Annotated in this window: 44 protein-coding genes and 1 tRNA gene (2 of these 45 running past the window's edge); 18 read left to right on the forward strand and 27 right to left on the reverse strand. The window is 34.8% G+C overall.

Annotated features, from left to right (window positions below; all coding sequences use genetic code 11):
* From ACGK9U_RS08565 to ilvD, 13 genes are all read right to left on the reverse strand, one after another.
* A protein-coding gene (locus tag ACGK9U_RS08565) for an N-acetylornithine carbamoyltransferase (RefSeq protein WP_394465955.1) crosses the window boundary here: on the reverse strand, positions 1-471 show its 5' portion. The gene continues 468 nt to the left of window position 1, outside the view; the window shows 471 of its 939 coding nt (coding positions 1-471); the start codon lies at positions 469-471; the stop codon falls past the left edge of the window.
* Between the two features lie 31 nt (positions 472-502).
* Positions 503-1,264 (reverse strand): glutamate 5-kinase, encoded by a 762-nt coding sequence (proB, locus tag ACGK9U_RS08570; RefSeq protein ID WP_394465956.1) that lies wholly within the window; start codon positions 1,262-1,264, stop codon positions 503-505.
* 78 nt (positions 1,265-1,342) lie between these two features.
* Positions 1,343-2,539 (reverse strand): glutamate-5-semialdehyde dehydrogenase, encoded by a 1,197-nt coding sequence (locus ACGK9U_RS08575; RefSeq protein ID WP_394465957.1) that lies wholly within the window; start codon positions 2,537-2,539, stop codon positions 1,343-1,345.
* A 79-nt stretch (positions 2,540-2,618) separates the two neighbouring features.
* A complete protein-coding gene (locus ACGK9U_RS08580) occupies positions 2,619-3,746 on the reverse strand; it encodes an aspartate aminotransferase family protein (protein ID WP_394465958.1) in 1,128 nt (375 codons plus the stop codon).
* Between the two features lies 1 nt (position 3,747).
* Positions 3,748-4,542, reverse strand: coding sequence for a pyrroline-5-carboxylate reductase (gene proC / locus ACGK9U_RS08585; RefSeq protein ID WP_394465959.1), 795 nt, complete (start codon positions 4,540-4,542; stop codon positions 3,748-3,750).
* A 185-nt stretch (positions 4,543-4,727) separates the two neighbouring features.
* Positions 4,728-5,729, reverse strand: a complete 1,002-nt coding sequence (argC, locus tag ACGK9U_RS08590) for an N-acetyl-gamma-glutamyl-phosphate reductase (protein WP_394465960.1) — start codon at positions 5,727-5,729, stop codon at positions 4,728-4,730.
* A 65-nt stretch (positions 5,730-5,794) separates the two neighbouring features.
* Positions 5,795-6,970: an argininosuccinate synthase gene (locus ACGK9U_RS08595; protein WP_394466041.1), complete on the reverse strand. Its 1,176-nt coding sequence runs from the start codon at positions 6,968-6,970 to the stop codon at positions 5,795-5,797.
* 1,093 nt (positions 6,971-8,063) lie between these two features.
* Complete coding sequence (locus ACGK9U_RS08600; RefSeq protein ID WP_394465961.1) at positions 8,064-9,656, reverse strand: NADP-dependent glyceraldehyde-3-phosphate dehydrogenase; 1,593 nt, start codon at positions 9,654-9,656, stop codon at positions 8,064-8,066.
* A gap of 178 nt (positions 9,657-9,834) precedes the next feature.
* Positions 9,835-11,100, reverse strand: a complete 1,266-nt coding sequence (gene ilvA / locus ACGK9U_RS08605; protein WP_394465962.1) for a threonine ammonia-lyase IlvA — start codon at positions 11,098-11,100, stop codon at positions 9,835-9,837.
* A gap of 62 nt (positions 11,101-11,162) precedes the next feature.
* Positions 11,163-12,638: a ketol-acid reductoisomerase gene (gene ilvC, locus ACGK9U_RS08610; RefSeq protein ID WP_394465963.1), complete on the reverse strand. Its 1,476-nt coding sequence runs from the start codon at positions 12,636-12,638 to the stop codon at positions 11,163-11,165.
* Positions 12,639-12,646: 8 nt separating this feature from the next.
* Entirely contained in the window at positions 12,647-13,186 is a 540-nt protein-coding gene (gene ilvN / locus ACGK9U_RS08615; protein ID WP_394465964.1) for an acetolactate synthase small subunit, read from the reverse strand.
* A 103-nt stretch (positions 13,187-13,289) separates the two neighbouring features.
* On the reverse strand, positions 13,290-15,023 hold the full coding sequence (ilvB, locus tag ACGK9U_RS08620; protein ID WP_394465965.1) for a biosynthetic-type acetolactate synthase large subunit: 1,734 nt from the start codon (positions 15,021-15,023) through the stop codon (positions 13,290-13,292).
* Between the two features lie 109 nt (positions 15,024-15,132).
* Positions 15,133-16,818, reverse strand: coding sequence for a dihydroxy-acid dehydratase (ilvD, locus tag ACGK9U_RS08625; RefSeq protein ID WP_394465966.1), 1,686 nt, complete (start codon positions 16,816-16,818; stop codon positions 15,133-15,135).
* Between the two features lie 608 nt (positions 16,819-17,426).
* Between ilvD and metK the strand changes: the two genes are divergently transcribed.
* Positions 17,427-18,680: a methionine adenosyltransferase gene (gene metK, locus ACGK9U_RS08630; RefSeq protein WP_394465967.1), complete on the forward strand. Its 1,254-nt coding sequence runs from the start codon at positions 17,427-17,429 to the stop codon at positions 18,678-18,680.
* A 169-nt stretch (positions 18,681-18,849) separates the two neighbouring features.
* On the opposite strand, the gene ACGK9U_RS08635 is transcribed toward metK, so the two are convergent.
* Both ACGK9U_RS08635 and ACGK9U_RS08640 read right to left on the reverse strand, forming a co-directional pair.
* Complete coding sequence (locus tag ACGK9U_RS08635; protein WP_394465968.1) at positions 18,850-19,590, reverse strand: LytR/AlgR family response regulator transcription factor; 741 nt, start codon at positions 19,588-19,590, stop codon at positions 18,850-18,852.
* Positions 19,577-20,740, reverse strand: a complete 1,164-nt coding sequence (locus ACGK9U_RS08640) for a sensor histidine kinase (RefSeq protein ID WP_394465969.1) — start codon at positions 20,738-20,740, stop codon at positions 19,577-19,579. The genes ACGK9U_RS08635 and ACGK9U_RS08640 overlap by 14 nt, the downstream gene beginning before the upstream one ends.
* A 236-nt stretch (positions 20,741-20,976) precedes the next feature.
* Between ACGK9U_RS08640 and ACGK9U_RS08645 the strand changes: the two genes are divergently transcribed.
* From ACGK9U_RS08645 to ACGK9U_RS08665, 5 genes are all read left to right on the forward strand, one after another.
* Positions 20,977-21,801: a T9SS type A sorting domain-containing protein gene (locus ACGK9U_RS08645; protein ID WP_394465970.1), complete on the forward strand. Its 825-nt coding sequence runs from the start codon at positions 20,977-20,979 to the stop codon at positions 21,799-21,801.
* Positions 21,802-21,926: 125 nt separating this feature from the next.
* On the forward strand, positions 21,927-22,763 hold the full coding sequence (locus ACGK9U_RS08650) for a T9SS type A sorting domain-containing protein (RefSeq protein ID WP_394465971.1): 837 nt from the start codon (positions 21,927-21,929) through the stop codon (positions 22,761-22,763).
* A 125-nt stretch (positions 22,764-22,888) separates the two neighbouring features.
* Positions 22,889-23,722 (forward strand): T9SS type A sorting domain-containing protein, encoded by an 834-nt coding sequence (locus tag ACGK9U_RS08655; protein ID WP_394465972.1) that lies wholly within the window; start codon positions 22,889-22,891, stop codon positions 23,720-23,722.
* A gap of 386 nt (positions 23,723-24,108) precedes the next feature.
* On the forward strand, positions 24,109-26,340 hold the full coding sequence (locus ACGK9U_RS08660; protein ID WP_394465973.1) for a TonB-dependent receptor plug domain-containing protein: 2,232 nt from the start codon (positions 24,109-24,111) through the stop codon (positions 26,338-26,340).
* A 67-nt stretch (positions 26,341-26,407) separates the two neighbouring features.
* Positions 26,408-26,896: a YybH family protein gene (locus ACGK9U_RS08665; protein WP_394465974.1), complete on the forward strand. Its 489-nt coding sequence runs from the start codon at positions 26,408-26,410 to the stop codon at positions 26,894-26,896.
* A gap of 172 nt (positions 26,897-27,068) precedes the next feature.
* Here the strand turns inward: ACGK9U_RS08665 and ACGK9U_RS08670 are convergent.
* The 3 genes from ACGK9U_RS08670 to ACGK9U_RS08680 form a co-directional block, all read right to left on the reverse strand.
* Positions 27,069-27,150: transfer RNA gene (locus ACGK9U_RS08670), tRNA-Tyr, on the reverse strand.
* Between the two features lie 58 nt (positions 27,151-27,208).
* A complete protein-coding gene (locus ACGK9U_RS08675; RefSeq protein WP_394465975.1) occupies positions 27,209-29,908 on the reverse strand; it encodes a carboxypeptidase regulatory-like domain-containing protein in 2,700 nt (899 codons plus the stop codon).
* Positions 29,909-29,935: 27 nt separating this feature from the next.
* Positions 29,936-30,769, reverse strand: a complete 834-nt coding sequence (locus ACGK9U_RS08680; protein WP_394465976.1) for a GLPGLI family protein — start codon at positions 30,767-30,769, stop codon at positions 29,936-29,938.
* A gap of 139 nt (positions 30,770-30,908) precedes the next feature.
* On the opposite strand from ACGK9U_RS08680, the gene ACGK9U_RS08685 reads away from it, so the two are divergent.
* The 3 genes from ACGK9U_RS08685 to ACGK9U_RS08695 all read left to right on the forward strand — a co-directional run bounded on the left by ACGK9U_RS08685 (position 30,909) and on the right by ACGK9U_RS08695 (position 33,186).
* Positions 30,909-31,697, forward strand: a complete 789-nt coding sequence (locus ACGK9U_RS08685; RefSeq protein WP_394465977.1) for a hypothetical protein — start codon at positions 30,909-30,911, stop codon at positions 31,695-31,697.
* 1 nt (position 31,698) lies between these two features.
* On the forward strand, positions 31,699-32,313 hold the full coding sequence (locus ACGK9U_RS08690; protein WP_394465978.1) for a deoxynucleoside kinase: 615 nt from the start codon (positions 31,699-31,701) through the stop codon (positions 32,311-32,313).
* A gap of 312 nt (positions 32,314-32,625) precedes the next feature.
* Positions 32,626-33,186 carry a phosphatase PAP2 family protein gene (locus ACGK9U_RS08695; RefSeq protein ID WP_394465979.1) on the forward strand — a complete coding sequence of 187 codons (561 nt, stop codon included), beginning with the start codon at positions 32,626-32,628 and terminating at the stop codon, positions 33,184-33,186.
* A gap of 63 nt (positions 33,187-33,249) precedes the next feature.
* On the opposite strand, the gene ACGK9U_RS08700 is transcribed toward ACGK9U_RS08695, so the two are convergent.
* The 8 genes from ACGK9U_RS08700 to ACGK9U_RS08735 all read right to left on the reverse strand — a co-directional run bounded on the left by ACGK9U_RS08700 (position 33,250) and on the right by ACGK9U_RS08735 (position 46,479).
* Positions 33,250-35,622 carry a sodium-translocating pyrophosphatase gene (locus ACGK9U_RS08700; RefSeq protein WP_394465980.1) on the reverse strand — a complete coding sequence of 791 codons (2,373 nt, stop codon included), beginning with the start codon at positions 35,620-35,622 and terminating at the stop codon, positions 33,250-33,252.
* 132 nt (positions 35,623-35,754) lie between these two features.
* A complete protein-coding gene (locus ACGK9U_RS08705; protein ID WP_394465981.1) occupies positions 35,755-36,282 on the reverse strand; it encodes an inorganic diphosphatase in 528 nt (175 codons plus the stop codon).
* Between the two features lie 212 nt (positions 36,283-36,494).
* Entirely contained in the window at positions 36,495-37,946 is a 1,452-nt protein-coding gene (locus ACGK9U_RS08710; protein WP_394465982.1) for a TolC family protein, read from the reverse strand.
* Complete coding sequence (locus ACGK9U_RS08715) at positions 37,939-41,169, reverse strand: efflux RND transporter permease subunit (protein ID WP_394465983.1); 3,231 nt, start codon at positions 41,167-41,169, stop codon at positions 37,939-37,941. The genes ACGK9U_RS08710 and ACGK9U_RS08715 overlap by 8 nt, the downstream gene beginning before the upstream one ends.
* Positions 41,170-41,194: 25 nt before the next feature.
* Complete coding sequence (locus ACGK9U_RS08720; RefSeq protein ID WP_394465984.1) at positions 41,195-42,280, reverse strand: efflux RND transporter periplasmic adaptor subunit; 1,086 nt, start codon at positions 42,278-42,280, stop codon at positions 41,195-41,197.
* Positions 42,281-42,391: 111 nt separating this feature from the next.
* Positions 42,392-42,793, reverse strand: coding sequence for a hypothetical protein (locus ACGK9U_RS08725; RefSeq protein WP_394465985.1), 402 nt, complete (start codon positions 42,791-42,793; stop codon positions 42,392-42,394).
* Between the two features lie 140 nt (positions 42,794-42,933).
* Positions 42,934-45,438, reverse strand: a complete 2,505-nt coding sequence (locus tag ACGK9U_RS08730) for a DUF5686 family protein (RefSeq protein WP_394465986.1) — start codon at positions 45,436-45,438, stop codon at positions 42,934-42,936.
* 63 nt (positions 45,439-45,501) lie between these two features.
* A complete protein-coding gene (locus ACGK9U_RS08735) occupies positions 45,502-46,479 on the reverse strand; it encodes a pyruvate dehydrogenase complex E1 component subunit beta (RefSeq protein ID WP_394465987.1) in 978 nt (325 codons plus the stop codon).
* Between the two features lie 158 nt (positions 46,480-46,637).
* Between ACGK9U_RS08735 and ACGK9U_RS08740 the strand changes: the two genes are divergently transcribed.
* From ACGK9U_RS08740 to ACGK9U_RS08765, 6 genes are all read left to right on the forward strand, one after another.
* A complete protein-coding gene (locus ACGK9U_RS08740) occupies positions 46,638-47,384 on the forward strand; it encodes an electron transfer flavoprotein subunit beta/FixA family protein (protein ID WP_394465988.1) in 747 nt (248 codons plus the stop codon).
* Between the two features lie 91 nt (positions 47,385-47,475).
* Positions 47,476-48,435, forward strand: a complete 960-nt coding sequence (locus ACGK9U_RS08745) for an electron transfer flavoprotein subunit alpha/FixB family protein (protein WP_394465989.1) — start codon at positions 47,476-47,478, stop codon at positions 48,433-48,435.
* Between the two features lie 120 nt (positions 48,436-48,555).
* Entirely contained in the window at positions 48,556-49,179 is a 624-nt protein-coding gene (locus tag ACGK9U_RS08750; RefSeq protein ID WP_394465990.1) for a bifunctional nuclease domain-containing protein, read from the forward strand.
* A gap of 23 nt (positions 49,180-49,202) precedes the next feature.
* On the forward strand, positions 49,203-50,738 hold the full coding sequence (locus ACGK9U_RS08755) for a NupC/NupG family nucleoside CNT transporter (RefSeq protein WP_394465991.1): 1,536 nt from the start codon (positions 49,203-49,205) through the stop codon (positions 50,736-50,738).
* Positions 50,739-50,899: 161 nt separating this feature from the next.
* Positions 50,900-51,724, forward strand: coding sequence for a thymidylate synthase (locus ACGK9U_RS08760; RefSeq protein ID WP_394465992.1), 825 nt, complete (start codon positions 50,900-50,902; stop codon positions 51,722-51,724).
* A 5-nt stretch (positions 51,725-51,729) separates the two neighbouring features.
* On the forward strand, positions 51,730-52,221 hold the full coding sequence (locus ACGK9U_RS08765) for an energy transducer TonB (protein ID WP_394465993.1): 492 nt from the start codon (positions 51,730-51,732) through the stop codon (positions 52,219-52,221).
* 56 nt (positions 52,222-52,277) lie between these two features.
* On the opposite strand, the gene ACGK9U_RS08770 is transcribed toward ACGK9U_RS08765, so the two are convergent.
* Complete coding sequence (locus ACGK9U_RS08770) at positions 52,278-52,574, reverse strand: isoamylase early set domain-containing protein (protein WP_394465994.1); 297 nt, start codon at positions 52,572-52,574, stop codon at positions 52,278-52,280.
* A gap of 301 nt (positions 52,575-52,875) precedes the next feature.
* Between ACGK9U_RS08770 and ACGK9U_RS08775 the strand changes: the two genes are divergently transcribed.
* The 3 genes from ACGK9U_RS08775 to ACGK9U_RS08785 form a co-directional block, all read left to right on the forward strand.
* Positions 52,876-53,766, forward strand: a complete 891-nt coding sequence (locus tag ACGK9U_RS08775; protein ID WP_394465995.1) for a dihydrofolate reductase — start codon at positions 52,876-52,878, stop codon at positions 53,764-53,766.
* 349 nt (positions 53,767-54,115) lie between these two features.
* The gene (locus tag ACGK9U_RS08780; RefSeq protein WP_394465996.1) at positions 54,116-56,605 is read left to right on the forward strand and encodes a T9SS type A sorting domain-containing protein; all 2,490 of its coding nucleotides are present in this window, start codon (positions 54,116-54,118) and stop codon (positions 56,603-56,605) included.
* 133 nt (positions 56,606-56,738) lie between these two features.
* Positions 56,739-57,671, forward strand: the 5' portion of a protein-coding gene (locus tag ACGK9U_RS08785) for an alpha/beta hydrolase (protein WP_394465997.1). It continues 1,053 nt past the right edge of the window; 933 of the gene's 1,986 nt are visible here — the first part of the coding sequence; it begins with the start codon at positions 56,739-56,741; its stop codon lies beyond the right edge, outside the window.

The raw sequence follows: 57,671 nt of genomic DNA on the forward strand, positions 1-57,671 counted from the left end.
GGTAATCGCATCGGTTAAGGCTTGAAGCGGATGTCCAGTAGCACTTTCCATGTTTACAATAGGCACTGATGCGTATTTTACAAACGACTTTAACACGTGCTCGCTTTCGTCTTTTTCTTTATCTGTTAAGGTTGGAAATGCTCTTACTGCAATAATATCGCAATACTGCGACACTACAGCTGCAGCTTCTTTAATATGTTCTGCCGTATTACCGTTCATAATAGTACCATCGCCAAATTCAATACCCCAAGCATCACCAGAAACATTCATAACAATGGGATCCATTCCTAAATTTAAAGCAGCTTTTTGTGTGCTTAAACGAGTACGCAAACTTGAGTTAAAGAACAATAAACCCAAGGTTTTGTTTTTTCCTAAGTCTTTATAATTAAGTGGATTTCTTTTTAATGCTTTGGCTTCCTGAATCCAAGACTGGATATTTTCTATATCATTTATGGAAGTGTAATGTTTCATTCTGTTCAATTTTAAAACCTTGCAGGTAAACTTATTTTATTTTGGTAAACGGAATTTTGTTTTCAAAGGCGTTCAATATGAAATTATCTTCCAATCCGTTTACAATCCATGTTTCTATATTTGCTTTTTTAGTGACTGAAGCCGCTTCAATTTTAGATTGCATACCGCCACTACCGTGTGATGATTTTGAATTAACTACTTGTTTTGCTAATTCTTCAAAATCTTCTACTAATTCAATGGTTTTTGGCGTGCCATTTTCCATTGATTCTTTGGTGTAAATGCCATTTGTGTTTGTTGCAATAATGAATAAATCGGCTTTCAAAAGAGACGCTGTTAATGCTCCTAATTTATCATTATCACCAAATTTTATTTCATCTGTTGCAACGGTATCATTTTCATTGATAATTGGAATGAAATTGTTTTCAACCAAAACGTTTATAGTATTTACAATGTTTGTTCTGCTTTGTTCTTTTTCAAAATCGGAATAAGACAGCAAACATTGTGATGTAAACAACCCACATTCTCTAAAAATATCTTGATAAACACGAATTAGATGTGGCTGACCAATAGAAGCTAACGCTTGTTTCACCTTAATTTCCTTGCCTTTACTTTCTAGTTTTACAAACTGTTTTGCTGCAGCAATAGCACCAGAACTTACAATAATAAACTCGCAGGTATCTTGAAGTTTTGCCATTTGATTTGCCAAATCTTCAATTTTACCCCAAGAAATATTATCGGTTTCTTTGGTAAGTGTGTTAGAACCAACTTTTAGTAATATGCGTTTTTTCTTCATCTATTTAAACCTTCGCTCCTTAATTGTACTTTATTGCTACTACAGGCGTTCGCTTATTTTTAAATGCCCATTATGGACTTATCTTATTTGTCCATTGCCATGAACATACCATTTATTAGTCACTAAATGCTGCAAACCAATAGGTCCGCGTTGATGTAACTTATCGGTACTTATAGCTAATTCGCCTCCTAATCCCATTTGGCTACCATCGGTAAAACGCGTAGAAGCGTTGTGGTAAACTGCTGCTGTATCTACGTTTTCCATAAACACTTTAGCAACCTCTTTATTTTTTGTAATGATAGATGATGAATGACCTCCAGAATATTTATTGATCATCGCAATAGTATCTTCATTTGAATCTATCTCTGCAATCGCAATTTTATAATCCAAAAATTCTTGATACCAAATAGCATCCGATTCAATAGCTTCAACACCTTCAAACTTTGAAATGGCTTTATCTCCTAAAATCTGCACTTTGAATTCCTTTAATTTAGAAATCAAGTTTTTAATAAATGCTTCTTTATTAGGAAGATTTTTATCAATCAGTACTTTATCCAATGCATTACATGCTGAAATTTTAGCCGTTTTCGCATTAATGATGACTTTTAAAGCAAGGTCTAAATCGGCTTCCTTATGAACATACACGAAATTATTACCACGTCCACTGATGATTACTGGACACGATGCATGTTCTTTTACAAAGGCAATTAAACGTTCGCCACCACGAGGCACGATTAAGTCGAGTTTCTGTGTTGGTTTTTCTAAAAATGCTTGGGTTTCGGTTCTGTTGAATTGTAAATATTCAACCCAATCGGTTGAAGCTCCTTGACTTTTTAATGCTTGATGCCACAATTCAACAATCTTTAAATTCGATTTTAAAGATTCTTTACCTCCTTTTAATAAAATTTTATTTCCCGATTTAAAAGCAATTCCCGCAGCCTCTACGGTAACATCGGGACGTGATTCATAAATAATCAAAATCGTTCCAAAAGATGCCGTTTTATTATAGACCTGCATCCCGTTATCGTGTTTAAAGCTGAAACGTTCTACACCAACAGGATCTTCTTGCGACGCCAAATGTGTTGCAGATTTAATCATTTCATCTACTTTAGAATCATCTACTTTTAAACGGTCGTACATAGAAATATCATCACCATTATAAGCGTCTAAATCGCCTTTATTAATCTTAATAATAGCAGTTCTTTCTTGTTCTAAAAGTTCAGCCATTTTAAGTAATACAGCGTTTCTTGTTTCTATCGATAATAAAGTATTCATTTTTTTGTTTTTTGTTTCTGAACTTTAAAGTTTTTTCAGATTTTCTGACCTTTAAGTTTCAGAGTTTTTACTCTACATGCTATTTTAAAGCTTTTTTTAAAGCTTCAAAAAATTGATCTACATGTTCTTTTTTAATAGTTAATGGTGGTAAAATTCTAATCAGTTTTTTGTTTGAAGCACCACCTGTAAATATACGATGTTCGTAAATAAGCTTTTTTCTAAGTTCTCCAACTTCAAAGTCGAATTCCAAACCAATCATCAAGCCTTTTCCTTTGATATTTTGTATCTGCGTAATGGTTTTAGCTATAGAAATAAAATAATCTGAAATTTCATTCACATTAGCAATCAACTTCTCTTCTTCAATCGTATTTAAAACAGCTAAACCAGCTGCACAAGCCAAATGATTGCCGCCAAACGTGGTACCTAACATTCCATGTTTCGCCTCAATACTTGGGTGAATTAAAATCCCTCCAATTGGAAATCCATTCCCCATACCTTTGGCTATTGAAATAACTTCAGGTGTTACGTTGTAATACTGAAACGCGAAGAATTTACCCGAACGTCCGTAACCAGATTGCACTTCATCAGCAATAAAATAAGTATTGTTTGCTTTACAAAGTTTATCAACTTGTTCAAAAAACTCAGAAGTTCCTTGATCTAAACCACCTACACCCTGAATAAACTCAACAATAACCGCACAAACATCGCCTTTTTCCAATTCTCTTTTAACACCTTCAACATCATTCAACGCTAAAAAAGTCACCTGTTGTTGTGCATTAATAGGCGCAACAATATTTTTATTATCGGTGGCCGCTACCGCCGCCGATGTACGCCCATGAAACCCATTGTTAAACGCAACAACACGCGATTTTCCTGTTTTAAACGACGCTAATTTTAAAGCATTTTCATTAGCTTCTGCTCCAGAATTACACAAAAATAACTCATAACCTTTACAGCCAGATAGCACTTCAATTTTATTGGCAAGTTCAACTTGCAACGGATTTTGAATCGCGTTCGAATAAAACCCTAAAGTTGAAACTTGTTTACTAACAGCCTCAACATATTTTGGGTGTGAATGTCCAATAGATATTACGGCATGACCTCCGTAAAGGTCTAAATATTCAATTCCTGCATCGTCGTAAACGAGCATATCTTTTCCCGAAACTGGTGTTACATTATATAATGGATAAACGTCAAATAATGGCATTTTAATTCTTTTTAATTTGATTAATTTTCTCGAAAGAAGCCACAATACCTTGTATCAAAGCAGAGCTTAAACCTTGATGTTCCATAGCATTTAACCCTTCAATAGTACAACCGCTTGGTGTTGTTACGCGGTCTATTTCCTGTTCTGGGTGCCTACCAGATTCCAACAATAAACTCGCCGCACCATAACACGTTTGTGTAGCCAATTGATGTGCTTCGTGGGCTTCAAAACCTAACTGAATAGCTCCTTGTGTTGTAGCACGCACAAGGCGCATCCAAAACGCTATACCACTGGCACAAATAACGGTTGCGGCTTGAATTAAATCTTCAGGAATAACCAATGTAGTTCCTAATTGGTTAAACACCTCTTGGGCTAAACCAACCTTATCTTGCGCTTTTTCATTAGCAGCAATACAAGTCATGGATTTACCAATAGAAATCGCTGTGTTTGGCATCACACGAATAATATTTTTATCCTTCCCAATAATACCTTCAATTCTAGGAATTTCAACACCAGCAGCCACCGAAATAATAATATGTTTTTCCGTAATTTTGGAAACTACACTTTCCAAAACAGCATTAATATGTTTTGGCTGTAACGCAAAAATAACCATGTCGCTGTTTTCTACCGCCAATACGTTATCGTTTGTCACGGTCACGTAATCTTCGGTTTTATAAACTTCAACATTCGCGGCGTTTTTATCAGCTAAATACAACGATGTGAACGACTTATTATTGATAAGTCCTTTCGCAATAGAACTTCCTAAATTTCCAGTTCCTATAATGGCTATTTTCATTTCTTTATTTATTTTATTGGCGTTCCCTCCGCTAATACCTACAAGGTTTTCAAAACCTTGCAGGAACGCTCTCGGTCGCGCTTTCCGCTATATCTTTTTTCTCGTGCCTCAAAAAAAGGATGCCGCTGCAATCGCTAACGCACCTATTTGTTAAGTGCAGTTTCAATTTTCAGCAAAACGATTATTTAAAAATAAGTCGCTTTTAATTGCAATCCTGTGGTTTCTTCCAAACCAAACATCAAATTCATATTCTGTATGGCTTGACCCGAAGCACCTTTTAATAAATTATCAATAATACTAGTTACTAATAATTTGTTGTTGTGTTTATGTAAATGTATTAAACATTTATTGGTGTTTACTACTTGCTTCAAATGCAACACCTCATCAGAAACAAATGTGAATTTGGCATCTTTATAAAACACCTCAAATAGGGCTTTAGCTTCTTCTAAAGTACCTTCAAAATTGGTATATACCGTAGCAAAAATACCTCTGGAAAAATTACCTCGGTTTGGCATAAACAAAATTTCAGAAGTAAAACCATTCTGTAATTGTTTAACCGACTGATTAATTTCACCTAAATGCTGATGCGTAAACGGTTTGTAATATGAAAAGTTATTATCCCTCCAAGGAAAGTGTGAAGTTTCAGACAATGAAGTTCCAGCACCTGTAGCTCCTGTAACCGCATTGATATGCACATCGTTATGCAACAAATCTTTTTCAGCAAGCGGCAACAAAGCCAATTGAATCGCGGTAGCAAAACAACCTGGATTTGCTATATAATTTGCTTTTTTAATAGCATTTCTTTGTAATTCAGGCAACCCGTAAACAAAAGTTTTAGCCTGTGCTAAGCCTATCGAAGTAAAAACTTTGTCTTTTTCAAGTCGGAAATCGTTTCCTAAATCGATAATTTTAGTGGTAGCTGAAAACGTATTAGCCGATAAAAACTTTACAGAATTCCCATGACCTAAACATAAAAACAACACATCAACATTTGCGTTAACAGTATCTGTGAATTTCATATCTAAATCCCCCATTAAATCTTGGTGGATGTTGCTAATCTTGTTTCCTGCATTGGATGTGCTGTATACAAAATCAAGCTCCGCGTTAGGATGATTAATTAACAATCTAATCAACTCGCCTGCTGTGTAACCTGCTCCTCCAATAATACCTACTTTAATATTTTTCATTTAGAATCTTTCTTTTCAAGACCGTCAGGTTCTGAAAACCTGACAGGTCTAAGTTTCAATTCAAATTAAGAATTAACTTGATGATAAATTTTATTTTGATTTCCGAAGATTTTAATAAATCCTTTCGCTTCATCGGCTGTCCAACCTTTGTTTTCTTCACCGTAACTTCCAAATTTCGCGCTCATTAAATCGTGTTCAGAACTAATACCATCTAATGAGAAATGGTAGGGTCTTAAAGTTACCGTAACATCTCCACTTACAACCTCTTGACTGCTTTGTAAAAAGGCTTCAATGTTGCGCATTACCGGATCTAAATACTGACCTTCATGTAAATGCATGCCATAGAAACTCGCTAAATATTCTTTATGTTGCAATTGCCATTTGGTAAGCGTGTGTTTTTCCAATAAATGATGCGCTTTTATGGTAATTAAAGCTGCTGGCGCTTCAAAACCAACACGTCCTTTAATTCCAACTATGGTATCTCCCACATGAATATCGCGACCAATAGCATAGGCTTTTGCAAGATTATTTAAAGTTTCTATGTTAATTTCAGGGTCGTTTTCAATCCCGTTTACGGCAACTAACTCACCTTTTTCGAAAGTTAGTTTTACTTTTTCATCTTCAGCATGCTTTAACTGCGATGGGTAAGCGTTGTCTGGCAATGGTTTATCAGACGTTAAAGTTTCTGAACCACCAACGCTGGTTCCCCAAAGTCCTTTGTTAACCGAGTATTTTGCTTTTTCCCAAGACATATCGATACCATTTTCTTTTAAATAGTCGATTTCTTGTTGTCTGGTTAGCTTCTCATCTCTAATTGGGGTGATGATTTGAATTTCTGGCGCCAATGTTTGAAAAATCATATCGAAACGCACTTGGTCGTTTCCTGCTCCTGTACTACCATGTGCAATATATTCAGCACCAATGCTTTTTGCGTACTCCACAATTTCAATAGCTTGAATAATACGCTCTGCACTTACAGATAATGGATATGTATTGTTTTTCAATACATTACCAAAAATTAAATACTTCACTACTTTTTGGTAAAAAGTGGCAACAGCATCAATGTTTTTATAAGTTGTAACCCCCATTTTATAGGCGTTTGATTCAATGTGATCTATTTCTGTTTTTGTAAATCCACCTGTGTTTACACTTACGGCGTGAACTTCAAACTTTTTTGACAAACTAACTGCGCAATAAGAGGTATCTAATCCACCACTATATGCTATTACTAATTTTTTCATCGGTTTATTTATTTGATTTAGAATCTTATTAATTGGTGCTATTTTCGATTCGAAATAAGCGTTTACATAATATTTATACTTTAATTCATCTCTTAATTTCCCTATTTTCTCTAATGCTTCTACTATTCTAGGCGACAATTCTTTTAAAGCAATATGCTTCATCCCCAGCAATTGGTTGTTGTAATGTACTGCCGATTCTTGCGCTATTGAAATAAGAAAATCTTTCATGTACAATTTAGACATAAGATGCATTAAAAGCAACCCTATGTTCGCCTTGCGATACTGTGGATGAACCCATAAAGATGAACGCTCGTAAACTGAAAACTTATGAACCTTATGCTTATGTACAAATATATGGGCATAAACCTCATCGTTCTTCTTCACTATATAACAACCATTCAACAAACGCAATTTTAACATCTCCACACTTGCAAAATACATGGATGGATTTTCTTTGGTACGATCGGAAATTGCTTGTATTAATTCGTCGGGAAGCTCATTTGTAAAAATGATTTCTAATCCTTCTTCTTTACAAAAGGCAAGTGCCTCTTCTATAGATTTATTAATATCTTTATTCAATATGTTTTCATTTTTTATCAACCCTCTAAAAGTTGCAAACCAATAAACAATGGTTTAATTATATTTTTATCATTTCAAACTCAACACAAAGAACTGGACTCACCTAGTTCAAAAAATAAAAGCACACCACTAAGGGCGACGTGGGTAAATACGACACATAAAAAACGTGTTGATTACTATATTAAAAAAACTTTGGAACTTTATGGATGAAATTTTATACACTCTAAAAAAATTAAATTACGTTTTGGTTTTAGGCCATTGAAAGACTAGAAGCTGCGACGAGAAATACTCGCGCGGAAACCGGGTGATGAAGGACGTATTTTATTTTTTAATGTATTCATGACGTAAAATTATGAATTTTATTCATTACGCCTGTTAAAATTAGGTGATTTTTTAAAAAAATTATTAATATCCACCCTTTTACATTCTTTTTATTGTAAATAACTCATTTATAATAAATTTCATTGAATAATTTAAAATATTATTCAATGAAATTTATAGTTATCTCACTCAATTACAATATATAATCGGTACTTATAAAGTTAGATGTTTTCTTATCTAAGAGTTCTTTTATAATGGCATTATTGTAGTCGTTATCTTTTGAAGCCACAAAAGTCCTTATTGAAAATGAGCGTAATGCATCATGCACACTCAATGTACCGTAAGCCGAATCTTTTCTTCCTGTAAACGGATATACGTCAGGTCCACGTTGGCAAGAGCTATTCAAATTCACTCTACAAACCAAGTTTACTAAGGTATCAATTAATGGCGATAAAGTTTTAATGTCTTTACCAAACAAACTTACTTGTTGCCCGTAGTTTGACTCTGCCATATCATGCAAAGGCTCTTCAATATCTGAAAACGGAATTACAGGAATTACGGGTCCAAATTGTTCTTCGCTATATACTTTCATCCCTGTATTAACAGGATATAAAACGGCTGGAAAAATAAAATTATCGGTTATAACGCCTCCCTTTTTGTTTAAAATTTTAGCACCTTTGTCTAAGGCATCTGCAATTAATTCTTTAATATACCCTGGTTTTTCAACTTCTGGAAGCGGTGTTAATTTCACTCCAGATTCCCAAGGATTTCCAAATTTAAGCGCATCAACTTTTGCTGTAAAACGTTTGTTAAATTCTTCAACAACCGACTCATGCACGTACAACACTTTTAATGCCGTACAACGCTGCCCGTTAAAAGATAAGGTACCTGCAATACATTCATCTACTGTTGAATCTAAATCGGCATCAGGCAATACAATAGCAGGATTCTTTGCTTCTAAACCCAAAACCATGCGTAATCTATTACCCTTAGGATGTTGCGCTTGTAAAGCATTTGCAGATTTACTGTTGCCAATTAACGCCAACACATCTATTTTGCCCGATTGCATGATGGGGGTTGCCAATACACGACCACGACCATAAATTACGTTTACAACACCTTTTGGGAAACTATTTTGAAAGGCTTCCAAAAGTGGAGAAATTAATAAAACCCCTAATTTTGCTGGCTTAAAAATAACGGGGTTTCCCATAATTAACGCCGGAATAAGTAAAGTGAATGTTTCGTTTAATGGATAATTGTATGGTCCTAAACATAAAACAACTCCTAAAGGCCCTCTTCGAATGTGCGCATAGACACCATCGCTTTTTTCAAACTTAGCAGAATCTCTATCTATTTGCTTGTATGCTTCAATAGTATCATAAATATAATCAACGGTTCTATCAAACTCTTTTTGGGAATCAGGTAGATTTTTACCAATTTCCCACATTAATAGTTTTACAATAACTTCTCGTCTGGTTTTCATTTGCTCAACAAACTTTTCCATGCAAGCAATTCTGTCAACTACCTTCATCGTTGGCCATAAACCTTGACCTTTATCGTAAGCTGTTAATGCGGAATTCAGCACCTCCAAAGCTTCTTTTTCTCCCAATTGAGGGATTGTACCTAACAGTGTTGGTTTATATTCTGGAGTTGAAGAGATGGTTGAATACACCTCGGCTGTTTCACCCTCCCACTCAATCAATTCCCCATTGGTTAAATAGGTTGTTTGATGTAATAAAGTGTGTATTTTATATTGTTCTGGAATTTCAAAAAAAGTTGTGCTCATATTCAAAATTATAACGTTAATAGCTATTGCTAATATACCTATAATTTAGCACAAAGCCCATTAAAACAGAATGTGTGATTAAAGAAATATTAAATTCTTAACATACTATTTCCAAGTACTGAAAATGCATAAGACTCAAACGTTTTCGCCAATTAATTCAAAAAACAATTCCTGTTGTTTAAACCAAAAACTGAAACAAATCGGGTTTATTGTTAAGATAATCGCCGTAAAAATTACGTTGTTTCATTTTAGCAATTAATGGCTCCAAATCCGATGCCGATTTCAATTGAATTCCTACCACTGCCGAACCATTTTCACGATTGGTTTTCTTCGTATATTGAAAATGTGTGATATCGTCATTGGGACCTAAAATATCAACAACAAATTCTTTTAAAGCCCCTGCTCGTTGCGGAAACAACACAATAAAATAGTGTTTTAAATTAGCGTAAAGTAAAGCGCGTTCTTTTATTTCGGCGGTACGGGTAATATCGTTATTGCTTCCACTCACTACGCAAACTACATTTTTACCTTTAATTTCTTCAGTATAAAAATCCAAAGCCGAAATACTTAAAGCTCCTGCTGGTTCTACCACAATGGCATCTTTGTTATAAAGTTCCAAAATGGTTTCGCATACTTTCCCTTCTGGAACGGTTAACATAGCATACAAATTGGCTTTACATATAGGAAATGTTAAGTCGCCAACACGCTTTACCGCTGCGCCATCAATAAATTTTTCGATAACATCCAACTCGGTATTTTTATTATTTTTTATGGAAACCGACATAGATGGTGCGCCTTCGGGCTCTACGCCAATAATTTTGGTGTTTGGCGATAATTCTTTAAAAACCGTTGACAAACCCGCAGCTAACCCACCGCCACCAACAGCTATAAACACATAATCTATGGGGTCTTTGGTTTGCTCTAAAATTTCCAAAGCTATGGTTGCTTGCCCTTCAATAACTTTCTCATCGTTAAAAGGATGAATAAAGGTTTTCTTTAACTGGTCGCACTCCAACATAGCGGCATGATATGCATCGTCGTAGGTATCGCCAATAAGTTTTATCTCAATAAAATCTTCACCAAACATTTTAACCTGTTCCACTTTTTGGTTAGGCGTTGGTGCAGGCATATAAATAGACCCTTTAATTTTTAATAGTTTACACGACAAGGCAAACCCTTGTGCGTGGTTACCCGCACTGGCACAAACCACACCATTTTGAGATTCTTCTGCAGTAAGAGAACTAATTTTATTGTATGCGCCTCTTATTTTATACGAACGAACTTGTTGCAAGTCTTCACGCTTTAAAAGAATATGCGCATCGAACTGTTTTGAGTGTCTTAGGCTAGGGCTTAAAGGCGTAACTGCCGATACCTTTTTAATGGTATCGGCAGCTACTTTTATATCTTTAATGCTAGGAAAATATGTGTGCATTTCCTTTTTCATAATGTATGTTCATTAGACCTGTCAGGTTTCAAAAACCCAACAGGTCTTATCTATTAAAAACCTTAAACTATTGGCTTCATAGCCGTCATAGACGCTCTTAAGAAAGACCCCACTTTTTCAACTGGATGTTCTCTTAATGCTTTATTTACAGCAATTAATTTAGCATTATCAACCGCTTTACCGTTATCTTTTGCATAGGCTTTTCCAATTACATCGGTATCGATTTTCTTCATGAAATCTGCTAATAATGGCTTACAAGCATGGTCGAATAAATAACAACCATATTCTGCTGTATCAGAAATTACAGAGTTCATTTCGTATAATTTACGTCTTGCAATGGTGTTTGCAATAAGTGGTGTTTCGTGTAACGATTCGTAGTATGCAGATGCATCGATAATTCCAGAATCGGTCATAGCCTCAAACGCTAATTCAACCCCAGCTCTTACCATAGCTACCATTAACACACCGTTATCGTAATACTCTTGTTCAGTAATTTCAACGTTTCCAGCTGGTGTTTTTTCAAAAGCAGTTTCAGCAGTTGCAGCTCTCCATCCTAATAAATCTTTATCATCATTAGCCCAATCTTCCATCATACCGCTAGAAAAACGACCTTCCATAATATCATCCATATGTTTTTGGAACAATGGACGCATGATGTCTTTTAATTCTTCAGAAAGTTCAAACGCTTTAATTTTTGCTGGGTTTGAAAGACGATCCATCATGTTGGTAATTCCACCATATTTAAGACCTTCAGTAACAGTTTCCCAACCGTATTGGATTAATTTTGAAGCATATCCTGGATCGATACCTTTTTCAATCATTTTATCGAAACAAAGAATAGATCCTGTTTGTAACAATCCACAAAGAATGGTTTGCTCACCCATTAAATCAGACTTCACCTCAGCAATAAAAGACGATGCTAAAACACCTGCTCTATCACCACCAGTTGCAGCTGCATACGCTTTTGCCTGCGCCCAACCTTTTCCTTCTGGATCGTTTTCTTCGTGTACCGCGATTAATGTTGGCACACCAAAACCTCTTTTATATTCTTCTCTTACCTCGGTTCCTGGGCATTTTGGCGCCACCATAATAACTGTTAAATCTTCGCGGATTTGAGTTCCTTCTTCAACAATATTGAAACCGTGAGAATAAGATAATGTTGCTCCTTTTTTCATTAAAGGCATTACCGCTTTTACAACGCTTGTATGTTGTTTGTCTGGTGTTAAGTTTAACACTAAATCTGCTGTTGGAATTAACTCTTCGTAAGTACCAACTGTAAATCCATTATTTGTTGCGTTTACATAAGATGTACGTTTTTCTGCAATAGCTTGTGCTCTTAAAGCATAAGAAATATCTAAACCAGAATCTCTCATGTTCAAACCTTGGTTAAGCCCTTGCGCTCCACATCCTACAATTACAATTTTCTTTCCTTTTAAAGCATTTACACCGTCTTCAAACTCTGAAGAGTCCATAAATCTACACTTAGATAGTTGAGTTAATTTATCTCTTAACGATAGTGTGTTAAAATAATTTCCCATTTTTAATTTTAGTTATTATGATTATTGAAGGCCATTAGCACTTCGGTTACTTTCATTTCATCTTTTGTTACTGCAATACGCCCTGCACGAACAAATTGCATAATGCCAAACACGTTTAAATCTCTTCGCAACGATTCGATTTCGTTTCTTCTACCCGATTTTTCAAGCACAAAAAACTCTTTGTTTACGGTAACAATTCTAGCATTACTTTCTTTAATTATATTTTGAATTTGAGGTTCTTCAAATAATAAAGCCGATTTTATTTTGAACATACAAGACTCTGTATAAATAGTGTCTTCATCTTTATGATAATATGCTTTTATAACCTCTACTTGTTTTTCAAACTGACCTATAATTTTTTTAGCTTGAGATTCTGTAATGTTTACCACAATTACAAAACGATTTACACCATCAATTTCCGATTGCGATGTTGTTAAGCTTTCAATATTTATATGTCTGCGTTGAAAAATAGCGGATATACGATTTAACAAACCGATGTTATTTTCGGTATAAATTGAAATCGTGAATGTTTTTATTTCTTCGTTCATTTTTAAAAGATGTTAGATAAAAGATGTTAGATTATAGACTATATTTAATTTATCTATACTCACTAATGCATCTCTATTCTTTTGTCTATATTCTATTTTTTATTTAGCTTAAACGTATATCTGAAACCGACGCTCCCGCAGGTATCATTGGAAATACATTATCTTCTTTTTCTACACAAACTTCCAAGAAATACGACTCTTTTGATGCCATCATTTCTTTAATAGCTTCTGCCAATTCTTCACGTTTTGTTACACGTTTCCCTTCTATATAATAGCCTTTTGCAATGGTTACAAAATCTGGGTTTGTCATTTCGGTAGATGCATAGCGCTTATCGAAAAACAATTGTTGCCACTGGCGCACCATTCCTAAAAATTCGTTATTCAATACCACTATTTTAACAGCGGCTTTTTGCTGAAAAATAGTGCCCAATTCTTGAATGTTCATTTGGTAACCACCATCTCCAATAATTGCAACCACTTCTCTATCGGGCGCTGCCATTTTAGCCCCAATAGCCGCTGGTAATGCAAAGCCCATAGTACCTAAACCTCCAGAAGTAATATTGCTTTTAGTAGTTGTAAACTCAGCGTATCTACAAGCAATCATTTGATGTTGACCAACATCAGATACAATTGCTGCATTCCCTTTAGACTCAATATTTATTTGTCTAAGAACTTCACCCATGGTTAAACCTTCCTTGGTTGGGGTAATATCGTCTTTTATTACTTTTTCAAATTCAATAGCATATAAATCTTCGAATTTCTGTAACCAATCAGCATGTTTGTTTTCATTCAAAAGGGGCAATAATTTAGCTAAACTATCTTTTGAATCGCCTATAACCGCCACATCTGTTTTTACGTTTTTATCTATTTCAGCAGGATCTATATCAAAATGAATAATTTTAGCTTGCTTTGCATAGGTATTTAAACTACCCGTTACGCGGTCGTCAAAACGCATTCCAATCGCAATAAGCACATCGCACTCATTGGTTAACACATTGGGCGCATAATTTCCATGCATACCCACCATACCCACATTTAATGGATGTGAAGTCGGTAACGCCGAAGCCCCTAAAATAGTCCACGCTGCTGGAATACCTGCTTTTTCAATAATAGCTTTTAATTCGTTTTCTGCTTGACCTAAAATAACTCCTTGCCCCCAAACGATAAGCGGTTTTTTTGCTGAATTGATCAATTCCGCTGCTGCAGTAAGTGTTTCAGGATTTGTTTTAGGCACCGGTGTATAACTTCTAACTCCAGTACATTTTTCATATTTAAAATCCAACTCACTTACTTGTGCATCTTTAGTGATATCTATCAATACAGGTCCTGGACGTCCGCTTTTTGCGATGTAGAACGCTTTCGCTAAAACTTCAGGTATATCTGCCGCTTTAGTGATTTGATGGTTCCACTTCGTTACAGGTGTAGAAATACCAATAATATCGGTTTCTTGAAACGCATCCGTTCCCAATAAATGTGAAAACACTTGACCCGTAATACACACTATGGGAGTAGAATCTATTTGTGCATCGGCAATTCCTGTAATAAGGTTTGTTGCTCCTGGACCCGATGTAGCCATAGCCACACCAACACGACCAGAAATACGCGCATAACCTTGCGCCGCATGTGCAGCACCTTGTTCGTGGCGCGTTAATACGTGATGAATCTGGTCTTTAAATTTATATAATTCATCATAAACTGGCATAATAGCACCTCCTGGATATCCATAAAGAATATCAACTCCTTCGGCTAATAGGCATCTTATGATGGCTTCACTTCCTGTAATACGTATGGTTTCTTGTGCCACTTCTTGTTTTTTATTTGCTGTTTGTGTGTTCATGTTTATCTTATTTTAACCCTTCGACAAGTTTGCACTTGTTCCTTTGAAATAAAAAATATTTTATTTCAGGTATTTCCGGGGTGACATGAGATTCCTGCCTTCGCAGGAATTAAAATGCATCGGTAACACATCCTTTTGATGCTGAAGCTACCGATCGTGCATATTTATACAATATTCCTTTTTTATGTTTTAATTCAGGTTGTACCCATTTAGATTTTCTTTCTGCTAATTCTTCATCTGAAAGCAGTACGTTAATGGTATTGTCTTCAGCACTAATTCTAATGATATCGCCAGTTTTTAACAACCCAATAGTACCACCTTCTTGTGCTTCTGGTGTAATGTGACCTACCACAAACCCGTGTGTTCCTCCAGAAAAACGTCCATCTGTAATTAAAGCAACCGATTTTCCTAAACCTGCACCCATAATCAAAGAAGTTGGTTTTAACATTTCTGGCATACCTGGACCACCTTTAGGCCCCACATAACGGATGACGACAACATCACCTTTTGCCACTTCTCCATTAGAGATACCTGTATTTGCTGCTTGTTCGCCATCATACACCACCGCTTTTCCTTCAAAAAGCAATCCTTCATTTCCTGAAATTTTTGCTACAGCACCTTCTTCCGCAAGGTTTCCATAAAGAATTTGAAGGTTTCCTGAAGATTTTAATGCTTTGTCTTTTGGATAAATAACGTCTTGGTCGTTTTCAAAAACAAGTGGTTCTACATCTTTTAAGTTTTCCGCTAATGTTTTTCCGGTAACAGTCATACAATCGCCATGTAAATAACCATTATCCAATAAATATTTCATTACGGCAGGTGTTCCACCAATACCGTGAACATCTTCCATTAAATATTTTCCACTTGGTTTTAAGTCGGCTATCAAAGGCGTTCTATCACTTACACGTTGAAAATCTTCTAAAGTGAATTCAATATCAGCAGCATGTGCAATAGCTAAAAAGTGTAATACAGCGTTTGTTGAACCACCTAAAGCATTTACCAATGCAATGGCATTTTCAATCGATTTTTTTGAAATAATATCCAATGGTTTTAAATCCAATTCCAAAAGATTTTTGATAGCTATTGCAGTTCTTTCTGCTTCTGATAATTTATTTGGATTTTCAGCAGGAATAGAAGAGTTATAAGGTAGCGCAAAGCCCATACATTCTATAGCCGAAGCCATGGTATTTGCGGTGTACATACCTCCACAAGCTCCTGCTCCTGGAATAGCGCTTTTTATAATTTCTCTATATTCTTCTTCACCAATTTCACCAGCTACTTTTTGCCCTAAAGCTTCAAAAGCTGACACAATATTCAATTTTCTTCCTTTATATTTTCCTGATGCAATAGTACCACCATACATCATGATGGATGGACGATTCAAACGCAACATAGCAATTACGGCACCTGGCATGTTTTTATCGCATCCTACAACGGAAACAAGCGCATCATAACTTTGAGCTTGCATAACCGTTTCAATAGAGTCCGCAATAATATCTCTAGAAGCCAAAGAATAATTCATCCCCGAAGTTCCCATAGAAATACCATCACTAACGCCAATAGTATTAAACCCTAAGCCTACTAAACCAGCAATTTTACATTCAATTTTAACCTCAGCAGCCAAACCATTTAAGTGCATGTTACATGGGTTGCCATCATAACCTGTACTTGCTATACCTACTTGGGCTTTTTGCATGTCTTCATCGGTTAAACCTACGGCATATAACATAGCTTGTGAAGCCGGTTGAGACACATCTTGTGTTAATCTACTACTGTGTTTATTAAGTTTACTCATTTTTATATGGATAATTTTATGCTTTTTCTTAATTCTATATTAATCTTTCAAAGATTTTATGATTTTCATTAAAACTCTTCAATCTCCTAAATTAATGCTCGAAATTAATTTATTAGGATTTTATAGAGGCTATTCTTTATTAATTGAGGTTAAATCCATTGCATTTAAAAATAATTTAATTAGCTATATATCAGTACATTAAACATTTTTTTTTATGATGTTCAAAACACCCAAAATATTCAATAAAAAAACCTTCCATTTACGGAAGGCTTTTAATATTTACTATAATTTATAAATAAGCCTTCCTATCGATGCGAAATAATCACAACGACATTGACAGAAATGCTATTTAATATTTGTTTATTCATCTTTTATGAAAGGCAAATATTTAAAATTAAAATGTAACATCCAATTTATTAGTTAAAAAAGTAAAAAACAATTTGCGTTTCCTTTTATTTTTTTACTTTTGCGCCATAAATAATAGAGGAAAGATTTGACTGATTGCAACCTCTTTATGCCAAAAAATTTGGTATAAGTAAAAATGCTAAAGGCAGTGCAAACTTCCTTCGACGTTATCGTCAAATCTCCCGCATAATATATATAGTTAAATGGCCTATTTATTTACTTCTGAAAGTGTTTCCGAAGGACACCCAGACAAAGTAGCAGATCAAATTAGTGATGCTTTAATTGACAATTTTTTAGCTTTTGATAAAGATTCGAAAGTAGCATGTGAAACACTTGTGACCACAGGACAAGTGATTCTTGCTGGTGAGGTAAAATCACACACCTATCTAGATGTTCAAAAAATTGCGCGTGATACCATAAACAAAATTGGGTACACCAAAGGCGAATACATGTTTGATGGCAATTCTTGTGGGGTACTTTCGGCCATACACGAGCAGTCGGATGATATAAACCGTGGTGTAGACCGTGCTACCAAAGAGCAACAAGGTGCTGGCGACCAAGGGATGATGTTTGGTTACGCAACCAACGAAACCGAAAATTTTATGCCGTTGGCTTTAGATTTATCGCATAGAATATTGATTGAGCTTGCTGAATTACGCAGAGAAAATAAAGAAATCACCTATTTAAGACCCGATTCTAAAAGTCAGGTTACCATTGAATATAGCGATGATAACATTCCGCAACGCATTGATGCCATAGTGGTTTCTACACAACACGACGATTTTGCCGATGATGATACCATGCTTGCAAAAATTAGAAAAGATATTGTTGACATTTTAATACCGCGCGTGGTTGCAAAATTACCAGAGAACTTGCAAACCTTGTTCAATAGCGGTATAAAATACCACATCAACCCAACAGGCAAGTTTGTAATTGGTGGTCCACATGGCGATACGGGGTTAACAGGACGTAAAATTATTGTAGATACTTACGGTGGAAAAGGTGCTCATGGTGGTGGTGCATTTTCTGGAAAAGACCCAAGTAAAGTAGATAGAAGTGCTGCTTACGCTACCAGACATATTGCTAAAAACTTAGTAGCTGCAGGTGTTGCCGATGAAGTTTTGGTACAAGTAAGTTACGCTATTGGGGTTGTAGAACCTATGGGTATTTTTATTAATACTTACGGTACTTGTCCTTTTAATATGACGGATGGCGAAATTGCCGAAATAGTTTCAAACGTATTTGATATGCGCCCATTTGCCATTGAAGAACGTTTAAAACTACGTGCGCCCATTTACAGCGAAACTGCTGCTTATGGACATATGGGACGTAAAAACGAAACAGTTACCAAAACATTTAGTCAACCAAATGGTGAAACAACAACTTTAGATGTTGAATTATTTACTTGGGAAAAATTAGATTATGTTGATAAAGTTAAAGTTGCTTTTAGCTTGTAACTTTTAAGTGTAATATTCTTTGGAAAAGACTGTCTTTAAGATGGTCTTTTTTGTATATGGCAATGTATTGTCCTAAAATAAGGCTACATAAACCATAAGTCTTAAAATGATTAAGCTAAATGTCCAAGTTTTTCCCAATAGCACTATTCTTAAAGAGTATTTTACTTACTCAAGAAGCTCCTGTCGCCACTATTTTTAGAAAATGGTTTAAATAGAACTTTCCAATGGGTAATTCCTTTTTATTAATTTCAACCAATTCGTGTGTATACGATTTAATCTTTTTAATAGGAACAATGAACGATCTGTGAATACGGACAAATTCACTTTTATCGATCATAGATTCGATGGAAGATATGGTCTGTCTGCATAAGTACATTTTCTCTTGGGTGAATATTTTTATATAATCTTTATCGCTCTCAATGTAAAGGATCTCATCTAGAACAATTCTTACTTGTTTTCTATCTATGCGAAGGTAGATGGAGTCGATTCCGGATTTTCTTTCCATTTCAAAAGACTCGTTGGTAAGCAGAACATTTTCTAAACCAGGCAAGGCCTTATTCACAGCCTTTAAAAAGCGATCAAAACGTATGGGTTTCAACAGATAATCCACAGCATCCAACTCAAACCCATCCCAAGCATATTCTTTATAAGCAGTGGTAAAAATTACTTTTGGTGGATTTTTAATGGATTGTACCAATTCAGTGCCCAGTAGTTCCGGCATCCTAATATCCAAAAAAAGAATATCAACCTCATTCGTTTGAAGAAATAAATAGGCATCTATAGCATTGCTGCATTCTCCCACTAAATGTAAAACGGGCAATTTATTACAATAGCGCCGTAGCACATCTCTTGCTAATGGTTCGTCGTCTACAATGAGACATTTGGGCTTAATGACTTCATGTGTTTTCATACGTCTGCTGGGGTTCTATTACTGAATTAGTATTCACCGAATCCTTATTATCTAATTCAATTTGGAGATTAACAATATAGACATCAAGGTTTTCATTAATTTCTAAAGTATGTTTATTTGGGTATATGAGTTCTAATCTTCGCCTTACATTCTCAATTCCAGTTCCTTTTCTGTATCGGACAGATGCCTCTTTGTTTTTTTTGCCATTCATTAATTTTATTGAAAATGTATGTCCATGAAATTCAGATTTTATATTGATCCAAGGATGATCTATCATTTTACTTGCACCATGCTTAAAACAGTTTTCTACCAAGGGGAGTAAAAGTAATGGTGCTATAGTAATGTCCCTAACATTATTTGGAAATGAATAATGCAAATCAAGTTTATTGTCATACCTTATTTGTTCCAAATTAAGGTAATCAACGATCATTTGTAGTTCATTTTCCAAGGAAACTTTGACTTTCTTGCCTTCATCTAAGATATAGCGAAGGATATGTGAAAGCTCCAATATCATTTTGGCACTTCTTGGGGATTCTTCCTGTGCTTGCGAATAAATATTGTTCAAGGTATTAAACATGAAATGAGGTTGCACCTGAGCCATTAAAAGACGTAGTTGTGCTTGTGAGTTTTCTTGTTGTAACTGTTGATTGCGTAAGGTTTTTAAATAATAATGCTTAAACATTTTAAAACTGGACGATATTGAAACTGCAGTTATTGAGCCTAATATGCTTCCTAAATACGCATAAAATAATTTTTCTGTAAACGTGGTTGTGGTTAGGAATAATTTAGCGTTAGGAATCCAGATTATTTTGGCCCAAGGAATATAAATTAGATAGAGAGCATTAACCGTCATGGCCACAAAATAGAACACGATGAACCAAAATAAGGCAAGAATATATTTTTGCTTAAAAACAAATTTTGGAAGTATAAAATATAAGGCAGGATAAACCAAAAACATTTGAGGAAAAAGGAAAAAGAATGTTTCTACTGAAGTTTTCCAAAAATTGGGAAATTGTCCTGTGTTCATATAAGAGACAGGATTAAGGTAGCGTGTCATAGTAAAATAACCACCCCATAAAAACCAAAAAAACAAATGCCGTCCAAGCCGATACCATTTCTTATCCGAAAGTATAAATTCCTTTATTGACATATATACCCTTATTTTTTATAAATGTATACAATTAAACACCAGATCTGTGTTTTTAGCTACAAAAATGAATCATTTCGAGACATACATCAAAAAAAACACGATGAAAGCATTTAGTCCTAATTTTTTTTGACTTTATCGCTGTTGGTTACCATTACGTCGCTAATAAAATTTTGAAACGGATGTAAATATTAAATTTATAAATATTCTCTTTGTAACCTATTAAAAAACAAATAGATATGAAAAATAAAATACTTATTGGTTTTTTCTTTTCTAGATATTTTACTTTAACTGCATTGATAGTTGGTTCACTGGATGGCAATACACAAATTATCTATACCGATATAGAACCAGATTATGTAAGTGAAAATGTAGGTGATTATTACAACCTGGATTTAAACAATGATGGTATTGTAGATTTTACTCTGAAGTCACTTTATTTAACCAATGGAACATTTTTGGAGATCAGTTCACCACATGGTGATAATACCTTCATTGCGGTTTTTCCATGGGAAGTTGCCATCGTTAAGCCACTGGAAAATGGCGATGAAGTTTTCAATCTTACTGGCCTAATAAATCATGAGCCATTTGGGTATTTAGGTGCAGAAGGATGTTGGGGAGGAGATGGATCATTCTGTCCTTATAATTGGCAGGGAAATACCGACAAATACCTCGGTTTAGGGTTTCTTATCAACGGTCAATCATATTATGGGTGGGCAAGACTGAACGTTACAAGCGCCTCCCAATGGGTTATTAAGGATTACGCCTATAACGCAACAAAAGATGAACCTATACAAGCAGGTCAAAAGGTTTTGGGTTTGGAAGAATCTAATCTTCAAAAAATTAAAGTAATTGTGTCCAACGGACAAATCTCAATATTAAACCTTCCTGATAGCATAAAATATAATTTGTATACACTAAACGGACAAAAAATAGGTCATGGGGATTTGGGACAGAGCAATAGTGATATAAATGTTCAAAATCTGATTTCTGGAATATATTTTATTGAATTGTCAACGAATGATTCCAATTCAATTATTACCAAGAAATTTATAATTCCTTGATGAAATTTTAATAAAGACCATCAAGAGAATTATCTAAACACCAAATTTTTGAAGCATGGCTTCCGGTGTCGTGGGGTTAAAATTTATTGTTCGAATATTAAAGTGAAACATTAAAAATCAATGTTATGAAAAGCAAATTACTCAACATTATTCAACCCAAAAAATGGACTGTTTTGGTTGTTGTATACTTAAACACTATTAACACTCCAGCACAAATTATTTATACTGATATAGAACCTGATTATAAAAGTGAAAATATTGGTGATTTTTACAACCTGGACTTAAACAATGATGGTATTATAGATTTTACTTTGAAGTCGGATGATGGTTTACCTTATCAAATTTCGGCAGAGCCAAATCAAGAAACCAATCGTGTTAACGCCATTATAGGTATGGGTATAGAGTTATCTTATTACGTATTAACTCTACCATTAGATGAAGGCAGCATACTTTCTTCGGTAAACCCTAATCAGTTTCATCCAGGTTATGGGATTATGCTTTCTTCACAAGATTGTAGTTCTGATCCAGATTGGTGCTATATTCTATGGGGAGGTAAGACTGACAAATACCTAGGGCTACGTTTTCTTATCAATGGGCAGACGCATTACGGATGGGCAAGATTGGATGTTACTAGCAATACCCAATGGATCATAAAAGATTATGCCTATAATGCGACACCTAATGAGCCAATACACACAGGTCAGATGGTTTTGGGTTTGGAAGAATCCAATCTTCAAAAAATTAAAGCAATTGTGTCCAACGGACAAATCTCAATATTAAACCTTACAAATCGCATAAAATTCAATTTGTATACTATAAACGGAAAAAAAATAAGTCATGGGGATTTGGGACAGGGCAATAGTGATATAAATGTTCAGAATCTGATTTCTGGAATATATTTTATTGAATTGTCAACGAATGATTCCAATTCAATTATTACCAAGAAATTTATAATTCCTTGACGAAATTTTAATAAACACCATCAAGAGAATTATCTAAAAACCAAATTTTTGAAGCGTGGTTTCCAGAGTTGTGGAGTTAAAATTTATTGTTCGGATATTAAAGCGAAACATTAAAAATCAATGTCATGAAAAGCAAATTACTCAACATTTTTCAACCCAAAAAATGGATTGTTTTGGTTATTGTGTGCTTAAACACTATTAGTAATCCAGCACAAATTGTATACAATGATATAGAACCGGATTTTACCAGCGAAAATCTTGAGGATTATTATGATTTGGATTTAAATAATGATAAAATTGTTGATTATGTTTTGTATTCGTTTACCAATGAAACTTGGAAATTTCTTGTAATATCCAGTTTTGAAAATAGCGTGAATCAGATTATAGCAATTTCCCCGTGGTATACATATGCAGTTCCTTTAGAAAGCAATAAAGAAATTTTCAATCTTTCAGGTTATGGAAATGGTGAAAATTATAAACCTTCTGGGATTATAAGTTTAGAAGCATGCTATGGGACAGATTGTTATTATGACGACTATGATTGGAAAGACAAAAGCGACAGATACCTTGGTTTACGTTTTCTTATTAATGGGCTAACACATTATGGCTGGGCAAGATTGGAGGTTACAAGCCCTTACCAATGGATCATTAAGGATTATGCTTATAATGAGACACCTAATGAGCCCATATTTGCAGGTCAAATGGTTTTGGATTTGGAGGAATCATATATTAAAAATGTTAAAGTAATTGTTTCCAATGGACAAATCTCAATATTATACCTCCCAAATCGTACAAAATACAATTTGTATACACTAAACGGACAAAAAATAGGCCATGGGGATTTAGAACAGGGCCATGACCAAATAAATGCTTTGAATCTCTCATCTGGGCTTTATTTGATTGAACTTATAGATAAAAAATCCATCTCTTCCACTAAATTGAAAATTATCATTCCCTAATATGATTTTAATAAAAACATATATCCTATAACATAAAAACTACATTAATAGGGTAGATAAGCATAGTTAATTGGTTTTTGCAAAATTTATTCGCCTGAACATTCAACATAATTTAATGTTGGATTTTAGTTCAAAAAACAAATGGCGATGTATTTCCTAACAAAAAAAAAGTATATATTTAATCAATTCTTGACATAGTGAAGGCATTATATTGATATTTATTGAAAGCAAAGCCTCAAAAGACAAGGAGAGTGTACCCCAAATAGAATGTTGTTTTGAATTAAATTCATTGAAATATTCAATTTGGGGTTGCTTATATCCATTTAGAGAACTTGCAATATATTTTTTGATTGTCGGTAAATAGTGTTTTGTTAAAATCATATATTATGAAACTATCAGCTATTGTAATCCTTTCAGTTTTCTTTTTAACACAGATTATTTCAGCACAAAATGAAAGCCAAGATAAAATTATACTAACGGATACGCTTTCTGAAGTGGTGATCACCACCCTGCTTCGCCCTGAAAAAATAACTCGGGCACCTGCTTCCATACAAGTATTGACCGCTAAGGATTTTGATCGTTTCGCAGGCTCGAATACTGGGGAACTCATTTCAACACTACAAGGTGTTGAATTTACGCGCTACGGCGTAAATGGCATTACCTTTAATGCCAGAGGATTGAACAGTGCCTTTAACAACAAAATACTTCAGATTGTTGACGGTCGCATCAGTACCTCCTCGTTAAGTGGTGGTTTACCAGTGTTCAATAATGGTTCAACCATAAAAGATGATATTCAGCAAATGGAAATTGTTTTAGGTCCACAGACCGCACTCTATGGACCTAATGCACATAATGGGGTGTTCAATACCATTACAAAAGATCCACGCCTACATTCCGGAACCTCAGTATCCTTGAGCGCTGGTAATCAGTACCAATTCAGTGGTCGGTTACGCCATGCTCAAAAAATCAATGACCATTGGGCATGGAAAGTAACGGGAGAATATGCAACCGGTCAAGAATTTAATTTTATTGATAGTGTGTATGTCAACGCTTCTGCTAAGGGCATTCCAGAACATTATGTGAATTTTGATTTTCGCCACATTCGTGGTGAAGCCCATATATATTACAATATAGACCCAAAAACCGAAATTATTGTTTCCAGTGGGACAAGCAGCCATGATTTTATACAGGTAACGGGAAGTGGACGCAATCAAATGAAAGGTTTGACCTATAGTTTTCTACAAGCCCGATTTAAAAGCCGCCATTTTTATGCCAATGTTTATAACACTTGGGGGAGTCTCGGTAAAAGCCATACAATATCTGCTTATACCCAAATTTTTTCAATGAGAACACAGCCCGGTCCATTATTTTTACCACCAGATGAAGCCGAACAAGTAGCTTTAAGTGCGGCTCGCTTTAAAGAGAAAAGCAGACGATTTAATGCAGATTTTCAATATCACAACAATTTTTCTAAAGCTGGATTATTTCTAGTGGCGGGATTGGACTTCGAAAATGCACATCCCAACACGACAGATGGAACCACCTTGGTGGGCAACGCCAACGATATTTCTGTATCACAAATAGGTGCCGTTTTACAACTCGAAAAAAAGCTTCTTAAGAGCATGCGTATGATTGGCACTGTTCGATATGACAATAATGATAATTTCAAGAATTTGGTGGCACCAAAGCTTACGTTGGTTAAAGACTTAGGTGAGGGGAATATTCGGTTTGGTTGGGCGAAAGCCTATGCACTGCCGTCCATTCTAAATCAATATACAAGTCTTCGGGATTTCTTTTTTGGTAATGGAGGAAGCGGTATTTCATACATTCCTAATAATTCGCAAGTGAATGACCCAGAGTCCATCCGCAACACACAACCCTTAAAGCCTGAAGAAGTGAATACATGGGAATACGGAATTAAAGGGAAGCCTGCTCAAAACCTTTGGGTAGATGCCAATGCCTATTATGGCACGAGCAAAAACTTTATTACGCCTCCATTACCTTTGGGTGGTAGGGCCCTTTCTTTGGATGGTATTGCATTGACCCATAACCCGAACTTTGCGGGTACAGAAAACAATGGCACGCTTCAGGGAGCTAACTTTTTCACCTTTTTTAATTATGGAAAGGCTAAAGTATATGGTTTGGATGTTGGTGTGAATTATACGATTTCGGCATCTGTTGAGTTAGCTCTTAAATATTCTTGGCTCAATGCCGAATTTGACGAAAATGATGCGAATAACGATGGGGTCAAAGGTCCGAATGAAAAGAGCATCAATGCCCCAAATCATAGAGGAGTGGCTATGTTAATGGTTAAAGATCTATGCAAGGAGCACTTAGCACTTTCATTTGGTGCTAGAATGGTGCAGAAATATGATTTTTATAGCGGAAGCCAGGTGGGGAGCGAAGAGGGTGCTGGTGCCAGAACACCTCCCAATAATTTTAATTATGGCCCGTTAGGTGGTTTTAGCACCTTCGATTTTAGTGCCGATTATCGTTGGAGTAAAAGAGTATCGTTAAATTTTAACATCACCAACCTATTCAATACCAAACAGATAGAATTTTTAGGAGCACCGTCTATAAGACGATTGGCCATGGCAAGCATAAAAATAACCGATTAAAAGAACATTAGATTAATTTATAAAGTAACTTTAAAAATATTTAGTTATGCCAATAAAACTGACCAATATGAAAAATTTAAAATTAGGTTTATCTATAATTATACTAATTTCTAGTTTTCTCATTGGATGCAAAAATGACAAAAGGATAGAATCTTTAACAAAAACTTCTGAATCAGAACTGACTGCCATTATAACAAAACAAGTTGACAGTCTTTATTCAGTTTATGAAAGGTTTGATTATGATTGGATTGAATTTTATGCTGATAGCTACACTGCTATTTATCCAGACTCCCCAATTCAACATTTGACTAAAGATTCCTTAAAAGCTCAATGGGAACGAATTTACTCCAAATATGATGTGAAACTCGTTTATCGTGGAAGACCAACCATAATACCTTCGGAAGATATGGCTATATCCTATAATAGTTTTAATGAAATATTCATTAATAAAGAAAACTCAGATACTATTAAAAATGTTGGAACATATATTGCAAATTGGAAAAAGCAATCAGATGATTCTTGGAAAATAGTATTTGAAACTTTACAAAATCATTAAAAACTGTATACAGAACGGGCTATAGTTCATTACTTCTGACTTTCCTCTAGAAAAGTCCTCGCGAATTTGCTTTCTTCGGTTTACGACGGAAAACCCTAGTTAATTTTAACGAAACCATCTAGCACATACAAAACAAAAAAGTCTGCAAAAATGCAGACTTTTTAAATTTTTGTGGGGAGAGCAGGATTCGAACCTGCGAAGATGAAATCAGCAGATTTACAGTCTGCCCTCGTTGGCCGCTTGAGTATCTCCCCAAAACCGAGCGCAAATATATCATAGTTTAGCAACTATGCAAAATAAAATGGCGCTATTTTACAATTCGTAACGCAATCTAAACGATGCAAATAGTGGCTGTATAAAATATTCGGTGGCACTTACCGAAATATTGCTGGAATTTGTATTGTTTTGCGACTTGGTATTGAACAAGTTAGTCGCTTTAATTTCGTACTCTAGCTTGGAATTTTTATCTTTTTTATAAGATAACGAAGCGTTCCAAAATTTATAATCATTAATGGTTCTTTCTTCATTACTATAGTTAGTATATGAAAAATCTGTTTTAAATGTAAATGATTTTAATATAAGCGCATCTACTTCTACCGATGGCGACTTTGTAAAAAACCTGTTATTGTTATTATCTTGAATACTGTGGCGGTAATTTATTTCAATATTAGGCGCTGTTTTAAAATTGGTTCTTAACTCCGCACCATAAGTTTGGGTAAAACTCTCGTTTACAGATGGTGTGTTTTGAAAAAATTGATTGAATTTTGAATAATTAAAATTTCCGTTAACCGAAGCTCTAATTTTTCCAAAAGTGCGCTGAAACCTTCCGTTAGCACTGGCGCTTTCATCTGCAAAAGGCGAATTGAATGGGGAACTAACAAATACCACACTATTGGCATCAGATGGTGTTAATATATTCCTAATGTTATCAATGCTTTTATTGTAGTTAAGACTTGCATATACGTTGGTATAGTTAAACATATTGAAACTAAAGTAAGACAGGTTTACGTTGTGCGACAAAGCATTTTCCAAAGCAGGATCACCAGAAAACAAGGAGCTATAACTGTTAAGCACCAAGCCTTGTGCAAATTTGGACACATCGGTAAATTGTGTTTGCATGCGGTAATTCAAGGTAATTTGCTCACTCTTTTTTAACTGCATCAACATATTAAAATCTGGCAGTAATCTGAAAAAATTATCGGTGCTTTTGGTATTGAACTGCGTATTATTGGTACTGTACGCATGTGCCGAAACACCCGGAGTAAAGGTAAAAATACCCGATTTCAACCTGTAATGTGCGGCTAGATAAACATCACTAAAATTGTATTTGATATCGTTTACATCCAACCCATCATTTATAGTTGGTGTTGGGTTGAATTGAGAATCATCATCTAAAAACTGAAAAATTTCAGAATTAAACTGCTGGGTACTTAAAATCGTTCCAATGGTAAAATTAATATCACTTTTATTATTAAGGATATTCCAATAATCAAGTTTCGCATCCATTTGATTGGATTTTACACGTTTATCTTGGGCTACATTATAATCTAATTGCGCACCATCTAAACCTAAAATAGCTGCTGTACTATCATAATTATCTTTGTCCTCCAAAATGGCATTGTAAAATGGGTCTTCATCCTGTAATAAATGCTGAATTTCTAAAGCAAAAATATTTGTGGCATCCAACGTGTAATAATAATTTAAATTTTGATTGATGCTGTAAGGGCTTGAATTTTCAAATTCATTAATAGTCCCTATTTGGGTTGAAAGCACATTTTGGTCTTGAGACTCTTTTGAAAGTCTTCCCAAAATATCATAATCTAATTGGTTATTGCTGTTGGGTTTGTATTTAGCCGATAATTTTACCATGCCCAAATCGCTACGTTGCTTGGTATTGTTTTCTCTGTTCTCGTTTCTTAAAGCATTATCAAAATACTGAACATCTCTAATTTCCTGTATATCTGTTCTGTTCCCTGAAAAAATGGCAAAACCACTTAAATCCAACGCTTTGTTGGGCGACCAGCTAAAATTAGCTGCTGCAAATTTGGTATTGATGTCTTTAGCTCTGTTATTTTGAGTAGTTAAAAACCCTAAACTATTGCTTCCTAAATTAATACTGGTACCACTGCTGCGGCTCGGGTTTCTAAAACCACCTGTAAAGTTGAAATAATCGCGACGCGAAAAAGCTATTTCACCTAAATTATTTAAATCGGTTATGGTGTTAATGCTGTATTTTGGACTGTAATAAAACAATTTTGGCTGTACCAAATACAACTCGTTTTGGTTTGAAGCCCCTCCACCTACAGTAACGTTACCAAACCAAAAGTTTGTTTTACCTTCTTTTAATTTGATATTAATAGCAACATTATCTTGATTGTTAGTTACGGCACTTAGCTGCCCTACTTCGGCATAGTTTTTTAGAACTTGAACCTTATCAACCGCATTAGATGGTATATTTTGAACTGCCAATTTAGTATCGCCATCAAAAAACTCTTTACCATCAACCATTATTTTTGAAACGGTTTTACCTTCAACTTGTACTTGTCCATCGTCATTAATTTCAACACCTGGTAAATTTTTAAGAACATCACCCAGTTTTCTTTCGGTACCTTTATTAAAGGAATCGGCATTGTAAATTAAAGTATCGCCCCTAACAATTACGGGCATTTCGTAAACAATGTTGACTTCATCTAAAGCATTATCATTTTGTAGTGTGAAATTTTTAACAACATCACTTTCTTTAGATTCAAATATGTCCTCACCTGCTTTCATACCTATGTAACTTACTTGAAGTTTATAGGAGGTGTTCTTTTTTAAACTGAGTTTATACCGCCCTTGATCGTTGGTAATACCATAAGCATCCAATGCTTTTGTTTCTTGGTTTATGGCAACAACATTGGCAAGTTCTAAAGGGTTGCCTATACTATCTTTTACAACGCCTTCTAATTTTATTTGGGCAAAAGCCGCCGAAACCGTTACTAAAAACAGCAACACAGATATTCTTAATTTCATTAATTATAAATGGGATTAATTTTGGAATTACCTTCTTCCGCCGCCTTGACCGCCTCTAAAATTCTGACGCATCTCTTCGGTTTTCTTCTTTACTATTTCCTCATATTCTTTTTTAGTAACCTCTTTCCCTTTTGAAGGCACTTTGATAACATCTTTTTCCTCTGGGTTTAATATAATTTTTGAACAAAGAATAGTGGTTCTATCGGCATTTAATTCTAAAATTAAACCTGGTAGCCCCCAATAATCATCAGGACCTTGGTTTACTGGAATTTGCATGGTGTACCACGCTACCACCTCAATTTCTTTGGTTTTAGGTGTTTCATCTTCTTCATTGCTTGAAGACCTTCTAAAACTTGGAACGCCACCCGATGCATCAACTGTTTTTATTACAGTTGCTTTAAAGCAGGTGTACTGACCAATTTGTTTCATTTCACCTTCCATTTTCCAATTCAATTTTGGCAATGAATCTTTAATTAGAAATTTTTTTCCAAAAAACTCCTGCTCTTGTAAAAGCAGTTGGTTTTTTACATTTTTATACTGCGGACCACCTGTAAAACTACTCATCATAGCTCCCCACCTACCGCCTCCACCTCCTGGAGCTTCTAATTTTTCTTCTTCTTTATAAAAAGATTCCGATTGATTAAAGGTTAAAACAAATGTTTTTTCGAGCATACTTTTCATTCGTTGCGCTATTTCCTTTTTTCTTTCTTCACTCATATCACCACCACCAAAATTACTCATATCGAGTGTAGTTTTAGATTCATAATAGGCCTTTCCCTGAAAGTCTTTTTGAGCGAATGACACCGCAGAAGCAAAAAACACTAAACAAATAACACTTATTTTAACAAAATGGAGTTTCATATAATACGGTCTTTTTAAAATTCGATTTAAAATTATAATTTTAAATCAATTAGACTTAAAAAACCGCAATTAGTTTAACAGGCGAATTGTTAAACTATTCTTAAATTATTTTATTAATTTTTGTATTTTTCGTGCCATTATGAAATACACTTTATATTTATTTATTTTTCTTTCACTTTCTGTTAGTTCTCAAGAATTTATTGAAACTTCTTTAATTGGTGAAACCAAACTGGACGCCGACACTTTTTTAAGCACAAATAATTTTGATACCACTTTTTATATTCTAGACAATGTTTTGTTTAAACATAGCAAAGAAACCAAGGGTATTGATATTGGCTACAGCAATTTTCAATTAGGAAACATATTTTCCGTAAACACCTTCAACCCTTTAAAAATCAATGTTTTTTACAAAAATTTTAATACTGTAATCGTTTTGGATAATCGGTTAGCCGAAATATTCAAAATAGATTTTAACGCGCTTCCCGATTATAAAAACGTATCGCATGTTGCAACGGGTTCGGACAATACCTTTTGGATCTTTAACGAAAACACTCAGCAATTAGAGTTATTTGATTATAAAACCAAAACAAAACGCGCCCAAACACTACCTATTAAAAGCACCGTATTAGATATAAAAAGCAATTATAATAACTGTTGGGTACTTACTGAAAAGCAGCTTTTTGTGTATGATTATTTTGGAAATCTTTTAAAAAAGATAAAAAACCATGGATACACATCTATTGAAATTGATAATGAAAACATCATTTTCAAAAAAGATAACACCTTGTTTTACATGAAAAAAGATTCAGAAACCATCGTTCCCATTAACTTACCTAATTTGTTAATAAATCAGTTTTATGTAACCAACGAAACCTTGTATATTTACAACAAGGAAAACCTACAGAAATACCAATTAAAAATCAACTAACATGCATATTGCTATTGCCGGAAATATTGGCGCAGGAAAAACCACCCTTACAAAATTACTAGCAAAACATTATAAGTGGGAAGCACAGCTTGAAGACGTTGTAGACAACCCTTATTTAGACGATTTTTACAACCAAATGGAACGTTGGAGTTTTAATTTGCAAGTGTACTTTTTAAACAGTAGGTTTCGCCAAGTTTTACAAATTCGAGAAAGTGGCAAAGACATCATTCAAGACCGAACCATTTATGAAGACGCTCATATTTTCGCGCCCAACTTGCATGCCATGGGATTGATGACCAATCGTGATTTTGAAAACTACAAATCGCTTTTTGAATTAATGGAATCGTTGGTAAAAGGACCAGATGTATTGATTTATTTACGAAGTACCATACCTAATTTGGTGTCTCAAATCCATAAACGCGGACGTGAATACGAAAACTCTATTAGTATCGATTATTTAAGCAGATTGAATGAACGCTACGAAGCTTGGATTCACGGGTACAACAAAGGCAAACTTTTAATTATTGATGTTGACAAGCTTAATTTTGTAGACAAACCAGAAGATTTAGGCCATGTAATCAATACCATTGATGCAGAAATCAATGGGTTGTTTTAGAAGTTTTTAGAATAAACTTGATATTTATATTACATGCTGAATTTTAAAACTTTAATAGCACTATCTGCTTATATTTTATTTTCAATTAATAGTTTTTCCCAAGAAGACACAACGGTAACAAAAAATAGAGTTTGGAAGCAACTTGTCTATGACGGAAAATTCACCTTACATAGCATCGGTAATGGATTCACACAACCTCTACGATGGCAAAAAAATGATTTTATCACTGCAGGTGGCATAGTTGCTGGCACTGGAATTCTTTATCTCGCAGATAATGACGCACGGACTTTTTTCCAAAATCATCAAAACGAAGTGCCACAGGTTTTAAAAGAGTTTGGTTGGTACTTTGGAAGTCCACAAAACTTCTTCATGATTTCCGCTGGGGTTTATGGTTTCGGACTTATAACCGATAACGAAAAAGTACGCCATACAGGTGTATTAATAATTGCATCGGCAGCGACATCGGGTATTATTCAATCCATTTCTAAAACCGCTGTTGGACGCGCCCGACCAAAGACTGGTAACCGAGACGAATTTAAACCTTTTGAAGGCACACCTGGATATCATTCATTCCCATCAGGTCATGCTATTTTATCATTTTCGATGGCACATGCTATTTCTAAGCAGTTTGATGATTTTTGGGCAAAAGCTGGTATTTACACGGTTGGATCTATTGCTCCTATTTCAAGATTATGGGCAGACGCCCATTGGCTGAGTGATGTAGGACTTGGCATAGCTATAAGTATTGTGGTAGTCGATGGTGTGGATAATTTTATGAAGAAGAAAAACGCCTACAACTATTCAAAACCAAAACATATAAGCTGGCAATTGAAAGCTGGCTATGGTACTTTAGGCTTTGTCGGCACATTCTAAACAAAAAAGAAACCACGCAATTAGTTAGCGTGGTTTCTTTTTTTAGAATTAAAAGCTATAAACTTAATTTATAACGTCTTCTTCAATTTCCTTGTTATTTAAAGCTGCAATACTTGCTTTTACTTCATCTTCATTTCCTTTAAAGGTCTCATAACTTGTTGTCTTTTCTCCATTATTAGTAATTACAGTTGTAACGATTGCTTTTACTGTACCATCTTCGTTGCTATGCATATCAACTTTCATTTCTTTGGTAATTTCAACTTTTTCAGGTGTATTACCAGAAACATAAGCTGTAACAACCTCTGCGTCTAATGCAATACTAGGTGCAATTACTAACGCAACCACCGACATTAGTTTCAATAAAATATTTAATGATGGGCCTGAAGTATCTTTAAATGGATCACCTACCGTATCTCCAACAACAGCTGCTTTATGGGCATCGGTTCCTTTTCGACCATCAGCTTCAATCATTTTTTTAGCATTATCCCAAGCACCACCAGCATTTGATTGGAATATAGCCATAAGCACACCACAAGTTGTAACACCGGCTAATAAACCTCCTAACATTTCAGCATGACCAATGAAACCAACAGCTACAGGAACAGCAATTGCCAGTAATCCTGGTAATACCATTTCTCTAATAGATGCTTTTGTTGAAATATCAACACATTTGCTATATTCTGCATACCCATCAGCCGCATCAAAAATAGCTCTATCTTCTTTTGAAGCCTTACTCATATCAGAATCGTATTTACGCATCACCGCTAAAGCTGCTTTTAACTGAGGAATATCTCTAAATTGACGACGCACTTCTTCTATCATAGCCATAGCTGCTCTACCCACAGCATTCATAGATAAGGCTGAGAATACAAAAGGCAACATACCCCCAACTAATAAGCCAGCCATAACTGTTGGTTTTGATACATCAATAGACGTTACATTTGCTACTTTCATAAATGCTGAAAATAATGCCAACGCTGTTAAAGCTGCCGAAGCAATAGCGAACCCTTTACCAATGGCCGCTGTAGTGTTACCTACTGCATCTAATTTATCGGTACGTTCGCGAACCTCTTTAGGTAATTCTGCCATTTCAGCAATACCACCAGCATTATCAGAAATTGGACCATAAGCATCAACAGCCAATTGAATCCCTGTATTTGCAAGCATTCCCACCGCAGCGATTGCAATACCATAAAGGCCTGCGAAATGATGAGAAACCAAAATAGCGGCAGCTATGAATAATATTGGGTACATAGTAGACATCATGCCAACGCCTAAACCTGCAATAATGTTTGTTGCAGCACCCGTTTCAGATTGTTTTACAATTCCATTAACTGGTTTTGTACCAGTACCTGTATAATATTCTGTTATTTTACCAACTGCCAAACCAGCAAGTAACCCTGCTAGTGTCGCTAAAAAAACACCTAATGACGTGTATTCAACACCACTATAAACCCATGTTTCTGGAATTAATGAATCAATAATAAAATAAGAAGCCACTACCATTAAACCTGCAGAACCAAACTCTCCAATATTTAAAGCCGATTGCGGGTTACCTCCATCTTTTACTTTTACAAAGAAAGTTCCAACAATAGACATCACTATACCAACAGCAGCCAATACTAAAGGCAAATATACAGCTCCTAAACCAGCAAAATCTGGTGTAATAATAAAAGCTCCTAAAACCATGGTTCCTATAATGGAACCTACATAAGATTCAAATAAATCAGCACCCATACCAGCAACATCCCCTACATTATCACCAACATTATCAGCAATAGTTGCAGGATTTAAGGGGTGATCTTCAGGAATTCCTGCTTCAACTTTCCCAACTAAATCGGCTCCAACATCTGCAGCTTTAGTATAAATACCTCCTCCAACACGAGCAAATAATGCTATAGAAGATGCCCCTAAAGAAAATCCTGAAAGCACATTCAAAACCAAACCTAAATTATCAGGTTCTGGCCACATCCCTTGGTATAAAGCAAAAAGTCCACTTAAGCCTAAAACTCCAAGTCCAACAACACCTAATCCCATAACTGCGCCTCCTGCAAACGCTACTTCCAATGCTTTTCCTAAAGAAGTTCTTGCTGCTTGCGTTGTTCTTACATTGGCTTTTGTTGCTACTTTCATACCTATAAATCCTGCCAGAGCAGAACAAATAGCACCAACAATAAACGATACCGCAACCATACCGTTAGAACCAGTTTCATTCGCTCCTTTAAAATATAATAAGACGGCAACTGCTATAACAAATACCGATAAGATTTTATACTCTGCTTTTAGAAAAGACATGGCACCATCAGCAATGTTTTTTGCAATTTTTATCATGCGTTCATTTCCTTGGTCTTGTTTAGTTACCCAAGCACTTTTTACAAACACAAAAGCCAATGCTAAAACCCCAAAAAGCGGTAAAAATTTCACTATTAATTCCATATAAATTTAGTTAGTTATTGATTAAATATTTTTTTTAACGGAGCTAAAAATAGGAAAATATAAGTGATAAAAAAAACCACCTTAAATTAAAGATGGCTCATTTTTTTTTCGATTTATTATTAATCTAATAATTTAGATGGTAAATGTTCTTTTTTTCTTGTGATCGCTTTCATCATAACGCTTTACACATTCGTGGTAAATCCTAATAGCTTCTTTAGCATCTCCCCAACCACCAACATCAACTTTCTTTTCTTCTAAATCTTTATAAACTTGGAAAAAGTGTTCAATTTCTTTAAGACGATGCGGATTTAACTCTGAAATATCTTCTCTATTACTCCATACAGGATCTGAAACGGGTACACAAATAATTTTTTCATCTGGACCTTTTTCATCAGTCATATAAAAAACTCCAATCGGTTTTACCTCCATTACAACCATTGGAAAGGTTGGCTCTATCCCTAAAACAAGTACATCTAATGGATCTTTATCTAAGGCTAAAGTTTCAGGAATAAAACCATAATCACCTGGATACATCATAGATGAGAATAAAGTTCGATCAAAACGGATTTTATGTAATGCGAAATCATATTCGTATTTATTTCTACTGCCTTTGGGTATTTCTATCAATACATCAAAAGTTAATGGGGTATTCTCACTCATATTTTTATTTCTTATTATACGCGCAAAGATACTGAACACCTATGCGTTAAGCAACAAAAAACAATGTTGTTTTTATGTTAATAATTCTTCTGATAAAACAAATATTTTTCAGCATTATTTATGAATGCGAAACCTAGTTTTAAATTAGTAAATCCTCATAAGGTCGATTACTTGTGAGGATTTACTTTTATAACTACCTCATTAACCAACCTTTAATTCCAACCACCACCTAAAGCTCGATACATATTAACCACGGCATTCATTTGTGCTTTTTTGGTTTCAACAAGTTCAAATTTAGATTCTAAAGCATCGCGTTGTGTTAGCAAAACTTCCATATAATCTGCTCTTGCCGATTTAAAAAGCGTGTTAGAAATATCAATAGAACGGGTAAGTGCATCAACCTTAAGCGATTTCAAATTATAGCTTTTCTCAAGATTGCTAATATTTGAGAGTTGATTAGCGACCTCTAGATAAGCGTTCAACACGGTGCGTTCATAATTATAAACTGCTTGTAATTGTTTCGCATTTGCATTAAAATACAATGCTTTTATTTCATTTCTATTGATTAATGGCCCTGCAATATCACCAACAACCGAGTAAAATAAAGATTCAGGTGTTTTTGTTAGATTCGACAAATTAAAAGCCTCTAAACCAATTCCTGCCGAAATGCCTAAAGATGGAAAAAAGCTAGCTTTTGCAACTTTTACGTCCAACTTGGAAGCTTCCAATTCCATTTCCGCCTGCCTAACATCGGGTCGGTTTTCCAATAATTGCGATGGAACACCTACCGATAAACTTTCTGGAACTAAATTGTAAAAAGACGCTGAGCTTCTTAAAATGGGCTGCGGAAATCTTCCTACTAAAAAATTAATTTTATTTTCGGTTTCCGTGATTTGCTGTTTAATATAGTATTGCAGACTTTGTGTATGCAACACCTCAGCCTCAAAACGTTGTACTGCCAACTCGGTTACACGTGCTGCTTGCTTTTGAAGATTCACTATTTTTAAAGCATTACTTTGAATATCTATATTTTCTTCTACAATAGACAATTGATTATCGAGCGTTAGCAATTCGTAATATGAATTTGCTATTTCAGCAATTAAGTTTGTAACCAAAAAATTTCGACCTTCAACAGAAGCTATATAACGCTGATACGTTGCTTTTTTAGCATTACGCAGTTTTTTCCAAACATCCAATTCCCATCTTGCTTGAAGTCCTAAATTGTAGTTAGGCAAAGGCTCAGGAAATTCTCTTCCTGGTTCAATTTCCGTATTGGCATCATTGGCTCCTTGACTTGTATATCTACCAACTTTTTCGGTTTCAGCACCAGCTTGAAAATCTACAAAAGGCAAATACTCGCCCTTTTTAGCCTTGACTTCATTTCTGGCAATTTCCACTTCCTGAAGCGTGATTTTCAATTCTTGATTATTCTTTAATGCCGTTTCTATCAATTCGTTTAAATACGGATCGGTAAAATAATCTTTCCATTTTACAGATGCTGTATTTGTAGTATCTGTAGACTGCGTTTCAAATTGATTGGGAACCGCCTTGTTTTCTTGAACCACTTGAATAGTCGGTACACAAGAGTAAAGTATGGCTATGATAATGATACCAACCAACCATAACTTTTTGTTAGGCAGTACAATGTTCTTTATATTATTCATTTTCAGTTCTTTTTAATAGTTTTTTAAGAAGCTTATTAATTTTCTTCAATTTACTTTCACTTTCGCTCATACGCATCAACTCTTCGGACATTGGTTCGTTATGTTCATTTTTAATTAAATCGCGTCCATCAGAAATGGTTGCAAAAAAGTAGTATAAACCAGGAATGATGATAACACCTGCAAGCGTACCAATAAGCATCCCTCCTAATGCAGAACCTCCAATAGTTCTGTTACCAATAGCACCTGCACCAGTAGCCAACACCAACGGAATTAAACCTGCTATAAAAGCAAAGGACGTCATTAAAATGGGGCGGAATCTCATTTTAGCACCTTCAATAGATGCTTCAAGTATGGTAGCGCCTTCACGGTGTTTCTGGACTGCAAACTCTACAATCAACACCGCATTTTTACCTAAAAGTCCCACCAACATAATCATACCAATTTGGGCATACACATCGTTTGCAAGTCCCATAAACTGCAGTAATATGAACGACCCAAAAATACCCACAGGCAACGATAATATTACCGCTAATGGTAGCATGAAACTTTCGTATTGTGCCGCAAGTACCAAGTACACAAAAATTAATACCACAATAAAAATGTATAACGATTCATTCCCTCTAGAGGCTTCATCATACGACAAACCTTCCCAAGCAATATCATAACCTAAGGGTAAATTTTCTTTAGCTACTTCTTTTATCGCATTGATAGCATCGCCACTGGTATAACCCGAAGCCGGCAACCCACAAATAGCAGCAGAATTATACAAATTGTAACGTGTAATTTCGTTAGGACCCAATCGTTTTTCAACTTTCATAAATGCGGAATAAGGCACCATTTCACCTGCTTCATTTTTAACAAAAAGCTTTTCTAAATCGGATGGAAGTCTGCGATATTCCGGTGCTGCTTGGGTATATACTTTGAAGAATCTATCGAACTTAATGAACCCTTGTTCGTAGGTACTACCAATAAGAATGTTTAAGTTTTCCATAGCGTTTCCAATAGAAACACCTTTTTGCATTGCTGCTTTATTATTTATAATCAACTCATACTGTGGATAGTTTGCAGCATAAAATGTAAACACCCCTGTTAACTCTTTGCGCTTTTTTAAAGCATCCAAGAAATGGTTGTTTATTTTCTCAAACTCATGATAATCGGTTGAATTGGTTTTATCTAGCAAACGCATGGAGAATCCTCCCGAAGACCCAAAACCTGGAACCGCTGGTGGCTCGAAATACTCTATAACAGCGCCCAAATTTTTACTTTCTTCTTCCAGTTCTTCCATGATTTCATGCACAGAATGCTCACGTTCAGACCATGGTTTCAGGTTGATAAGACAGGTGCCTGCATTGGAACCACGACCTTCGGTCATGATTTCATAACCCGCTAATGAGGATACAGACTCTACACCTTCAATTTCTTCACATAGCTTTTGAAGTTTACGCGCCACATCGTTGGTGCGTTCTAAAGTAGAACCTGGAGGTGTTTGAATGATGGCGTAAACCATTCCTTGATCTTCACCCGGAATAAAACCTGCCGGCAACACTTGGTTTGAAAAGAATATACCAATACAGAACGCTATTAATATCCCGAAAGTGATCACTCTTCGGTTTACAATCAATTTCAAAAAGTCAACATAACGCCCTGTAAGTTTATCAAACTTGCGATTAAACCAATCTATAAATTTATCAATTGGGGTTTTCCTTTTTGGTTGCCCATGATTATTTTTTAGTAGAATTGCACATAAAACAGGTGTTAACGTAAGTGCTACAACTGCCGAAATTATAATAGAACCTGCCATGGTGATTGAAAACTGTCTGTAAAAAACACCAACTGGCCCCGTCATGAACGAAATAGGAATGAATACAGATACCATAACCAAAGTAATAGCAACAATAGCACCACCCATTTCTGTTAAAACTGCTTGTGATGCTTTGTAGGGTGATAGGTTGTCTTCGGACATTTTTACGTGTACCCCTTCTACAATTACAATGGCATTATCAACCACAATACCAATAGCTAATACTAATGCAAATAAAGTAATTAAGTTTACCGAAAGTCCGAATATTTGCATAATGAAGAACGACCCAATTAACGATACAGGCACCGCAATAATTGGTATAAGCGTAGAACGCCAATCGCCCAAAAATATAAATACCACAATGGCAACAAGTATAAAAGCGTCTCTTAACGTATGAAGCACCTGCTCAATGGACGCATTTAAAAAGTTTGATACGTCGTAACCAATTTTATAGTCAACATTTGGTGGTAATTCGGCTTTTAATTCTTCCAACTTCGCCTTTACTTCATTGATAACATCACTACCATTACTACCAAAGGTTTGTTTCAAAACGATGGATGCAGAAGGATGCCCATCTAAATTGGAATAAATATCGAAAAACTCACTTCCTAATTCTACATCGGCAACATCTTTCAGCCTTAAAGTTTCGCCTTCTTCATTGGCTCTAATAATGATTTCTTTGTATTCATCTGGTTCATTATACCGGCCTTTATAAACCAAAACATACTCCAGTGACTGCGATTTTTTACCAGAACTTTGCCCCAATCTACCAGGTCGAGCAATAACACTTTGTTCGTCCATAGCTTTTAGCACTTCTTCAGCCGACACATTATAAGCACGCATTCTATCTGGCTTTAACCAAACACGCATGGCGTACTTACGGCTTCCTAAAATTTGTGCACTGGCAATACCTTTAATACGCTGTATTTCGGGTACTATTTTGGTGTATGCGTAGTTGTATAAGAATTTTTCATCGTCATTTTTCGCCTTGCTGTACAAGTTTACATACATAAGCATACTTGGTTGCACGGGCGTAATTACAACACCTTCACGCTGCACTAATTCTGGAAGGTTTGGCATTACTTGGTCTACACGCGTTTTCACCCTAACCACCGCTTGGTTGGGGTCTGTACCAGGTTCAAAAATGATACGTAAGGTTCCTTCACCCGCACTTGTAGCATCGGAAGCGATGTAACGCATGCCTTCCACACCATTAATGGCGGTTTCCAAAGGAATAAGCGTTGATTTCACCAATACATCAGCACTTGCGCCTGGATAGGCTATAAATATATTTACCGTGGTTGGTGATATTTCAGGAAATTGAGAAATGGGTAATTGCTTTAAGGCTAGCAAACCCGTAAAAACAATGATTACCGATACAACGATAGCCAATACCGGTCTATGTATAAATTTACTAAACATTTTTTTAAGATTAAGGGGTTTTTGATTACTCTGCGTACATATCTAGATGTTGCAATACCGATTCTGGCTTTTCAAACTTGGTTTGGATTCTTTCTCCGTTTTTAACCATTCGGATGCCTTCCAATAACACTTTATCGGTTACGGATAACCCCTTTTCTATAATGAATAAATTAGGCAATTCGCCTTTAATGGTAATTTCGCGTTGTTTAACAACGTTATCATTACCTATTACAAAAACGTATTTTTTATCTAAAATTTCGAAAGTGGCTTTTTGAGGAATGATAATAGCTTCTTTATAAGGTACTTTCATAAGAATGCTCCCTGTTTCACCATGTCTTAAAATACCTTCTGAATTTGGGAAGGTGGCTCTAAAAGCAATATTTCCGGTTTCATTATTAAATTCACCTTCAATGGTTTCTACAATACCATCATGAAGAAATGGTTGGTTATTCGCCATTAACAGACTCACATTTTTGGAATCCTCTTTATTTTTACTGATGATATAATCTAAATATTCCGATTCGGGCACGTTAAAATACACCCACATTTTACTGTTATCAGACAATGTTGTAAGCAGTTCGCCCTCATCAAGCAAGCTCCCTTCGCGCGCTTCCAAATGATCCATAATCCCATCAAAAGGCGCTCTAATATCTGTAAAGCCTAAGTGCGTTTGTGCTAGAGCTACTTCAGCCCTGGCTTTTTCTAAGTTGGCTTGTGCCATACTTAATTCGTTTTTGGAAACCACATTACTATCGGATAATAGTTTTGTGTTTTGGTATTCTATGTTTGCAGCTTGTTCTTCTGCTTTGGCCTTTTGTAATTCAGCTTGATAAATATTAGGCATAATGTAGAACATTTTTTGGCCTTTTTTAACAAACTGCCCTTCATCTACAAAAATTTCTTTTAGGTAGCCTTTTTCTAAAGCTCTAACTTCTATATGCCTAATCGCATGTATTTGGCACACATAATCTTTAGTAATGGTGGTATCAAGTTTTATGGGATTGGTTATTAAAAAAGCGACGTCTTTTTCTTTTTTTTCTTTTTTTGATTCGCAACTTGTATATATAAACAAGGCACAAAGCCCCGTTATTAAAAGCATTTTACTTTTCATGATAATGATAAATTTTATTTGTTTTTAGGTAAAGAAACAGGTTAAGCATCCCTTTTTGGCTAAAAGGATGGCATGTAACACGAGTAGTTTAAGAACTACACAAATAAAATTCTAAATTCGGAATACTTGGTATGTGATATACCGCTTGTTGGGAATGTAAAAATTAAAAGACCCTGTAATCGACCTGTCTTTTTTATAAATATGAAATGGCTGCAGTAAAGCAATTGAAAAAGGAATTGCAGCTGTATTTGGTATCGTTTTTTTAGAATGAAAATTTAAGCTTTCTTCAATCTCAACTTCCGTTATTTTAATTTCTAATAGGCGTTCAATTGATGCTGTATAAATTTCTAAATCCTGTTGAACTGTATCGGTATTACTTTCTAGTACCTGTACATGATTTTTTAGATAAGAAAATTTGGAAACATGACTTATGGAAATAGTGCGCGCAGAAACTAGCCCACTACAGCATAGGAATATTAAAAAAAGAAAATGTTTATATAATACCTTCTTCATAAAGGCGGTAAAATTATATTACTTGACTATTTCAACAAACCAATTCGCCATAAAAATTTGTTAAACAGTTATTTTTTGTTGTTAATTCATTTTTTACAGTTTAAAAAATCAATTTAAGCAATCTAACTTCTTTTATTTAACTAAAAATGAAAGCCAAACGAGCCTGTTATACCAAACTTACGTGCATTAGGGTTTTGAACTTCATCTAAATAATTGCCTCTAAAATTGAAGTCTATTCTAAATACTTTAAAAATGTTGCCTACACCAAAGCTATATTCGTAATACATTTTTTCGCTTGGTGCTATTAAAGGAATGCTATTAGGGTTTTCGGTAGTGTTCAGTGCAATATTTCCTTCTGAAATCTCTCCCCAAACACCTCGTATGCCTACAATTTCACGAAGGTTTAATTTTCTTAAGAATGGAATTCTAGAGAAAAAACGCCCGTTAAAATTATGCTCCAATTGCAATGAGGTATAAGTATCGGAAACAAATTCATAAAAATCTAACTGAGAAAATGTATTATAAATTGAGAAGTACGATTGGTTACCTGGAATAGCACTTAACAGCCCAAGAGGTACTTCGCCAAATGTTTTGCCTGCTTCAACAGTGGTTGTTAAACGCCCAAAGCCCCCCACATGCAAAGGTTGTATATATGAAAACTGAACTTTTGTATAATCAAAATCACTACTAAAAATCGATTTATCACCTCGACTTACTTGAGCAAAAACACTTGCGTAATCATCATTCGCATTTAATCGTTCTACACCAAAACCTGTCATTTTTCGCTTTGGAAAATACGATACTGAAAAAGTAGATTCGTATTGTTTGATTTCAGACTCCACCCCTGTTGGCGTATTATAATCTAAACTAAAAGTTGGCGACGCCGATTCTAATGTTCTGTAATTGGCTCCCAACCTGAAAACCAGATTTCGCAAAGGCTCCATTTCAAACGCTAAACTGGTTAAATTTATAGACGTTAATTTATCGTTAGCTCCCGTTCCCACTACTGCTGACGAAGCTAAACTTCTACCTAAAACATCGGTACTTGTAGTTAAACTTGCACCTGTTTGTTCTACATCGCGCCTATTGCCTCCAGAAATAATCAATCGGTTTTTTTTATCAATCAACCATTTTCCTGAGATACCGTATTTGAATTTATCGTCTCTAAATCCATAAGCCAAAAATCCTTCTAAACGCCACAGGTCATTTTTTCCAAAGTAAGTACGTCCGCCTGCACGCAATCGCATGCCTTCTACTTCATTAAACCCAAAAGTTGAAAAAATAGGACCATAATCAAGTGGCAATTCATTAAACTCAATATATCCCGATGCTAAAATGCTTCCTAAATTGTAAAGCCTTTTGAATTTTTTTACGGTTTTTAAGGTGTCTAACATTTTGTAAACGCCTTTTTCATCTTTATTTAAATCTTCCAAACGGTTTTCAGACCAAAAATTATCGTCTCGGTCATACACATCTTTATCGTAATTATAAACTTCCGTTTCGTAAAACTTTTTGTCCTTTTCAATATCAAACTTATAATTATCGTATAGCGTGGTTCGTTTTCCGTAAACGCCTCTAGATTTTTCTTTTTTATTGAAAGCAAAATCACTCATCATATAATCGCGCTTCACAAGAAAAATAGAATCGTTTAAAACCTCAAATTCCTGCTCAATATAAATTTCTTTTACCCAGTTGATATTGGCACTTTTAGATGCTTGAAGTTTTATTTCTTTAATAGCATAAGTGGTATCTGCCACCCAAAAATCTCCTTTAAAAGTCAGTTCATTTTTACGTCTTGGGTAATAAATAATATTGTAGCACCACTTATTATCTAAATATGCACTGTCTTTTAAAACATAATTATAGGTGTTTATGCCTGTTCTTGACAGCGGGCTCACAAAACTTTTATCAAAAAACCTTAGGTAATTATCGTAAACATCATAATCGGAATATAAATCGTCAACGAAATCTATAATGATTTGATTATCACTAAATCCGGAATTTTTATTTCCTTTTAACACCTCTTTTTCTTTATTAATTAGGTTATCTCCATAAACTGTTGAAACAGCTTCATTAATAAATATAGGTAAGTAGGTTTTTCCGGTAACCTTTGATGTATCAACTTCATTAAAAACAAATTCCATACCTCTAAACAATTTGCTTTTTATAAGCGCACTATCGATGGTATTAATGTCGAATTCTACTTTTTCGTACTTATTGTATTCGAATTGTTTAAAGTGCTTTAGTCCATTTTTTCGCTTATGTTCCCATATTTTTCGAAGTAAATCAATAGCAGGATTGTCCTTTTTTGATTGTTTCCCTGCGACAATAAACACCTGACCTAACTCTGATGCCGCTTCTTTAAGTATGAATTTTAATTCGTAATTCACCTTTTTAGTTAAAGGAACTTCTAAAGTTTCATAACCTAAAAATGAAATTGTTAGGACATTCCATGTTTGGCTAGATTCCATATAAAATTTACCGTTTTCGTCGGTAATAGTACCTTGTGTTGAGCCTTTAAACAATACGTTGGCAAATGAAATGGGTTGATTGTATTCATCAAACACATAACCACTCACTTTAGTTTGTGCGAACGTGGAAATGATGCCGAAGAAGAAAAATGTAAGTAGTAGCTTTGGGTTCATAATACAAAAAAACTTCATTAACAATCATGCTAATGAAGTTTATATAACGTAAAAAATGTTTATTTATTTATACAATACTTTCTTAACAGCCTTAACAACCTCATCGCTGTTTGGCAGCCATTCTTCAAGTAAAACTGGCGAATAAGGTGCAGGTGTATCTGCAGTATTGATTCTTACAATTGGTGCATCTAAATAATCAAATGCTTCAGCTTGAACGAAATAAGTGATCTCCGTAGATACATTTCCAAATGGCCATGCCTCTTCTAAAATTACCAATCTATTCGTTTTCTTTACCGATTTTAAAACCGCTTCTTTATCTAAAGGACGTACGGTACGTAAATCGATAATTTCACATGAAATACCTTCTTTTTCCAATTCATCGGCCGCTTTGTAAGCTTCTTTGATGATTTTCCCAAAAGAAACAATAGTAACATCGGTTCCTTCACGCTTAATATCGGCAACACCTAAAGGTAAAATATATTCGCCTTCTGGCACTTCGCCTTTATCACCATACATTTGCTCGCTTTCCATAAAAATAACTGGATCGTCATCACGAATAGCCGCTTTTAACAACCCTTTCGCATCGTATGGATTTGACGGCACTACCACTTTTAAACCTGGTGTATTTGCAAACCAGCTTTCAAAAGCTTGTGAGTGTGTAGCTCCTAATTGTCCTGCAGAGGCTGTGGGGCCACGGAAAACAATCGGACATTTAAACTGCCCACCAGACATTTGTCTGATTTTGGCAGCATTATTAATAATTTGGTCAATACCAACAAGAGAAAAGTTGAAGGTCATGTACTCTACTATTGGTCTATTTCCTGTCATGGTAGATCCTACAGCTATACCGGCAAAACCAAGTTCAGCAATTGGTGTATCAATAACACGTTTTGGACCAAATTCATCTAACATACCTTTTGATGCTTTATACGCACCATTATATTCAGCTACCTCTTCCCCCATCAAGTAAATGCTTTCATCTCTGCGCATTTCTTCACTCATAGCTTCGCAAATAGCTTCTCTAAATTGAATTGTCTTCATTAAATATATTTTAATTCGAGTTGCAAAAATAACAATAAATGACTTACCTTTTTAAAAGAATTATTTAAAATTTATTATGCATGCATAATAAATATTCAAAATAAAATAATTAACTTCGTAACCTCAATAAATTTATCCTTATTTAATACATCATAATTATGAAAATATTAGTGTGCATTAGTCATGTTCCAGACACCACATCTAAAATTAATTTTACAGAAGGCAATACAAGATTCGATACCAATGGCGTACAATTTGTAATTAATCCAAATGACGAATTTGGCTTAACACGTGCCATGTGGTTTAAAGAAAAACAAGGTGCCAATGTTACAGTTGTAAATATTGGAGGCGCAGAAACCGAACCTACTTTACGCAAAGCTTTGGCTATTGGTGCTGACGCTGCCATACGAGTAAATACGGTAGCTACCGATGGTTTTTCGGTTGCAAAACAATTAGCACACGTTGTTAAAGATGGTGGTTACGATTTGGTAATTGCAGGTCGTGAATCTATCGATTATAACGGCGGCATGGTTCCTGGCATGATTGCCGGCTTAATTAACGCAAATTTCGTAAACAACTGCATCAATTTAGAAGTTGACGGAAACAATGTAAAAGCTGTAAGAGAAATTGATGGTGGAAAGGAAACCTTGTCAACGTCTTTACCACTTGTAATTGGCGGACAAAAAGGTTTGGTAGAAGAAAGCGATTTACGTATTCCAAACATGCGCGGAATCATGATGGCGCGCCAAAAACCACTAACCGTTTTAGATCCTATTGACGCAAATAACGAAACATCGTCTATTAAGTTTGAAAAACCAACTCCAAAAGGCGCCGTAAAATTAGTGTCACCAGACAATTTAGATGAGTTGGTAAACTTACTTCACAACGAAGCAAAGGTTATTTAATTTGTCATTCCTGCGGAAGCAGGAATCCACGTTGAATAAAAAAGTAATAATGAGATCCTGAAACAAGTTCAGGATGACAAAAGAAAAAATTATGTCAGTTTTAGTATATACAGAATCAGAACAAGGAAAATTTAAAAAAATAGCTTTTGAAGTGGCTTCATATGCCAAAGCTGTTGCCAACCAATTGGGTACTACTGTTACAGCCATTACAATAAACGCTAACGATGTTTCTGAATTAGGAAACTATGGCGTTGATAAAGTTTTAAAAGTTTCAAACCCACAATTAGACGCTTTTAATGCTAAAGGTTATTCAGAAGCCATTCAACAAGCCGCAGAAAAAGAAGGCACAAAAGTAGTCGTTTTAAGTTCTAGCGCTAACAGTAAATATGTAGCGCCACTTTTAGCGGTAGGTTTAAATGCGGGTTACGCTTCCAATGTTATAGAAGCACCTTCAAGCACATCACCTTTTACTGTAAAACGCCCTGCTTTTACCAATAAAGCATTTGAAACATTAACCATAAACACAGATATTAAAATTGTGGGTGTTTCAAATAACTCGTTTGGATTGGTTGAAAAAAGTGGTAGCGCTTCCGTGGAAGATTTTTCGCCTACAATTTCAGATTTGGGCATTAAAGTAGAATCGGTTGACAAAGCTTCCAACAAAGTAAGTATTGCCGATGCCGAAATAGTAGTATCTGGAGGTCGCGGATTAAAAGGTCCAGAAAACTGGGGGATGATTGAAGAATTAGCCTCTGTTTTGGGTGCTGCAACAGCATGTTCTAAACCAGTTTCAGACTTAGGTTGGAGACCTCATGGTGAACACGTGGGGCAAACAGGAAAACCCGTAGCTTCTAATTTATATATTGCCATTGGTATTTCAGGTGCTATTCAACACTTAGCGGGTATTAATGCTTCCAAAGTAAAAGTTGTAATTAACACCGACCCTGAAGCACCTTTCTTTAAAGCTGCCGATTATGGTGTTGTTGGTGATGCTTTTACGGTAGTACCAGAACTTATTGAAAAATTAAAAGCCTTTAAAGCGCAGCAATAAATTATTTTTTTATAACTTGTATTGTTTTAAGAACTGCTTAAATTAGCATTATATTTTTAAATCTGCCTTTGCAGTTGGTAAAGTCCTAATTTAAACAGTTCTTTGCGTTTTTATAAATTTATGAGTTTAGTTAGATTAAATATTAAAGGAATATCCTATAGCCAAACCCAAAACGGCGCTTACGCATTGATTTTAAACGAAGTAGATGGCGACCGAAAATTACCTATAGTTATTGGCGCTTTTGAAGCTCAATCCATTGCTATTGCTTTAGAAAAAGAAATCCGACCTCCTAGACCTTTAACACACGATTTATTTAAAAATTTTGCCGATCGATTTGATATTGTTGTAAAACAAGTCATTATTCACAAATTGGTTGATGGTGTTTTTTATTCTAGCTTAATTTGCGAACGCGATAAAATTGAAGAAATTATAGATGCCAGAACCAGTGATGCTATTGCATTGGCGTTACGTTTTGATGCACCTATTTTTACTTATAAAAACATTCTTGACAAAGCTGGTATTTATTTAAAAGTAAACCCTAAAAAAGAGGATGAAGACGATGATGCCCAAGACAGCGTTTTAATGGACGAGTTGATTGCTAATGAACTAGAACCAAATGCACCCCGCGAAAGCTATAAAGGAAAAACATTACAAGAATTACATAAATTATTAGACGAAGCTGTTGCCAATGAAGATTATGAAAAGGCCGCACATATTCGAGATGAAATTTCAAAAAGAGAATAACTTATTTTATCACTCCGCTTTTTATGAAAAAATTATTTTTGTCTATTGCTTTAATCTTAGTAGTATTTACATCACCAATCACAGCACAAGACAAAGATAAAGATAAAATAACCGTTCAAGATACTGCTTCAAATGAGGTTACAAATACACCTTCTTTAGAAAACAACATTGTTGACACCGCCTCTAAAATCAACATATCTGAACAAGAAGAAGAAACAGCCACTTTAGAATCTAAACCTATTATCCCAAGTCAAGGTTTTTCAATAAGCAGCCTGTGGCGAGGAGCTTTAGGTATGGTTTCTTTAATTTTTATAGCTTTTTTATTTAGCAGCAACCGAAAAGCCATTAATTGGAAAATTGTTGCTATTGGTTTAGCGTTTCAAATACTGATTGCAATAGGAGTTTTAAAAATAGCATTCATTAAATTATTTTTTGATTATTTGGGAAAGACTTTCAATAAAGTTTTAACATTTACAGAAGCAGGTACAAACTTTTTGTTCAGTTCATTTGTTTCAGGGACAATTGAAAGCCCAATGGTAAATTTTGCTGTTTCTATTTTACCAACAATTATTTTCTTTTCAGCTCTTACGTCAGTTTTATTTTATTTAGGAATTATACAAAAGGTCGTAAAATCATTAGCTTGGTTATTAACAAAAATACTTGGGATTTCTGGCGCAGAAAGTTTAAGTGTCGCTGGGAACATTTTTTTAGGACAAACTGAAGCTCCGCTAATGATAAAAGCATATCTGGAAAAAATGAACAAATCGGAAATACTTTTAGTGATGATTGGCGGTATGGCTACAGTAGCTGGAGGTGTTTTGGCTGTTTATATTAAATTTTTAGGTGGTGATGACATAGCCTTAAGAGAATTTTTTGCAAGCCACTTGTTGGCAGCATCGGTCATGGCTGCTCCAGGTGCCATAGTTATTTCAAAAATTTTATATCCACAAACAGAACCAATCAATACAGAGATAAAGGTATCCCAGGATAAAATTGGCTCTAATATACTTGATGCTATTGCAAATGGTACAACAGAAGGTTTAAAATTGGCTGTTAATGTTGCTGCAATGCTATTGGTTTTTGTTGCCTTTATAGCAATGGTGAATTATGGCTTACTTAAATTTGGAAGTATTGGAGGAATTAACGAGTGGGTTTCATCAAATACCCCATATAGCAACCTCTCGCTAGAATCAGTTTTAGGAACAATTTTCGCTCCACTTATGTGGCTTATTGGAGTAGCTAAGGAAGATATAATGCTAATGGGGCAACTAATCGGAATTAAATTGGCCGCAAGTGAGTTTATTGGCTATATGCAATTAGTTGAGCTTAAAAACGCTTCAAATGCTCTACATTTAAATTACCAAAAATCGATAGTAATGGCTACTTATATGCTTTGTGGTTTTGCAAATTTTGCATCTATAGGCATTCAAATAGGTGGCATTGGTTCCTTGGCACCGGGGCAACGTAAAACCTTATCTCAATTTGGCATGAAGGCACTTATTGGCGGTAGTATTGCGTCCTTAGTTTCCGCTACTATTGCTGGTATGATTATTGGATAAAAATTTTAAGAAGCTAGAAGTCTTTTCCATTTTAGTTAATAACTTTATGATATTTCATAAAACATAGACACTTGCTACAGAAGCTTTTTTTTTATATTTTTAACTCCATTTTAATTTGAGTTTAACTTTAAACAGATTCCTGCTTTCGCAGGAATAAATCCATGAAGCAATATCACGACTTAGTAAAACACGTTTTAGAGAACGGAAATGAAAAAGGAGACCGTACTGGCACTGGCACAAAAAGTGTTTTTGGTTATCAAATGCGATTTGATTTAAGCGAAGGCTTTCCTATGGTAACCACCAAAAAACTACATCTAAAATCGATAATTTACGAGCTGCTTTGGTTTCTAAAAGGCGACACCAATATTAAATATTTAACTGAAAACGGCGTACGTATTTGGAATGAATGGTCTGATGAAAATGGTGATTTAGGCCCTGTGTACGGACACCAATGGCGTAACTGGAATAGCGATGACATTGACCAAATTAAAGAAGTTATTGATACCCTAAAAAACAACCCGAATAGCAGACGCATGTTGGTTTCTGCTTGGAACCCTTCGGTATTACCCGATACTTCAAAAAGCTTTAGCGAAAACGTTGCCAATGGTAAAGCCGCATTGCCTCCTTGCCATGCTTTTTTTCAATTTTATGTTGCTGAAGGAAAATTATCTTGTCAATTATACCAACGTAGTGCCGATATCTTTCTAGGTGTTCCTTTCAATATAGCGTCTTATGCTTTATTCACTATGATGGTGGCACAAGTTTGTGGCTATGAAGCTGGAGAATTTATTCACACTTTTGGTGATGCGCATATTTACAGCAACCATTATGAACAATTGGAATTACAACTTTCTAGAGATATTAGACCGCTACCAAAAATGATATTAAACCCTAAAGTAAAAGACATTTTCGATTTTACTTTTGAAGATTTCACCTTGGTAGATTACAATCCGCATCCACATATAAAAGGTATTGTTGCTATTTAATAATTATGAAAAAAACAATTGTTCTATTGGCATTAATACTAAGTGCCATATCATTTTCACAAGAACAAGAAATTGACAGTTTAAATACTGATAAAAACACTAAAGTTGCTTCTTTTGAAGTTATAGAACATGTGCCAGTTTATAAAGGTTGTGACGATTCTATGAGTAATATAGAACTTAAAAACTGCATGGCAAATTCTATCTATAAGCATATTGCAAAAAACTTTAATACAAGCATCTCTAATGGTTTAGGCATTCCAGATGGTAAAGTTAGAATTAATGTAATTTTTAAAATAAATAGAGAAGGTAATATCGTTGATGTAATAGGAAAAGCACCACATCCTGTTTTAGAGGAAGAAGCTATTAGAGTTATTAAATTGCTGCCCAAAATGGACAAACCTGCTTACCAGAGAGGTAATCCTGTAACTGTTCCATATTCATTACCTATAATATTTAATGTTGTAAACCCTAAAAAAGTAGCAAAACCACGAAAATAAAAACAAAAAAAGTGCCTTCTAATGAAAGCACTTTTTTGTTTAATTTAAGGATTTAACTAAACATTTACTACGCTGTTATCAGCAGAAGCAAAATCATTCCATACATAAGCATCAGCAGCATCATCATTTACAAATGCATCATCTACTAAGTATTTAAACTCATATGAGTTGTCTTGATCTAAATCTACAGTACCTTTAAAAGTACCATTTTTTAATTTTTTAAGTGGGGTAGCTTTAGCATTCCATTCATTAAAACTTCCTACAACAGATACTTTTTTAGCATCTTCTGCTAGTATAGAAAAAGTTACTTTGCATACGGGTTTGCTTTTTAAATATTGTTTCGTAATAGCCATAATTTTATTTTTTGTGTTGTTTTATACCGCAAATTTATAAAAGAATTTCTGAGACTTAGTCTTTTAATCTATTAAACAACAAAGAATTATGAATTTAATAATATGACTTCATAAAAATTTAAAGTAAACAATAATTGCAGCATGTTATTTATATTATTATCAACGCGAATTTTTTATTTGTGGTTGATTTTCAGACACTTCATAACAAAAACATTTTCAAAAATTTAAGGTATCGAAGATTCTAAATATATCATTATGAATCATTAAAAAGCATTAACTTTACAAATTATTTTCAAGTATTATGTTCGGCAAAAAGAAAGACATCCCACAAATAGATAAAGACCAATTAGAGCTTATTCAAAACGCACAAAAGCGCATCAAACAAAAAAAGCGTTTATACATTCATTTTGTAGTTTTCCTTATAGGTTCTGTTTTTTTAATCTTGTTTAATTTAGGATTAGGTTTTGGTGAAAACTTTACACCACTAGACACCAATTGGTTTGTGTTTGCTATTTTATTTTGGTTGTTTTTATTTTTATACCACGCGTTTAATGTATTCATCACTCATAAATTTATGGGTAAAGCTTGGGAACAACAACAATTGAACAAGTTGGTTGCCAAACAACAAGCGCGTATTGAAAAACTTAAACAAGAATTACCAGAAGACACATCACTACTAAAAAAAAAAGCGATTAACCATACAACCAATCTTACAATAATTGTTGCTGCTGCCGAAAATGACGCTATTGGCAAACACAATAAATTAATTTGGCATATAAGTGATGATTTAAAAAGATTTAAAACACTTACAAGCGGACACCATATTATTATGGGGCGTAAAACATTTGAAAGTTTCCCCAAACCTCTACCCAATAGAACACATGTAGTTATTACCAGAAATTCAAACTATCAAGTTCCTGAAGGCGTTATAGTGGTGCATACTTTAGAAGACGCTATTAAAGCGAGTGCAAGCGACCCTCAACCATATGTAATTGGTGGTGGTGAAATTTACAAACAGGCCATTTTAGTTGCCAATAAAATTGAATTAACTCGCGTTCATGCATCTTTTCCAGCCGACACCTTTTTCCCAAAAGTAGATACCTCCATTTGGAAAGAAACAAATTCAGTTTTTCATAAAAAAGATGACAAAAATGAATTTGATTTTACGTTTTTAACCTATGAAAGATCCTAAAATCATATCCTATTTATGATTTCATATCAAATTGCAATTTAAACCTCCTTCACAGTTAAGAAGACGAAACCCTATTTATAAGTGTTTGAAAATCAATAATTAAAACATTAAAAACAGTGTTTATCTTTTTATATTGGAAGCTCTTATTTAAAATTACATTTTGTATGCAAAAACATACATAATCAGTCTATTATTGTTTTTTTAAATGTTTTTCATCGATTTTATGTTAAAAAAATTGTTTGAATTAAAAAAAAATATACTTTCGTGCAATCGATTACAATTTAGTGTGAATTTCATTAATTAATTATAATCGATCAACTAAAACTATATTAATACTTAAATTAAAATCATGAAAAAACTATTACTTTGTATGATCATCTTGCTTGCCTCAGTTCAAGTATGGTCGCAAACAGTAACAATTAATGAATCTGGCGGTTGGTTTGAATCTGCTTACGTAAAATGGCAACCAATTGCAGAAGCCGAAAGCTATAATGTGTACTACACAGGTGAAGGCATTACTAACAAAAAAATTGATACACAATTAATAAGATGCTACAATAACAACACCTATAGAGCAGATGTATTAGGCTTAAAGGCAGGCACTTACACACTATCTGTTGTACCTGTAATTAGTGGTGTTGAAGGAAATGCAAGTACAACATCTTCTATTACAGTAATCCCACATGATAGAGCTGGATTTGCTTTTTCAAACAACAGAATAGCTGGCGCGTATAACCTTGATGGTACAGTAATGACTGGTGCTGTAATTTTATACATTACTGAAGACACAAAAAACACAATAGAACTAAATGTTACAGGTGCTAATGCAAATCCTTGTATCGGGCTTCAAACTATTTTAGATGGTTTCAAAAAAGGTAACGACACACGCCCTTTAATAGTTCGTTTAATTGGTCAAATTACAGACCCTTCTTATTTACTCAATGGTGATGTTGTAATTGAAAACAAGCAAAATGCAAACAGCCACATTACTCTTGAAGGTGTTGGCGATGATGCTGTAGCCGATGGTTGGGGTATTCGAATTAAAAATGCTTCTAATATTGAAATAAGAAATATTGGCACCATGAACTGTAATAGTGGTGAAGGAGATAATATTGGTTTACAACAAGATAACGATCATATATGGGTACATAATGTAGACTTCTTTTATGGCGATGCTGGAGGTGATGCCGATCAAGCTAAAGGCGATGGTGCTTTAGATTGTAAACGTTCTACACATGTAACATTTTCATATAATCACTTTTGGGATTCTGGAAAATCTAATCTTCTTGGACTTAGTGAAACGCAAGGTGATCCTGATTTATTAATTACTTACCACCATAACTGGTATGACCATTCCGATTCTCGTCATCCACGTGTGCGCTATTATACTGCGCACGTATACAACAATTATTACGACGGAAATTCAAAATATGGTGTAGGTTCAACCTTAGGATCTTCAGTATTCGTAGAAAACAACTATTTTAGAAACTGTAAATATCCGATGCTGACCTCATTACAAGGCACTGATATTTTCTATGGTTTTCCAACCTTTTCGGGTGAAGATGGTGGAAGCATTAAGGCATTTGGAAACACCATATTAGGTGCAACACGATTTGACCCATATGGAGCTGATGGCCCTACAACCTCTACAGTAGAATTTGATGCTGTTGTTACTGCAACTAGAAATGAAACGGTTCCAAACACTATCACTTCTAAAGTTGGTGGTAACACTTATAATAATTTTGACACCAACGGCGTGTTATGGTATGCCTATGCACCAGATTCTCCTGAAGATGCTAAAACAAACGTAATGCAATATTCTGGAAGACTAAATGGTGGCGATTTCTCTTGGACATTCAACAATGCTGTTGATGATGCTTCTTCAAATGTAAATACAGCATTAAAATCAGCACTTACTTCTTACAGTACTAACTTAGTTTGTGTACAAGGTATAAACGAACCGCCAAGTAGCCAAACTTTAGTGCTTACTTCTGGAAGTAAAGACCAGAACGTAACTGAAGGTAATGCTATAAATAGTATTGTATTTACCTGGGGTGGCGATGCAACAGATGTTACTGTTACGGGTTTACCTGCTTCTGGAATTAGTTTTGTTAAAGATATACCATCAAAAACAGTTACCATTTCTGGAACACCTACTGCAGAAATTAATTATACAGTTACTACTTCCGGTGCTTCAGGCACACCGGTATCAGAATCTGGAACAATAACGGTAGGTTCTGCTCCTACTGGAGATTTAATTCACAACTTTACTATATCAGAAAAAACAAGTACTTTTTATACTATTTCTGGAAACATGAACTCAACTAACGGAACGCAAAATTATGATGGGTTAACTTTAACTAGACGTTTAAAAATTGAATCTGCAACATCTATCACTTATACAACTACAGCAGTTTCTAGTTTAACACTAGTTTTTGATGCAGATTTTACAGGAAAAATAAAGCTTGACAATGTAGATTATACGGCATCAGCAGGTATTGTTACAATTCCAAATATTCCTGCAGGAGCACATTCAATTACTAAAAATAATACTACGAATCTTTTTTACATAAAAACGGTTTACACAACACTGGGCTTAGATAAAAATACTGAAATTTTAAAACTAAAACTTTATCCTAACCCAGTTGCAAGTACGTTTCAAATTGAAACTCGAGCCAAAATTGAAGAAATAAAAATTTACAGCATGGTAGGCACTTTAGTGAAAAGCATTAAAAGTGATTCAAAATCTGTTGATATTAGTAGCCTAAGTACTGGTAGCTACTTACTAAACGTATACACTAACGAAGGTGTACACAAACAAATAATTATTAAAAAATAATTATTTGATTAATAGCACTAAAAGGCTTCCTATGTTGGAAGCCTTTTTGGTTTATAACATAGGCAATAACAGAATATAAACTTATTGCTATTCATATTTTAATTAATTTTAAAAAACTTTTATTCGTTTAAATATGAAATTATTAAAAACTTCTTTGCTAATATTTTTATACTTTTTAATTAATGAAACGCAAGCTCAAAGAAATTCAAATGCATTATCATGGCAAATGAATGTAGCTTACAACAATTATTTATTACACGATGTTCATGAACAATATGCTAATCGTGAAATAAGCTTTAATGAAGCTCTTAAAACAAAAAAAAGCATCTTAAAATATAGAGATAAAAGCATTAAAAATTACAAAAGTATTATTGGAGACTTACCCGAAAAAAGCAAACTAAATGCCCAAATTTTAGGTGTTACTCAATTTGAAGGTTTTAGAATTGAAAAGGTTATTTTTGAAAGTATTCCCAAACGCTATGTAACCGCAAATCTATACATACCTAATGGCAATGGTCCTTTTCCTGTTACTCTAGAATTATGTGGTCATGGACTTGGTGGAAAAATACCATCTTCAAATGCTGCTAGACTTCTAGCATTAAACAAAATTGCTGTCTTGGTAGTTGATCCTATTGGTCAAGGCGAACGTATTCAATTTGTGGATAATGAAAGTAAATCACAAACTCGTGGAGCTACAACTGAACATACCTTACTTAATATGGGTGCTAATTTAATTGGAACAAGCTTAGCTGCTTATGAATATTGGGATAACCACCGTGCTATTGATTATCTAGAAAGCCGTCCGGATATAGATAAAAATCGCATTGGTGTCTATGGCAGTTCAGGTGGCGGTACGCAGGTAGCTTATATGCTTGGTCTTGACCAACGTATTAAAGTAGCTACCATTTGCAGTTATTTTACACAACGTGAAAAAGTTCTAGAAATTTATGGTGCTTCTGATGGTTGTCAGCATATACCATACGAAGGCAGAGAACAACTTGAAATCGCTGATTTTGCACTTATGATGGCACCAAAACCTTTGTTAATAATGTCTGGCAAATATGAT

This window comes from Mariniflexile sp. HNIBRBA6329 (assembly GCF_043558645.1).
GTDB lineage: Bacteria > Bacteroidota > Bacteroidia > Flavobacteriales > Flavobacteriaceae > Mariniflexile.

What these genes read in the sequence shown, in the direction of transcription:
- proB (WP_394465956.1), bottom strand. Translation starts at nt 1,264, where the DNA reads ATGAAGAAAAAACGCATATTACTAAAAGTTGGTTCTAACACACTTACC.
- ACGK9U_RS08575 (WP_394465957.1), bottom strand. Translation starts at nt 2,539, where the DNA reads ATGAATACTTTATTATCGATAGAAACAAGAAACGCTGTATTACTTAAA.
- ACGK9U_RS08580 (WP_394465958.1), bottom strand. Translation starts at nt 3,746, where the DNA reads ATGCCATTATTTGACGTTTATCCATTATATAATGTAACACCAGTTTCG.
- proC (WP_394465959.1), bottom strand. Translation starts at nt 4,542, where the DNA reads ATGAAAATAGCCATTATAGGAACTGGAAATTTAGGAAGTTCTATTGCG.
- argC (WP_394465960.1), bottom strand. Translation starts at nt 5,729, where the DNA reads ATGAAAAATATTAAAGTAGGTATTATTGGAGGAGCAGGTTACACAGCA.
- ACGK9U_RS08595 (WP_394466041.1), bottom strand. Translation starts at nt 6,970, where the DNA reads ATGAAAAAATTAGTAATAGCATATAGTGGTGGATTAGATACCTCTTAT.
- ACGK9U_RS08600 (WP_394465961.1), bottom strand. Translation starts at nt 9,656, where the DNA reads ATGAGCACAACTTTTTTTGAAATTCCAGAACAATATAAAATACACACT.
- ilvA (WP_394465962.1), bottom strand. Translation starts at nt 11,100, where the DNA reads ATGAAAAAGGAAATGCACACATATTTTCCTAGCATTAAAGATATAAAA.
- ilvC (WP_394465963.1), bottom strand. Translation starts at nt 12,638, where the DNA reads ATGGGAAATTATTTTAACACACTATCGTTAAGAGATAAATTAACTCAA.
- ilvN (WP_394465964.1), bottom strand. Translation starts at nt 13,186, where the DNA reads ATGAACGAAGAAATAAAAACATTCACGATTTCAATTTATACCGAAAAT.
- ilvB (WP_394465965.1), bottom strand. Translation starts at nt 15,023, where the DNA reads ATGAACACACAAACAGCAAATAAAAAACAAGAAGTGGCACAAGAAACC.
- ilvD (WP_394465966.1), bottom strand. Translation starts at nt 16,818, where the DNA reads ATGAGTAAACTTAATAAACACAGTAGTAGATTAACACAAGATGTGTCT.
- metK (WP_394465967.1), top strand. Translation starts at nt 17,427, where the DNA reads ATGGCCTATTTATTTACTTCTGAAAGTGTTTCCGAAGGACACCCAGAC.
- ACGK9U_RS08635 (WP_394465968.1), bottom strand. Translation starts at nt 19,590, where the DNA reads ATGAAAACACATGAAGTCATTAAGCCCAAATGTCTCATTGTAGACGAC.
- ACGK9U_RS08640 (WP_394465969.1), bottom strand. Translation starts at nt 20,740, where the DNA reads ATGTCAATAAAGGAATTTATACTTTCGGATAAGAAATGGTATCGGCTT.
- ACGK9U_RS08645 (WP_394465970.1), top strand. Translation starts at nt 20,977, where the DNA reads ATGAAAAATAAAATACTTATTGGTTTTTTCTTTTCTAGATATTTTACT.
- ACGK9U_RS08650 (WP_394465971.1), top strand. Translation starts at nt 21,927, where the DNA reads ATGAAAAGCAAATTACTCAACATTATTCAACCCAAAAAATGGACTGTT.
- ACGK9U_RS08655 (WP_394465972.1), top strand. Translation starts at nt 22,889, where the DNA reads ATGAAAAGCAAATTACTCAACATTTTTCAACCCAAAAAATGGATTGTT.
- ACGK9U_RS08660 (WP_394465973.1), top strand. Translation starts at nt 24,109, where the DNA reads ATGAAACTATCAGCTATTGTAATCCTTTCAGTTTTCTTTTTAACACAG.
- ACGK9U_RS08665 (WP_394465974.1), top strand. Translation starts at nt 26,408, where the DNA reads ATGAAAAATTTAAAATTAGGTTTATCTATAATTATACTAATTTCTAGT.
- ACGK9U_RS08675 (WP_394465975.1), bottom strand. Translation starts at nt 29,908, where the DNA reads ATGAAATTAAGAATATCTGTGTTGCTGTTTTTAGTAACGGTTTCGGCG.
- ACGK9U_RS08680 (WP_394465976.1), bottom strand. Translation starts at nt 30,769, where the DNA reads ATGAAACTCCATTTTGTTAAAATAAGTGTTATTTGTTTAGTGTTTTTT.
- ACGK9U_RS08685 (WP_394465977.1), top strand. Translation starts at nt 30,909, where the DNA reads ATGAAATACACTTTATATTTATTTATTTTTCTTTCACTTTCTGTTAGT.
- ACGK9U_RS08690 (WP_394465978.1), top strand. Translation starts at nt 31,699, where the DNA reads ATGCATATTGCTATTGCCGGAAATATTGGCGCAGGAAAAACCACCCTT.
- ACGK9U_RS08700 (WP_394465980.1), bottom strand. Translation starts at nt 35,622, where the DNA reads ATGGAATTAATAGTGAAATTTTTACCGCTTTTTGGGGTTTTAGCATTG.
- ACGK9U_RS08705 (WP_394465981.1), bottom strand. Translation starts at nt 36,282, where the DNA reads ATGAGTGAGAATACCCCATTAACTTTTGATGTATTGATAGAAATACCC.
- ACGK9U_RS08710 (WP_394465982.1), bottom strand. Translation starts at nt 37,946, where the DNA reads ATGAATAATATAAAGAACATTGTACTGCCTAACAAAAAGTTATGGTTG.
- ACGK9U_RS08715 (WP_394465983.1), bottom strand. Translation starts at nt 41,169, where the DNA reads ATGTTTAGTAAATTTATACATAGACCGGTATTGGCTATCGTTGTATCG.
- ACGK9U_RS08720 (WP_394465984.1), bottom strand. Translation starts at nt 42,280, where the DNA reads ATGAAAAGTAAAATGCTTTTAATAACGGGGCTTTGTGCCTTGTTTATA.
- ACGK9U_RS08725 (WP_394465985.1), bottom strand. Translation starts at nt 42,793, where the DNA reads ATGAAGAAGGTATTATATAAACATTTTCTTTTTTTAATATTCCTATGC.
- ACGK9U_RS08730 (WP_394465986.1), bottom strand. Translation starts at nt 45,438, where the DNA reads ATGAACCCAAAGCTACTACTTACATTTTTCTTCTTCGGCATCATTTCC.
- ACGK9U_RS08735 (WP_394465987.1), bottom strand. Translation starts at nt 46,479, where the DNA reads ATGAAGACAATTCAATTTAGAGAAGCTATTTGCGAAGCTATGAGTGAA.
- ACGK9U_RS08740 (WP_394465988.1), top strand. Translation starts at nt 46,638, where the DNA reads ATGAAAATATTAGTGTGCATTAGTCATGTTCCAGACACCACATCTAAA.
- ACGK9U_RS08745 (WP_394465989.1), top strand. Translation starts at nt 47,476, where the DNA reads ATGTCAGTTTTAGTATATACAGAATCAGAACAAGGAAAATTTAAAAAA.
- ACGK9U_RS08750 (WP_394465990.1), top strand. Translation starts at nt 48,556, where the DNA reads ATGAGTTTAGTTAGATTAAATATTAAAGGAATATCCTATAGCCAAACC.
- ACGK9U_RS08755 (WP_394465991.1), top strand. Translation starts at nt 49,203, where the DNA reads ATGAAAAAATTATTTTTGTCTATTGCTTTAATCTTAGTAGTATTTACA.
- ACGK9U_RS08760 (WP_394465992.1), top strand. Translation starts at nt 50,900, where the DNA reads ATGAAGCAATATCACGACTTAGTAAAACACGTTTTAGAGAACGGAAAT.
- ACGK9U_RS08765 (WP_394465993.1), top strand. Translation starts at nt 51,730, where the DNA reads ATGAAAAAAACAATTGTTCTATTGGCATTAATACTAAGTGCCATATCA.
- ACGK9U_RS08770 (WP_394465994.1), bottom strand. Translation starts at nt 52,574, where the DNA reads ATGGCTATTACGAAACAATATTTAAAAAGCAAACCCGTATGCAAAGTA.
- ACGK9U_RS08775 (WP_394465995.1), top strand. Translation starts at nt 52,876, where the DNA reads ATGTTCGGCAAAAAGAAAGACATCCCACAAATAGATAAAGACCAATTA.
- ACGK9U_RS08780 (WP_394465996.1), top strand. Translation starts at nt 54,116, where the DNA reads ATGAAAAAACTATTACTTTGTATGATCATCTTGCTTGCCTCAGTTCAA.